Here is a 57,671-nt window from a genome sequence, read left to right on the forward strand (position 1 = left end):
AACTCCATTTATTATCACTACCAGCATCTCATCAACTTGCGTAGGGGTGGGGAGTATAGCGATACCTTGGTTTACGGTAAGCACTGTTTACTACAAGCCGACGACCCGCAAGTTTATGCATATACCCGCAGCTATAAGGGACAAACCTTGTTAATTGTGGCCAATTTTACCGACCAACAATTAAGCAGAGACTTTGGCTTGGAGTTTAAGCAAAACATTAGTAATAACTATGCCGACTACCAGTGCAAGGCTAGTTCTATAGAGCTCAAAGCTTATCAAGCCTGTATTTTTGTAGTTTAAGCTAAAATCGCCGAATTCGTAGTTAAATGCTGCGAAATTGGCGATTAATGTCGACTTCTATTGTTCGGTTTGTCCGAATAGGTATACCCAGCAATTTTCTATTTTGGCTAGAACACACGGAGTTATTCGTAAATGGATGCAGTCACAATTTTGGGCTTAATCGCGGCGTGCTTAACCACTATCTCTTTTGTTCCTCAGGCGTTGATGACTATCAGAACCAAAGACACCAAAAGCATCTCGCTAAGCATGTATTTGTTGTTTGTACTTGGGGTAGCACTCTGGCTTGTATATGGCGTCTATAAAGCCGATACCGCTATTATTTTCGCTAATGCGCTTACCTTGCTGTTTTCTGGATTTGTATTGTTTATCAAAATTAAGAATGATGTAATCAATTAGAGTGAAATCAAATACAAACAGTGAAATGGGGTATGTTTTTCAATGGTGGTCGTCGCTTTTTTTGATCCTCGGCATTTTCGTTTGCTTTAAGCTCGATACACTAGTGATAAACAACTGGCGTTAGCTAAGGATTTAATATGTTCTCTATCGCAGAATTCACAAGCTTTTTAGGCTGGTGTGTAGTGATAAACGCAGCTGTGTTGCTGTTTTCAACCCTAGGGCTCTACTTGGGTAAAAATGTGATTGTGCGAATACACAGCCGCGCATTTGACCTCGATGCACAACAGTTACGCCAACTGTATATGCAGTATATTGCCTACTTTAAGCTCCTAACATTACTGTTTTTCTTCGCGCCTTATGTGGCACTCAAAATCATGGGCTATTAGCGCCGTAAGCATTAGCGCTACTATACAGCGCCCGTGTTTATGGGGCGCTTAACATTGATTTTAATTGCTCTACAGCATTTGCTGGACCCATCGTTGCAAATTGTTCAACGCAAGTTGTGGCATTTGGCATACGATCTTGAATCATCGCTTCACAAAGTGCATATAGGTATTGCGGTTGTTGACTGGTTTGATAAGCCTGTTTCAAAGCATTAATACCGCTAGCATCACCGAGCTGACGCGACAAAAGCCCCAAGGTGTACCAATACTGCGGGTTTTGAGGGTCGCGTTCGGTGGCATTTTTTAATTGTTGCAGGGCATTGGGGTAGTCTTTAACGCGAACCAAGCTCATCGCATAAGCAAAATCCAAATCGGCATCTTCGATGGTTAAGTCAATGGCTGTTTTTAGTTGGCTCAGCGAGCGTTGATTGTCGCCCATTGCTCGGTATAGATCCGCAAGATTAATGTAGGGAAGGGCTGCATAAGGCTCGACCATAATCGCGCCTTTGTAAGCTTGTTCTGCTGCGCTTAATTCAGATTTGTACAAGTGAACATTGGCTGTATTCACGCGGCCAAAAGCGCGGTCTGAATTAAACCGAGCAATGGCTAGATACTCATCTAGCGCCGGGCTGAGTAAATCACGTTGTTCGTTCGTTAAGTCACGCCAATCTTGCGCCAATACACTTGCGGTTTCCGAGCGCACCACAAGTACTGGATCATTGAGTAAAGGTGAGAGTAAACGCCAGCGATCAGCGGGTTGATAATTGGCAGAACCAGCAACACTGGCCAAGCGCATAAGTTCATCATCACCACGAATAGCGCGGCTTAAAGCAACCAAAGCGTTGCGGCTTGGATAATTTGCGATTCGCTCTAAGGCCGAGGCGCGAATGATCCCAGCGTTATTTATGTCTTGAGCCTGGTAACTAAGAGCTGAGGCCGCATTAGGATCGCCAATGGCAGCTTGGGCAAAGGCTTGTGCAAAATGGTCCTGACCTTGGTACGGAGAATTTGGGAACCACTGTTTTAAGGTGTCAATGGCCCACTGATTTCCCTCTTCTGGAGTATTGTGACAATCCACGCAGACATTTGGCGTTCCAATTTGTTGACTTAAATCTGGGCGTGGTATTTGCCAGCTGTGATCTCGGCGCGGGTCCACTTGCATGTATGTAGTTTCAGGCATATGGCAACTAGTACATTGCGCGCCTTCGGTGCCTGTTTGGTGTTTGCTGTGATTCTCATCACTATACCCATCGGGTAAGTGGCATTGATTACACAGCACTTGCTCCGGTAGTTTTAGCTCAGCGGTATGTGGATTATGGCAATCAGTACAGACCACGCCACTGCTAGCCATTTTGGATTGCAAGAATGAGCCGTAAACATAATCTTCATCATAAATTTGACCGTCTAAATGGTACAAATCATCGCTGACTAAGTTGAGTCGGTAACGATCCGAGTAGTTTCCCGTCTCTAGATGCGGATTTTCTTCAGTAAGTTGCAAGCGCCGGCTATGGCACTGCGCGCACATCGACGTTTGTTGACTAGCCGTTTGCGACTCCGGAACCAGGGTGCTACTACCTTCTTGATAGACCCAGTTTTGAACTTGGGGTGCAAGGTTTAATCGAAAGCCGGCATGGTCATCGCTAGAGCTTAGCTCATCATTGCTTTTTGACCATAGCATGTGGTCTTCAGCCGGTCCGTGGCAGGCTTCGCAAGCCACGTTAATCTCACTCCAGGTTGACGCATATGTGTTGTTTTCAAGATCGTAGTTTTTCTGAAGATTAGTAGAGTGACAATCGGCGCACATGAAATTCCAGTTTTGACCCGGATTGGTCCAAAAAAAGTCATCTTTTTTATCGGTAAATTGCGGGTAAAGGTGGAACCAAGTTTGTCCACCTTCAGCTGTTGTTCGCGAGTCCCAAGCAAAGGGAATGAGTTGCACTCGACCATCGGGAAATTCAACCATGTACTGCTGTAGGGGCTTCCAACCAAATGTATAGCTAATTTGATAGTCTGCAAACTCTCCATCGGGACCTTCTATATTTACCCAATATTGCTCGCCCTTGCGAAAAAAACGGTTGGTTTTGCCATAGAACTCAAAGCTAACATCGTCAAAGTCACCCAACACCGCATCATCATCCATATGCCGCATAGACATATCGTGGTGCGATCCCTGCCATTGCTCATACTCGGTAGCGTGGCATTCTATGCATTGCTCGCTGCCAACATAGGCATAGGTTGAAGTTGGGAATATAAATAAAAATAACGAGATTAGAATCAAAAAAACATGCATTTGATGTGCCTTCAGTAGCATCGAGTTAATCAAGATGATTATTGTCATCTATTTCCATTTGAGCTCGGTTTGCAGTTCCATCATTGCATGTTTGTTGTTAATTTTTAACTGATTTTTAGAAAGTTATTGATTATTGTAAGGGTTTAGAAGCCAGCCAAAGACACTGAAATTGTAGTTAATCGAAATAGGGCAATAGGACAATCATTTGAACCTTGAACTTCCACTAAATTCACAAGTACTGGACTTGCTAAGTCAGTTTGGTTACAGCAAATGGCGTAACTCAGATGGAGGTTATCTTTTTACTAACGCCAACAATGAAGCTATTTATTTCGATATCAGTCTTTTCGAACAAGATGTTCATCAGTTTCCCTATGTACGATATACAACAGAACAAAACTTATTGATGTACCGTTTCACAAAACTCCTGCGTTTTGATGCCCGAGATACTCAAATGTTACTTGAAGACATGCGTTGGTTTTTGAATAACGAAGTACATGATGAAGCTAGCGTTTACGGCTCATCTAGGGATGAGACGCATCAATCACCAACGCTACCAGAATATAATTTCATTGAGTTGTTTAGCGACGTCTTTGGAGCGAAAAATATTCATGCATTGGAAGCTGAATGCATTTTTATTGATAGGAAAGGTACAAGACGATATGTCGATTTTGTTCTTCATCGAAAACAAAGTCCAGTAGCTATTGAGCTAAATGGAGAGGTGTACCACCATCCTTTATTGACCATGTCTGAGCCCAAAAAGTATCGATCACAACTATTTAAGCAAAACTCATTAGTGATGGATGGTTATAAAGTTTACCGTTGGTCTAATCGTGGCATGGCCGATTCCAAGCGCTTCGCTGATCAGGTACGAGATTTTTTTGGCGAACATCGAGAGTTTCTATCAACTCCAATGCTTATAGCCCATCGGAATGTCGACTTTTCTCTTTACCAACATCAGCAGCAGGCATTACAAGGTATCCACAATAACAGGCTCGGAGGTAGTAAGGCTCAACTGGTAGTTTTACCCACAGGGACGGGCAAGACTGAAGTATTTATTGAGGATATAAGAGTTGGCTTTAATGAGCTTTGGATCAAACGAGCCTTAGTCATTGTTCCTAGCATTGCGCTAAGAGAACAAACGATAGCTCGCTTCGAGACCAGAATTAAAGGTGTTGTTGCTAGTTGCGAGCTTTCGGACGAAGTAACTATACTCGTTAAAACAAGTGCTTGGATGTTGCGTAATTACCATCAAATAGAAAGCCATTACTTTGACTATATCGTAGTTGACGAAGCACACCGAGCTGCTGCCCATGGGCTTAAAAAATCCCTTAGCCATTTTCAACCGAAATTTTTATTGGGTCTTACGGCCACTGATGAGCGCTATGACAAAAGAAAGCTCAGTGATATTTTTGGAAATTATGAAGTTGACTTAAGTCTTGAGCAAGCAATCGAGCAAGGCCTTGTCCCTTCGATTCGCGCGTTTAGGCTTCAGTCTTCCATCGATCTATCCAAAGTTAGGTTTAACGGAAAAGAATTTGTTAAATCTGATCTTAATAAGATGGTGATTGTTCCTTCTAGAGATCAATTGATCGTCGATGTCATACTTAAGTACTTTGTTAGTGATGAATCTTATGATCTGAAATTTAAACAGGGAGTCGTTTTTTGTGTTGATATCAAACACGCTCAGCGAATGTCTGTTCTAATGAATCAACATGGCATTGTGGCTAAAGCGGTTTGGGGGAAAGACCGAAGTGCGTTAGAGGATTATGATGCAGGTCGAATACAATTCTTATGTGCATGTGACTTACTTAATGAAGGGTGGGATGCTCCACAAACATCCTTGTTAATTATGGCTCGCCCGACGATGTCTAAAGTATTATATGCACAACAATTAGGACGCGGTACTCGCAAACACCCTGGGAAAGAAGCTTTATATGTGATTGATGTTGTGGACAATTATGGAGCAGAGCTACAACCTTGGTCTGTACACAACTTATTTGGGTTAAGTTCTTACCAAGCTTTCGCTGATGTTACGAAACCAACAGAGGGCCAAGCAACGCAAGAGCTAATTGTTTTGGATAGATTATGGGAGGGAGAGCGCAGAATAGAACCGATTAATATTTTTAACTTCGAAGATGAGATTGGTGAGCTCCTAAATGAAGAGCAATTAGCAAGAGAGCTATTCGTTTCAACCGCAACGATTAAAAGCTGGATAAAAAAGGGGGACGTTCAAGTTACGCGCAGTTTAGAATTTGGGCGTCGCAAATTATACTATTTTGACGAGAGCGTTGTGGAGAAACTTCGAAAAGAAAAAGGGCTAAAAATACGTAATGAACAAACACGATTGGACGACTTCAAAGAGTTTATTGAACTTCGAGACTATACGTTCTCATATAAATTGGCTTTCATACTGTCGTTTTTAACGCATATAGATTCTCAAGGAGATGCTGATCTGAGTTTGGTTACACAAAGCTACCAAGACTTTTATCAAAATTTACATCAGCAATATGGCTTGGCAGAAAAACCAAAAAATCCACTTAATTCCAATCAAAATTTGAGCGATCTAGCCTATCTCAGTAGAAGCTTACTAATGAATCCATTTGAGAAGTTTGAACGAAAGCGTTTTGTACATCACTGCCACGATCTAAATGTAATCGCATTTGACACTATCTTGTGGAGCCAGCTCGATTTGAAAGTTTTAGACCGAGTATTTGAACAAATGAAACAAGATGCGGTTGTTTATTATGGCAAGCTAGACATCGAATTGCATGAAGACGACTTTGCATGCTTCACAAGGACGTATCGAGATTTCAAAACTTAGGTTTTGACTAAGATAGCGTTTAGCCATTGTTCAGCATTTCGGCCCTCACGAAGGTCGCCTGTTATCCAATCCTGTTTTATCTGCAACTTTGTTGGTTCAATCACCTCTTTTAGTCGTTCATGGTTGAGATTCGTGAAACGCCGGCCGTTACGTTCGACAGTTAGTTCACCATGTTTGAACGAACAATAAAAAATCCCACCGCGTTTTAGAAATGATGATAAATGACTAAAGGTTCGACTTAATTCCGAATACTCAACATGCAGTAAAGAAGCACAAGCCCAGATGGCATCTACCTCAACGGCCGAATCAAAGTCGAGAAAGCTACAATGCTGAATTGTGTTTCCTACGTAGATTTCAGCTTGAGCAACAAGCGTAGGACTCGCATCAAAAGCAATACAACTAAAACCAGCTTCAGAAAAAGCTTTTGTATCTCGACCTGAACCGCACCCGGCGTCAACAATGGTCGCGCCACTTCTCAGCTCCGGAAGAAACTTGGAATAGAGGGAACGCATGTCTACATCAACAGTAGCATCGAAAAACTGATCGGCATTTTGTTCGTAATAGTTTTCAGACAAGCTCATTACCAAGATTAAAGTGGTTATAAAGGGGATATTATATCTCTCGTATGTGGCGAGTGAAGTAGCGATGGACTTTTCTTTTTATCCTCGGTGTAACAATCTCCAATAAATTGGGCTACCCTTAGCCGTATTATTTAAAACCTACCTTAAACATGGAGTTAAGAATGATCCAAACGATGAAATATGTCACCGCTTTATTTTGCCTAGTGTTTACCCTGTCAGCTAACGCTGCATTAGATGAAACCAAAGTTCAAGATTGGCTATCAGCGGTGGCTGCTTCACAGCAGTGGTCTGAGGCGAATGACGGCAGCTTGGAACTTATTGAAGACAAGGTTCAGGGTCTTAGTGAAGTTGAAGCGGAAGCTATACTTAAAAATGAACCGCTTTACAAAGAGTTTATGGGTATTGCGAGTCAATACGGCTTCGATAGTCTTCAATCATTAAAAGCGCGTACTTTTGAAATTTTTGCTGCGGTACTTGACCCTGAGATGCAAGCTCAAATGAAAGAGGGTTTGACGCAAGGTAGGGCTATGCTTGATAGCGGCATGTTGGACGATGGAATGAAAGCTAGCATGACAGAAGCGTTGTCGTCACTTGAGACGATGTTAGCTGTGTCTGAAAAAACCACCGACGCTGACAGACAAGCAGTTGCACCTTTCAAAGAGCAAATTATTGCGTTTATGGATCAAGAATAATGAATTGACCCGCGTTTGAAAACTCAAGCGCGGGCTAAACATCAACCGCTAGGTGGTGTGGACTGAAATCCCCGATAGACATTAAGGCTGGTTATTAAGGCAAATACGCCAATCAGGCAGCCTAACTCCCAAGCTTGATTAATCCCGATGTTCACTAAAAACATACTCACCAAGGCCGAGACTATCATCTGTCCACCGCCAGAGAGCGCTGCAGCAACCCCAGCTCTATTTTTAAACGGCAACATGACTTGTGCTTGCGCGCAAGGTAGTGCGATACCGTTCCCAAATACCAACAAGAATTGGCCAAGCATCATCGCCCATGGTTCTAAGGGGGCGATAATCAACCAAATTGCAGCCAAAACTTGCATGCAGGGTGCGGTATAAAGCATGGCTTTAAGGCCAAACTTGGGGCGCATTTTATTGCAGAAAAAAGTACCGCATAAGAAGCCTAACGCTGGGATTAAAGCCCACAAGGCGTAGCGATCTGATGACATGCCGATCTGCATTTGCATGATAAACGGCATCACTGAGGTTGTAGTGATTACCAAGCTGAAATTGAGCCAACCGATACTTGCAAAACTGATGAAGTAGCGCGACTTGAGTAAGGATACGTAGCTTGTTAGTACGGCGGGTATCGACGGAAGCACCGTTCTATTGCGCATGGTTTCTTCAAAGCGTACAAACAGTATTAACCACACTGTGACTAAGTAACTAAGCAGCAAAACAAATATGCTGATCCAACCAAAATGGTGGTTAATGAACCCACCGATCACGGGAGCGACAATGGGGGTAAACGAGGCGACCATTGCAATATATGCTAAGGCGGTCGGCAGTTGTTTACCGCTGTAAGAGTCTCGAATTAATGCGCGAGCTAAAACTGCGCAACAACCCGTACCAAGGCCTTGAATAAACCGGCCAAGCACTATCATAGGAAAACTGTTGCTGCCGATGACAACCACTGTCAATCCAACTAAGGCCAACACCAAGCCACTGAGTAAAACTTTACGCCGACCAAGCGCATCAGAAATGGGTCCATAGATGAACTGAGAGGGGCCAAAGCCGAGTAGGTAAACAGCAATAAGCAACTGAGCTTGGTCAAGATCTATACCAAAGTCTTGCGCAATCCATGGCAAGGCCGGGAACACTAAGCCCATGCTAAGCTGACCAATACTAATGGTTAGGCAGGCGAGTAGGATGGGTTTCCAATCAATAGAGTGGGGCATTTATTGCTTACCGCCCACAACATTTTTTAAATTTTAGCGAACTACCACAGGGGCATGGGTCATTACGACCGGGGCTAGCTTTCAAGGATTGCTGTTTTTGAGCGCGAATATGGTCCATGATTTGTGCTGCAGGTCGCTGCTGTTGTAGAAGCTGTCCCATTTGTTTCATGCGGACGCTGGTATGGGCAAAATAGTGTTTATAGCCTTCACAAAAGTAATTGTGATTGGGTTTGCCTGATTTTGAAACAGCAAAACGATGCTTTGGGCACCCGCCGTGACAAGCAAAGCGAAATTCACATTGCTTGCAATCTTCGGTGAGGCTGTCTTTTTTGTCGAGTCCAAATTGTACTGCTTTATCACCATTGTTCATTTCATAGATTGATACGTCGTGAATATTGCCAAGCTTGTGATCAGGGTAAACAAAGTGATCGCAGTTGTAGAGATCACCATTAGCTTCGAGCGCTAAAGCGTGGCCACAAGTTTCAGCAAAGATACAGATCCCTGCATTCTGACCCAGCCAACTAGCAAGCGTAGAATCGAAAGTTTGTACAAATATACGACCTACGTCGCGCTGTATCCAGATGTCGAACACTTGGTTTAAAAACTCGCCATATTGCCAGCTTGGTACCGACCATGGGGTTAAGCTTGCTAAACTATTACCCGGTTCGACTAAACGTAGTTCGTTTTCGTTGTTGGTTGCAATTTCGCGCTCAACTAGTGGGATAAATTGCAAATACCTAGAACCAATTTCAATAAGAAACTCATACACCTCTTTGGCGTGTTTTGCATTGTTATCGCTAATAACCGTAAGCGTATTAAACTCAACGTTATGCTTTTTTAGCAATGAAATGCCTTGCATGACCTTCGCATGCGTTGCTTTACCAGAGGAGGTTACGCGGTAATGGTCATGTAAATGTTCTGGTCCATCAATGGATACACCAACTAAGAAGTCGTTCTCTTTTAAAAACGTACACCATTCGTCATTAAGTAAAATAGCGTTAGTTTGAAAAGCGTGGCGAATATTTTTATGGCTGCCATAGCGTTTACAAAAACTAACTGCTTTTCGGTAAAAGTCGATACCAAGAAGCGTTGGCTCGCCACCTTGCCAAGCAAAATCTACTTCGTCTCCGGGCTGAGCTTCAATTTGTTGTTTGATGTAGAGCTCTAAAGTTTCATCGCTCATTTGCCAATTGCTGTTTCGTTCTGGATAGAGTTTTTCTTTTTCTAAATAGAAACAATAGTGGCAATCAATGTTACAAATTGATCCCGAAGGTTTAGCCATTACGTGGCAGCTATAGGGTTGGCTCATGTTAGGTCACTACAATAGGTGGTTGATTTGCCGACTTGAATTACCTGCGACATAACATTAATACATTTACGAACATCATTATATCGATAGGCAAAATAACGATGCTGTACTACATCAATACTTCAGTATAAAAGGAAATCAATAAGAAGGTTAAGTAAGTCATTGCTGCAATTCCAACAACGATGCTTAAACAACGTTTAAAGATAATGTCTTTAGGTTTGACCACGTCACTTAGGTCGAGTTTGTCACTGAAACGGTTTTGATAGTAATGAACCAGCAATGCACTTAATGCTAACAGGATAACGGACATACTGACCAGGAAATAGAAGCCATTACTTTGCCCAACTTTAAACATTAGTAATGAGATGGCGGCTAACAGTAAAATGGTACGAAACCAAGCCAAGGATGTGCGCTCAGGTTGTAGGCCTGGATCTTTATCACTCACAGTAAAATGACCAGCGCTGCGGCAAAGGCTAAAATTACCATCACAATACTGGTGATTTTTAGAAACCCAGTATACTGTATTTCTTGATTTAGACGCATCGCTTGTTCATTCGATGCCCAGCGTCGGTAGGCGTAAAAAGCTACTAAGCCCGCCCCAATACAAAGAAACAAGGAGAGCAAAATCCGAACTTCAGGTCTGGCTAAATTTGGAGCAAGCTGATCAATACCTATGGCACCGGCCAACAAGGCCAATGCCGTTCTTATCCACGCAAGATAGGTGCGCTCATTAGCCAACGAAAATCGGTAATCTGGGGCTTCACCTTTTTTTCTCCAGGTCATTTATGCTACCTCATACTTGGGGATAAATACGAAAATGCTACACTGCATTGGCGGTATTTGAATATCATATCCTTAGTTTGCCTAAATGAACTGCAAAATTTAACCCTTCAATCGAATTGTCCCATTTTATCGAGGTCTTATTCGATAGTGGCGAGAAAAGTCCTCATCTCTTGTTTAAGTTCTGCGGCTAACTCCTGTGGATCAAATCGTGTAAATAACCCCTTATCAATAACCGGAACCCCATTGATAAAGCTGTACTTCACTTGCGTCGGTTCGCCACATAAAATTGGGGCTAGTCGTTGGTCATGTACACTAGCAATGCGCAACTCTTCAATATCATAGATAACTAAGTCGGCAGCGTAGCCTAATTCTAGTCTGCCGGTTTTTAGTCCGAGGCTGTGGGCACCATTTCGAGTCCCCCAATGTACAACTTGTTCTAATGGCACATTCGCCGCTCCATGTTGGGCGCGTTGCAGTAACCATGCGAGATTAAGCTCTTGCAGCATAGAGCCTGACTCAGAAGAGGCACTGCCGTCCACGCCGATGGATACATTGATACCCGCTTTATCCATGGCATAGGCAGGAGCAATACCGCTACCGAGGCGACAATTAGATGTTGGGCAATGAGACATTCCGGTATTGGTTTGCGCGAGAAGCTCTATGGCTTGCCGATCGGCTTTTACCAAGTGGGCAAACCACACGTCTGCTCCTAACCAATCACAACTGTGTGCGTAATCAATAGCACTCATTTGGTGGTTTTTTAATGCTTGTTGCTGATCAAATTCAACTTCTAGTAAGTGAGAGTGCAATTTTAGCCCATTGCTTCGGGCAAACTGGGCAAGAGTGATGAGATCATGCTTACTGGCCGAGTGGATTAAGCTGGTGGGGGCAACGCAAAGTCGGCTCATGGAAAGCGGGCTTGGATCGTGGTGTTTCAGCGAGTCTTGCATGCGTTCTAAGCATTGCTCTATCGACTCCGGTTGCAGATTTAGCCTGCTCATTCCCTTGTGTTTACCAACCTGTGTTGCTCCGCCGCGACAAAGTGTGAATCGTATCCCCATATCGCTTGCTGCTTGCCACAACGCTGCTTCGACTTCAGCTGAACTGTTGGCATGGTATAAGTAATGGTGGTCGGCACAGCTCGTAGCCCCTGAGCGTATTAACTCATAGATACCTAGTTTGGCACTCAGATACATCAGGCGGGGTGGAATTTTGGGCCAAAAACGATAGGGTACAGCGGCCAACCATTGACCTAGATCTTGATTAAGTCCCTCTGGTACGCCTTTTAATACCGATTGAGCAAGATGATGATGGGTATTTACAAAGCCGGGATACACCACGCAGCCTTTGGCATTAATAAGGCGCTCGTTTTGACTGGTGTTGGGCAATAACTGAGTTCCAATCTCTGTAATGACACCCTGACTTATTCGAATGTCATTGGCATTAGTTGAGCTATTAAGCTTGGAATCTTGGAATATTGTTTGCGCATTTTTAATCAAATAGTTCACAGGGTTCTCCTTTTGAGCAATGTCCCGGGGGAACCCTGACCGCTTCTACTCGAGTTGATAAATCAAAAGCTTACTCTCTAGCTAGAGCAATTATTACGCCACAACTACCCTTTGTCGCAGACTTGTTGAGGTGCTTGTGTTTAGGACTTACCCGTTTTACCCAGCCCTTACTACGCCTACATTAATCCAACAAAAGCACAACAACTGTGCAGGCGCGTACCATTTTGTTTCATTTCGCTGATGAGTTCGCAACCTCAATGCAACCTTGAAATTCGTCGATCAGCAGCTGGCAAAGGGATCAAGAGCATTTACGCAAGGATGGCATAGCTATTGCTCCATTAGAGGTAGGCACTGTGCATAACAGTGCAGTTGTTAGAAATACATTTCAGAGTAGAAGCGTTTACCTTGGATCATAAGCCAAGCTAGAGACATTGCTCACATTAGCCGGAAAGACATCAACTTTTTTGCTTGGGTGGGCTTGTGTCGACCATGTCTTTCCGAAGCTTTAATAAACGTAAAGTGGAAGGAATCAATATTATGTTTAAGACCTTTAGCACCTCGCTACTATTTGCAAGCCTTAGTTTTTCTTCATTCGCAGCAGACAAGGTAAGCTTTCAACTTGATTGGCTTCCTGGCGGTGACAAAGCTCCCGTTTATGTCGGTATTGAGAAAGGCATTTTTGCCAAATTCGATTTGGACGTTTCGATTAATCAAGGACGAGGTTCTACCGAGGCGATCACCAAACTTGCAACCGGTGTTTCAGATGTGGGTATTGCTGATATTTCGGCACTCATGGTTGCCAAAGCGACTGACGATGTACCCGTGTCAGCGATTTACTCGATTTTTAGCCAAGCCCCGCATGCTTTTTTTGTTGTTGATGATGGTGAAATAAACTCCATCGCTGACATTAAAGGTAAGAAAGTAGCAACCTCACCCTTTACCTCTTCGAATCTATACCTTCCGCTAGTACTCGAGCAAAGTGGCTACACTGAGGACGATATTCAGTTAGTAAAAGCGGATCCTGGGGCATTAGGGCCTATGCTAGCTACGGGTAATACCGATGTGCTTATTTCTTGGTTAACAAGTAAAGAACGTCTTATTAGCCAAGCAAAACAAGCCGGTAAAACCTTAAAGGTAATGCCTTGGCATGAAGTCGGCCTAGAACAATATGCAACGTCTGTTATTGCTAGCGATCGCTTTTTGGCTGAGCGTCCCGATGTTGCGAAGCGTTTCGTAGAGGCTTATGCACAGGCTGTTGAGTACACCTGGGCTTATCCTTTAGAAAGTGCACAAGCAATCAATAAAATTGTTCCTGAGGTTGATGTTAAGGTGGCTCAGGATACGATTATTTCTATCCACGATTTGGTCTACAACTCAGTAAGTAAAGCCAGTGAAGTAGGCGCATTTGATGCCGAGCACTTAGCTTCAACTTGGAAATGGACCTCGGCCGCGCAAGGCATAGATGAAAACAGCTTTGATCCAGAAACCGCGCTTAATCGAGGCTTTTTTACGGGGCTTGAGTAATGGCGAAATTTGTTGAATTTAAGCAGGTTTCGCATACCTATATCACAGAGCAAGGGACGCCTGTCCCTGCTCTGAACGATGTAAACTTTAGCATCGACAAACATCAGTTTGTCGCTGTTGTGGGTCCCTCGGGATGCGGGAAGTCAACCTTGCTACGACTACTGTCAGGTCTTATTCCAGCCTCTGAGGGGCTGGTCAACGTTTATGGGCATGCTGTCACTGAACCCCGAGAAGATGTCGGTATTGTCTTTCAAAAACCAACGTTGCTACCGTGGTTAAGTATTTTAGATAACGTACTATTTCCGTTAAAGCACAAATACAACTTTGTTAGTGTGAAGGACAAAAAGCGCGCAATTGGCCTTATCGAAATGGTTGGACTTGGTGATTTTCTGGGCCAAAAACCTGAGGAACTCTCGGGTGGTATGCAACAACGCATTGGGATTGCGCGGGCTCTGTTACTCGACCCTGACATTTTGATTATGGACGAACCGTTTTCGGCACTTGATGCTTTAAGTCGAGAAGAAATGGGTTTTGAACTGCAACGCATTTGGCAAGAAAAGCCAAAGACCGTGTTGTTTATCACCCATTCAATTTCGGAAGCTGTGTTACTCGCCGATAAAGTGCTGATCATGAGTCATCGACCAGGAACGATAGCGCAAGAGCTTGATATAGATCTGGCAAGGCCACGCGATATTGACACCATTAACGATCCGCAGTTTGCCAAATATACCAACATCATTCGAAAACACATATATCAACCCAAGCAGGTTTCGCCTAACCCCCAAAGTGAAAATGACTCGCCGCTTAAAACCGTAGCTTAGGAGCTCGCATGTTAACGTTTATTCGGCGTCACTCACCGACGCTTAGTTTATTAATGATTTTGCCACTGTGGCAGTTAGTATGCGTGCTGGCTGATGTACCGTCGTATATTTTCCCATCCCCTAGCGCTATTTTTGAAGCCTTTTTTAATGTTGAATTAAGTCGCTGGTTTGGCCATTTATGGGCAACCCTATACATTGCTATTTTAGGATTTATTATCGCCATTGGGCTGAGTATTCCGATTGCAATTATCATGGTTCGTTCTGACTACTTAAATAGAACCCTTTATCCAATCTTGGTTGTGGTTCAATCGACACCTGTGGTTGCGATTGCTCCGTTGTTGATTGTAATTCTTGGTACCGGCGATGCACCTCGGTTAGCGATAACCTTTCTGATATCTTTCTTTCCGCTGGTTGTGGCAACTACCACCGGTTTGCAGGCAACGCCAAAGGAGTTAATAGAGCTTTCGAAATCCTTGCGCGCTAAACCTAGTCGTGAGATTTGGCAAATTCGTTTACCATTCGCTGTTCCTTATATATTTAGTGGACTAAAAGTAGCGATTACCCTAGCGATTATTGGAGCGGTTATTGCTGAGTTTGTAGCGGCTGAGAAGGGCCTTGGGTATTTTATTCAGTTTTCCACATCTTATTTTAAAATTCCGCAAGCCTTTGCCTCACTGATGTTGTTGTCGGTTATTAGCCTGTTACTGTTTAACAGTATCAAACTGATCCAGAAAACATTTTTTGCTTGGAGTATTGGAAAGTAATAAAGCTGTAAAAGGAGTAGAAGCGGCAGATCAAATTGATTGGCATTGCTCCATTTTGTTATCACATAAAAAATGGAGTCACTATGAACTATCAATTAGACGAGCTTAAGTTTGAAACTACAATAGGGGCGCAAGGCGGGCTGGATAATAGTCGCAAGATCCCTGTTATTGACGTGAGCGACTTTGAGCAGCGACGTCAGCAAATAAGTGACGAGCTATGGAAGGCGGCGACAGAAGTGGGTTTTTTCCAACTTAGTCACCATTCCATTCCCTTGGAGTTAGTAAAAAATGCTTTCGAGCAATCCCGAGCATTTTTTGGTCAAGATCCCTTAGCCAAACAAGCGCTGAGTTTGTTAGCGGGTGAAAATGCTGGCTGGGAATATAAAAAGCAGGTTCGTCCTTCTACAGGGAATGCAGATGAGAAAGAGTCTTATCAAATTACCCTTCCTAAAATGAATGCACTTTGGCCAGAGCAACAGCAACTACCTTATTTCAAATCTATTTTTATGGATTTTGAGTATCAAGCTTGGGCTTTGGGCATGGACATTCTTTCTTGTTTTGCTGAAAAATTGGGTATGGATCGTTACTTTTTTAGCCAAGCCCACGACCGTGCTTCCCAGCACTATCAATCCACGTTGCGCTTACTGCATTACTTGCCTTTACAAGGTGCTGCTAAGTCTGGCGTATGGAGAGCAGGTGCACATACGGATTTTGATTGCCTTACCATGGTTTTTCAACAAGATGGTGAAAGTGGCCTGCAAGCCTGTCCCGGCAAAGATGCACAAGGACAACAGCTTTGGACAGATGTTGAAGCTAGGTCAGATCTCATTACCTGCAATATTGGGGATATGCTCATGCGGTGGAGTGATGACCAACTTAAATCAACGCTACATCGAGTAAGAATGCCTAATCCGGATGAAGGCCAAAAGGCGCGCCATAGTATTGCTTTCTTTTGTCAGGCCAATAAAAACCAAATGATCCAAGGACCGAAAAAAAAATACCCAGCAATAAGCGCCCAAGACTACATAAAACAGCGCCTACAGGCTAATTTTTAAAGGGTATGGGCTTGCGCAAATAAGGAAACTGCCACAGCAGAAGTTGTTCGTGGCAGTTTCTTGCTGACCATTGCTATCGGTAGAGGTATTCCGGTAGCCACATCGTTAACTGTGGTACAAAAGTTAATACCAGCAATACGATAATCAAAGGGACTAAGAAGGGTAGGGTTGCCATCACGCATTTTTCAAAAGGTACATCGGCAACCTTAGACAATACGTAAAGAACCATTCCCACGGGTGGTGTTAATAGCCCCAGCATCAAATTTAATATCATAATGATACCAAAATGCACGGGATCAATCCCAATGTGTACCGCAACTGGAAGTAACACTGGAACCAATATGGTGATCGCAGCAAGGGTTTCCATAAAGCAACCAATGACGAGGATCATTAAGGTAATGATTAATAGTATTGCCGTTTTGTTATCGGTGAATGCAAGTAGATAATCTGCAAAATCTTGGGCCACTTGATTGGCCGTGAGTATCCAAGCAAAAATCGATGATGCAGCGATAATCATCATGATGGATGCTGTGGTTTCTAGGGTTTCCATGGATACCCGTAACAATGATTTAAATGTGATGGTTCGATAAACAAAAACACCTAAAATCAACGAGTAAGCGACGGCTGCAATGGCTGCTTCAGTAGGAGTGAAAACACCGGATAGAATACCTCCAACAATAATAACTGGTGTCATTAATGGCGCAAAGGCTTCGGCAAAAGCACTTGTCAGTCTGGCAAGTTGAAAACTGTCATCTTTAGGGTAATTGCGGCGACGCGATATCCACCAAACCATTACCATTAAGGAAAGGGCCATCATTAAGCCTGGGATAATGCCCGCAGCAAATAGTTGCCCAATAGACGCGTCTCCGGTTACACCGTATACAATTAACGGCAATGAAGGCGGAATAATTGGACCAATCGTCGACGAAGCTGCGGTAATTCCAACCGAGAAATCTTTATCATAGCCGGCGTCTTTCATGGCCTTAATTTCTATATTCCCTAGACCTCCTGCGTCAGCAACGGCTGCCCCAGACATCCCAGCAAAAATAACACTGGCGCCGACATTTACGTGTCCAAGACCGCCATGCATCCAACCCACGCCTGCGCGAGCAAATCCAAATATTTTGTCGGTAATTCCTGAACTGTTCATCAAATGACCAGCAAGAATAAAAAATGGGACTGCAATGAGCGGGAAGCTGTTGACCCCGTTAATCATATTATGCAGCACGACAAGATCTGGGATCCCTTGGGTCAAAATAAAGATTAAGGAAGAAAGGCCTAATGCAACGGCAACTGGAGAGCCGATGATCAAAAGAACGAATAGAATGATAAAAAGCAGTGCAATGGACATGGGGTGACCTACTCGTTAATGACTTGTTTTTCGATTTCAGCCAGTACTTCTTGGCCATCGGTTTTAAGCATATGAATTAACCAAAGCACGGAATAAAAGGCCATGATTGCGAAGCTTACTGTAACCGCCCAATAGATAAGGCTTTTGGGGATCGGTAAAGAAACCATGTTTTGATGGGTTTGTTGAGCAAGTTGTTGCCCTATATAGGCCATGTAGCTATAGAAGCCAATATTAATAAGCTCCACAAAAATCGTCAGGTATTTGCATAGTCGAACCGGAATATAGCGATAAAAAAACTCTAGAAAAATGTGCGTTCGTTTGCGAACGCCTGTGATCGCCCCGCAAAATGCGACCAAAATTAATAGAAAACGCGCTACTTCTTCGGTCCAACCTAATGAGTCATTGAGTACATACCGAGTAAAAAACTGTAAAAAGACTACCACCATCAAAATCCAAAAAAAGACCAAACCGGGGAAATCGATCCAAGCCAAGTCTAAGGTATCGTTCGAAGGTGGTATACGCTCAGCGTCTGAGAGCATTTCGCTCTCAGACGCTGCTGAACCCTTTGTTGAGTGCTTCATCTGCTTTGGGCCTATAGCGCTTTGAGTCGCTGCGTTTGTGCTTGCGTAAATGGCAAGTCATCGCCAGTCAGCATTGGCGCGACAGCATCTTGGAATGCTTGCTTATCAACTTCAAGAACGGTGAGTCCTTGCTCTTCAAACCAGCTTCCAAGTTGCTGTTCAGAAAGATTGATTTCTTCCGATGCTCTAAGTGACGCTTCGTCGGTAACAGCAGCTATAATTGCATAGTCTTCGTCTCCAACTTTGCCTTTGGTTATTGGAGATATGAGGGTTAGTGATGAAATCGTAATATGTCCGGTTAAACTGATGTGAGATTGGACTTCATAGAATTTCTTGAATTTAATTGTAGGTAGTGGATTTTCTTGAGCATCGACAACACCCTGCTGCAAAGCCAAATACACTTCAGAGAATGCAAGCGGTGTAGGGTTTGCACCTGTAGCTTTTGGAAATAACATGAATAGCGGTGCGTTAGGTACACGGATTTTCAAACCTTCCATGTCCTCAGGCTTGGTTATCGCCTTATTGGATGTTACGTGACGTTGACCATAATAGGTTAAAGCGGTGATCTCATTTCCAGTCGCTGTCTTATAGCCTTCTTTTATTTCACTAAACAAATCGCTATCGCGATACGATTTCCAATGATCGTAGTCACGAACCATAAACGGATAGTTTGAAATAGAGACGGGTCCATAGAATTGTTCCGAGAATGCCGCGCCGGAATAGATAATGTCCACCGCACCAAAGTTAAGGCCTTCGTTAATATCTATTTCTTTTCCAAGTGATGAGCTAGGGAATACATTAATTTCAACCCGACCGTTGGTTCTTGTTTTCACTTGTTCAGCAGCCCACAAGGCATTGGTGTGGTAGGGATGCTCTGGTTCGTATACGTGGGCCCATTTTAGTTCTGTGGCAGCTTGAACGCCGGCACTTAATCCTAGAGCCAAACTAAGGGCTGCGGCTGTTTTTGCGATTCGGTTGGTAGACATACTAAGTTCCATCTCTATCTTTTCCTTCTTTATTTGTTTTTATAATCGCGCTGAACCCAAGTAGTAACTGGAAATCAAACAGCGCCTAGATATCTAAAACAACGATGTCGAACACTAGCGATCGAAATTGGTTGTCCAATATCGAGCTTATGGTTGATCTGTTTGGTTAATTTAGCAACGGTTTAATCTTATTTTTGTGATAATGGTTAACCTATTTTGATTTTGGTTTACATTTTAAGATTGTAGTGGAGAGCGATTGAATGATAAGTCGGTAGATAGCTATTGAATCGAGGATAGATTTTGGTTTATAGGCAAATTAAATAAGCTAAATCAACGAAACTGAACAGGTTGGGGGTGAAAGTGGCGTCTAGCTTTGTTTTAGTAACCAATTTCAGGCGGGTTTAAGCTAACTTTGAAGTTTTAATCAGAGCTTCAATTTCTTTAAGGTGATCTTTTTGAGCAAGGTTAACACCAAGTTGACCCACTGAGATGGCCGATAAAGCAGTGGCGCTCCTAAGCGCATCAAGCATTGGCAAGTTATTGGCTAGAGCCCAACATAAGCCCGCGACTAACGTGTCCCCGGCCCCAACGGTGCTCACTACTTTCATTTTGGGAGGCTGGGCGTGAAACGCTTGTTGTTGGTTTACCCATATTAAGCCGTGCTCCCCCATAGACGCCACTACGTTACTTATACCTGAGCCGACAATTGTTTTTGCCGCGTGTAGGCATTGTTCAACGCTGTCCATATTCTTACCCATCAGCTGAGCTAACTCATGGTGGTTGGGTTTGATCAGCCACGGTTTGGCTTGTAAACCGATTTCAAGGGCTTTGCCACTGCTATCAAAGATAACTTGTTTACCTAAGTTGCCTAGCGCTTGTATCCACTCGCTTAGCTGTTGCGGGCTTAACCCTGGCGCGAGACTGCCAGCAATAACGAAGATGTCATGGGTCATCGCCAAACTAAGCAAATGTTGTCCGAGCTTTGCAACATCAGAACTGGAAACCTGCATCCCCGGAAAATTAATCTCACTGACGCGGCCATCAGATTCGAGTAGTTTTACATTGGTACGCGTTGGCCCATCAACCAGTACAAAGGAATTGTTGATGCAATGGCTTTCAAATAATTGGTCAAAAAGGTTGGTATTGTCTCGGCCCATAAAACCGGTAACCGACACTTTGGTTCCCAAGCCGCATAGCACTTTGGCTACGTTAATGCCTTTGCCAGCGGCACGTAAATCGGCATGTTCAACAAGATTAAGCTGTCCCAAATTAATCTGAGCTAGGCTAGCGCTTAGGTCTAAGGCCGGATTAAAAGTAACGCAGACTATTTTTTGCATTGATAGCCTCAGATGTCGAGTTAGGCGGTGGTAACTTGGTCTGATTGTCGCTCAACGATACTCGCTTTATACCAGTTTTGAACTTCAAACGCGGTGGATTCCAATTTGTTTAACATCAGCTTTGCCATTTCTTCGCCCACCTTCTCAGTATCATAGCGCATGCTGGTTATAGGGGGCTTACTGTAACGACCGACACTATAATCACCATAACCTGCAATGGCCAAGTCGCTGCCGGCGTTAAAGCCAAGTGCTTCGCTTGCTGCAATTGCACCCACTGCCATAATATCGTCCGCACAAAGTATCGCTGTCGGCCGTTTGGCGAGCGAGAGTACTTCTTTGGCCATATTGGCTGCATCTTCTTCACTAAGACGGCCATTTTGGATCCATTGCGGGTTAATGCTTAAGTTGTGTTCGTTCATTGCCCGTTTATAGCCTTCGAGACGGCTTTGGGATAAGGCTAGTTCGCTAGGACCGTCCAGAAAAGCTATCTGCTGATGTCCTGCGAGTATTTGTTTTATAGTCATCTCATAAAACGCTTGCTCGTTATCCACATCTACATACATCTCGCTGGTAAATCCAGGCAAGTAGCCGTGACATATATAAGGAAACTTTCGCTGATTAAGCATTTGAATGCGTTCATCATCTTTACGGGTACGAACTACAAAGAGGCCATCAACAAGGCCGCCATTCATAAAGTCTTGATAAACTTTTAGCTCGTTTTGGAAGGGCGCAATTGTCGTCACAATTAGTAAGTAGTCATGCTTGGCTAGTAAACTAGAAGCACTGGCCAAAACTTTAGAGAATGCCGGAGAAATAAACATGTCGTCATTGGACGGTAATATAATGCCAATGTGTCGAGACTTCCCGCTGGCTAAACGTTTTGCGGTAGCGTTGGCTCGATAGTTAATATCTTTAGCGCCTTGCATTACTTTTGCCCGAGTTTCTGCGCTTACATCGGTGTAGCCATTTAGCGCACGCGAAACGGTAGACTTAGACAAGTTGAGGTGCTCTGCGAGCTTCTTTATTGACATGTGCTCTCTAATTTTAGCTGACAGTTGTTGAGCACCTGGGTGACCAAAGGATCAAGTTTAATGATGGCTAAACTTGAATAGTACTCGTCCCAAGCCCGAGTGTTGGAATCGAGTTGCTGTTTTAGCGAATTGTGACAGAAATCAATGCATTTGAACAACCTCTCTGCACCCTGGTCCAGGTAATTTTGGTTTTTTTCTATGCCTTCTAATAAAAACCGCAGAATCGCGAGCGTAATCGGGCGTTCGGCAATAAATACCCCTGTAAATGGATAGAGCTTGTCTTTAAGTTCATCGATGCTCATTGGGTGATGCTTAGCGTAGCAACTAAATAGCAAGATGCGCTCTATATCGCCTAAAGCTTTTCCATCTTCGGCTACTTGCATGGCTCTGTCGGCAAACGCATCTTTGTCGTGACGCATTATTAGCCCAGGTTGATGTGCATAGACGAGATATTGGCCATTGTCGGGTTGTGCTAATGCGGATAGAAACAAAGCTTGATCTTCGGCCCGGTGGATAAAATCGGGGGTAAAGGGGCGAAATCGATAGAGTGCATCAATTAGAATACCGTTGGTGCCGCCGGTCACGTGAATACGTTGAATATCAGAGCATTGATTGACAACTTCAACTTCGGTTGAAAGTGCTTGTGACCAACGCGCACAAAACAGCTGCTCAAATGTGAGGTAATCTCTGCCATTGGGAGCTCTTACGTCGGGAGTAAATAAACCGTGTCGCACGTCTTTTTCGTTGACAAGTCCGCCAGCTATCATACCTAGAGATACGGATTGACCACTTGCATCGAGTGCATTGGCGCCCCAGTTAGAGCTCAACAGATGTTCGAAAGCGCTTTTGCCGCTATATTGTAGCAACAGTGGCTGGTCAAATACCTGATCAAGGTCGATTTTGAATGTGGCTCTCAGTTTGGGATGTAGATATTTTTGGCAAAGTGCAGCAATTGCCTTTAGAAAGCTATAGTGACGTCCATACGCGCCGTTGACCCCAAATACTTGCTTGAGGTCATGACTAGCGTTTGGAAATACAGCAGCTTTGATTGCTTCACATTCTTGTTCTGCAAATACATAGATTTGCAGGTTTTTTAGTTGCAGATGAGTACGGATTTCATATTCTACATATGCTTTAGCAATGGACGACAGTTTGCTGTGGGTTACCGAGCAGGACAAGGCCACGTTTAGTTTTTGTGCCGGGGCTAAATTACCACGGTGGCGCTCAATATCTAACGCAGCATCGAGGTGCTTGAGGCCATATAGGATCTCATTTTCTGCGGGCGAAATACCAATGGGAATTGGATGATCGTACCAATATTGCTGTGATTGATGTTGAGCTTCTTGCAATTGAGTATGAAAATCAACCCCCAAATCGATATGACTAACGTCGTCACCGTCAAGTGGTAAGCTCAGCAACACGTTACTTGTTAAAAGGACTTGCTGTGCGACATCGGTAATCGCCGCTCCATCTAGCGATATGTTCGTTAAACTACGTTGCTTACGGATTTTAGTTTTCGTCGCTGAGGCTTGTTGCTTACACTCCAAAGCTTCTGGACTAAACAGTGACCACAGAGGGTTTTCACTGCAGGGCAGCTCACTAAGGTTCGAACATTCGTCTGACATTAACGGCTCTGTGTGAATACATAAACGCAGTACGGGGTGTTCTTTATGAGCAACGAGTAGGGCAGCAGCTTGCTGTTCTTGAGGGTGTTTTTCGGTATTGGCGATAAGCCAAGCCATACATAGCTGCGATGATAAATCTTGAGTTTGGTTTAAATCAAACTGATTGCTTTGATGCAGGACTTGATAGATTTGAGAGAGCACTGACATAGTTGGTCCTTTAAACGTACCCCTTACGCTGACGTAGGAGGTACGACGACTATTTACAAACGCAATTCACTATTCGTGTCGAAAAGAAGTACCCGGGATAAATCAATCAACAAATCTAATTTTTCACCACGTTTAACATCTGAACGTAGATCTAAACGAGCTTTAATTGATGCGCCCGCAAGATTAAACAGAACTTCTTTATCAAATCCCATTGGTTCAACTAACTCGATGGTCATGGCTTCAAAAATGAAACTGCTGTCACTTTGCGTGAAATATTTTTTATCGTTAAAGAAATCGGGACGGATCCCTACTTTAACCGGCTGACCTTCACTTGGGATCTCGTCATCAAAGCTCACCGCACTAAGTTTGTTTCTCGGCAGTTTGTGTTCGCCCAACTGTAAATAGTCATTGTGCAATGTGGCGTCAACAATGTTCATCGATGGTGAACCGATAAACTGTGCTACGAATATGTTGACCGGATCCAAATAGATTTCCATTGGGGTTCCGGCTTGAGCAATATAGCCATCGTGCAATACCACCACTTTATCGGCTAGTGTCATAGCCTCAATCTGATCATGAGTGACATAAACACTGGTTCGTCCAAACTTGTTGTGTATTTTGCCAATTTCAGTGCGCATATGTCCGCGCAGTTTGGCATCTAAGTTGGATAAGGGCTCGTCAAACAAAAACACATCGGCATCGCGAATGATTGCCCGACCCATGGCCACACGCTGGCGTTGCCCGCCCGATAGATCCGCTGGCTTACGATCCAGTAGTTCTTCTAGTTGCAGCATTTCAGATATTTCAACTAGACGTCGTTGTAGTTCTTGTTCGTCGACTTTTAAACGGCGCAATGCAAACACAATGTTCTCGCGAACTGATTTATGTGGGTAAAGCGCGTAGTTTTGAAAGACCATGGCGATATTACGATGCTGAGGTTCAATGTCATTCATGACTTTGTCGCCAATCACAATGTCCCCAGAGCTGGCTTGTTCAAGCCCTGCAATCATGCGTAAGGTTGTTGATTTACCGCAGCCAGAAGGTCCAACAAGAACCACGAATTCACCATCTTCGATTTCTAGGTCAATATTCTTAACCACTGAGGTTTTTCCGTAGTTCTTAACTATATTTTTTAGAGAAATAGAAGCCATATTATTAACCCTTGACGCCGCCGTCAGTTTTCCCGCCTTTCATAAAGCGAGATGCAAAAAGGAAACAAACTACAATTGGTGCGAGGGTCAACATTGAAGCTGCCATGATGCGATCCCAAATTGCATTTTTAGAGACAAACAATTCTTGTAGTGCCAGTGGTAGGGTATGAAACTCCGGATATTGTTTAAGAAAAACCGAAGCGAATAAATACTCATTCCATCCGATAATGAAGCAATAGATAAATACCGTAGCCAGCATTGGCAGAGAAAGTGGAAGTACCACTTTGATGATGGCTTCGGTACGCGAGCATCCGTCCATCATTGCTGCTTCTTCTAGCGCAAATGGAATGCCTCTAAAGTAGTTGCCAAGCATGTACATGCCCACCGGTAGTGTTTGCACAATGTAAATCAGAAACAAACAAACTACGCTGCCCCACATGGTCGAAGCTAGGCCGATATTCATAGCCATTTGATACAAAGGAACCATTAACAATACGCCGCCAACCATATACACAAACAGCACAGAACGCTGAATCACTACTTGCCCTTTAAACCGCAGCCGACTTATCGCATAGGCGCCCATAACCGCAAAGATTAGAGAAATGAACGCAGCTCCTACCGAGAACATAATGCTATTAAGCATATATTTACCGAAGGGGAATAAATTATCATTGGCGACGTATTTGGCTGCAATTGCGTCTTTTTTATCTTGTGGCAATTTCGGGTTATCAAGAATTTTTTGAATTGCCACCGGGATCTCAACCTTTTTGACCTCGGTTAATCCAAGCAGCTCTTTATAAGCATTTAGATTTAGCGCTTGTGGGATTAGCGAAGGATTACCCCAATCAAATTGATGTTTGAGCGAGGTTGATAGTATTTGGGCAAAAGGTAATAAGCTGAAGCAAACCAGCATTACCACGGCAAAAGCAAAGCCGATGCGCCCTTTTATTGTGCGTTTACCGAGCATAAACAATCACCATTTCATTACTTTTTTAATGTAAAACCAAATAAAGACGCACAAAACACCCAGTTGTATCACTGAGGTTGCTGCAGCCAATCCTTGGTCAATAACACCGGTAAACGCCTGGTAATATGTAAATATTGGCAGGGTTTGCACGTTTGGAGCGAGTAGGTATACATCTTCAAAGCGATTAAGGTTCCAGATTAAGCGCAGTAAAATAACCGTAGCCAGTACAAAATGTAGTTCTGGTAAGGTGACATGGAAGAAGCGTCCAACGGGTCCGTAACCGTCGATAGAGGCTGCTTCGTATTGATCTCGGGGTATAGAAACCAGTTTGGAAAGAATTAACATATAAGCGATAGGTGCGTGTTTCCAGATATCGAATAAAATGACCACACCTAAAGCGCTATCTGGATCGCCTATCAAATTGACCCTTTCAGTCCAAATATGTAGTACATCCACCATCAGGTAATTAAACACCCCTGAGATGGGGTCAAATAGGAATTGCCAACCAAATACAACTGAAATTACCGGAGCCACATAGGGCAGCATAATAGCCGCGTTAACTAACCCACGTCCTGGAAATGGGTCTTTGAGCAGCAAGGCCATCGCCAATCCAAGTAAGGTGGTACCGACAACCGTTCCTAACAGATAAAGAGCTGTCGTGCCGATGGCTGAGTAGTAGTCTGGATTTGCGAGTAATTTAGTGTAATTACCAAGGCCAACAAACGCTTTATCACCGTTGAGCTGTACATCAAAAAAACTGAGATAGATGTTGTATAGCAATGGATAAAGAATGAGTAAGCTCAGTACTGCAATGGTTGGAAGAACCAACTTCCAAGCAAAATTAGCCTCGGCTCTTTCTAATGGGCTCATTTAAGTTCCTTGTGGGTAGGGGATATGGTGCTCCCCTACCTGGTGTTACAACAAAGCGATTACGTCACTATTGGTCAGTGATTTGCTTCATTTGCGTTTCAGCCCAATCTAAAGAAGCTTGTGTATCTTTGTCTTCAATTGTGGCGCTGTAAACCATGCGAGGAATGATTTGCTTCGCAAATATTTCGCCAGAATCTGGGAACGTTTTGCCATCAACAACGGAGAAGTTACGGATATTTTCAAATCCGGCAACCATTTCCTTAATTGACTCTTTACCATAGGCTGCAAAAATTCCTTTCGGGTCGTTTAAAAACTCGTCAGTTTCTGCAATGTCTTTAAGTACCGGTAAATGACCACCTACTGCCATGTGAGAATAGGCAACAACTTGATCCTTTTCGTTCATGTATTCGATAAAGGCCTGAGTTGCTGCGACTTCTTCTTTACTATCATTGGTCATGATAGAAAAGCCAACCAAAGTACCAAAGGTAGAAGGTGAGGTCTTGGTAATGGTGGTTGCTAAGCGAGTATTTTTAGCCAGATCAGGGTCAAAACTTGCGCCTTTAAGATCGCTGAAGTTCTCGCTACTTAAGGAGCTGGCTGCCGCCTCGGCTAAAGCAATATCATCGAGGATGTAAGACGAGTAGAAGAACATCGCAAGCTTGCCTTGTAAGTAGTAGTCGCGCGCGCGCCACGTTTGCGGGCCTGGAGGATTGTACTTGGCTAAAGTTTTATAGTAATCAAGTACTTCAGCTTGAGCTTCAGAGTTAAAGATCAGATTACCATCGCGGTCAAATTGTCCAGCATCGTTGCTCAGAGCAAACTGGGTATAGCATTGCTCCGCATAGCTGTCAGCCTTGGTGCCAACTAGAATGCCATACTGGTTGTCTTCAGGCTTATAGAAATATTCAGCCGCTTTTTCAATGCTTTCCCAGGAGGTTGGTGGCTCAAGGCCTGCTTCTTCAAACCAATCAGCACGATACCAAATCCCTTGTACCCAACCTCGGTAAGGTACGGCGACGTATTTTTGCGCTTGTGGGTTTTCGATTAGTTTTAGTGCGCCTTGATAAAAGCGATCAACACCGATCTTATCAACGACTTCTGAAGTGGCATCCATATCAACAATGCCTTCTTCGGCAAATGCTAAGGATAGGTTAGAGCCAACTTCTATCATATCGGGTAGGGTATTTGCGGCAGCCGCAGCAGCTATTTGTTTTGGCATATCGTTTTCATCAACAGCAATGATTTTTACGTCGATACCGGGGTTTAGCGCTTCAAATACTTCCGCCATGACTTCAATGGTTTGGATACGGTCTGATTGAGTCTGGGTAGTCCAGTATTCAACCGTTGTCGCGTAAGTCATATTGGACACTAGCATTCCGGCGCTGAGTAGTCCTAAGGTGAGTGTATTAAGTTTCATGTGTAAGGTCCTTTTAGGTATTTATTGTTATGCCGATAGCCACATCGCTTGATATGGAGCTAAAGTTGTTACGCTGGTTATTTTTTGCTGGCTAAGTAAATCCTGACTTAAGCCGGGTAGTAATAAGCGGGTGTCGAAATCAAGGCTTTGATTGCTGATATTCACCACAACAGCAACGCTTTCATCGCGTACCAGACTCACAACCCGCGAGTCTGTTTTGACAATGCGTTGTGATGCACTGGGCGCGAAAGCCGCGAGTGTCTTTCGTGTGCCCAATAGCTGCTTAAATCTAGCCAGTACTCGGCTGCGCTGAGAGTCAACATCCTTGAGTTCATCTTGTAATTGATCTACTGATAATTGGGCGCGGTTAATGGCTCGGTTGTAGCCGTGTCGCTCTAGGCCTTCAAGGTCGCTTTCAGAGCCCAATAAGCTATGAATATATATGCCAGGCACTCCGGCTAGAGAAACTAAAATGGTTTGAGCAGCCATAAAACGATCAATATTGGTCGACATAGAAGCTTGTTTATCAGCAACTGCATTGAAATAGTTAATATTGAGCTCGTAGGGGCTTTGAGTACCATCACCGTTGTCTTTGTATGAAACTCGTCCTTGATTAGCATCGACAACATCTAGTAAATGTTGAACTTCACTAGGGTTCAAAATACCTTCGACTGGTCGCACGCCGATGCCATCATGTGAAGAAAGGAAATTAAAGAAAGTCGTGGACGCGGAGCAAGCATCTAGGCTGCTCATCCAAGCGACTATTTTATCACTATTGCCAGTTTGCAAGGTATGCATGGTTAGTGGTGGTAGAGGAAATTGATAAACCATGTGCGCTTCGTTAAAACCATTGCCAAAGTAACTAATATTGTCTTGGTGAGGGACGTTGGTTTCGGTAATTAGTTTGACTTGCGGGGCAAGCGCGTCGAGCACTGCACGCATGGCTTGGACTAACGCATGAGTTTGTGGCAGGTGAATGCATGGGGTTGATAATTCTTTCCACATAAAACCAATCGCGTCTAGGCGAATGTAACGCGCACCTTGTTCAACATAATAAAGTAATAGTTCAACAACTTTGGCAAACAGGGCTGGAGAGCGATAATTAAGATCGATTTGATCGCTGCTAAACGTTGTCCAAACATGCTTAAGGCCGCGGCTTGTTTCAAAGGCACTTAAAAGTGGTAAGGCTCGTGGCCGGGTGACACTTCCATAATTGAGCTGAGGGTCTGCTTCTAAGAAAAAGTCCTGATATTCTTCTGAGCCCTCCAGATAACCTTGAAACCAATTACTGGATTGAGAGATATGATTAATCACGGCGTCTAACATTAAGTCATAATCAGCTGACAACGCTCTAACGTCCTCCCAGCCTCCAAGTTCTGAATTGATTTCCCAATAATCGATGACAGAGAATCCATCGTCGGAGGTGAAAGGGTAGCAAGGCAGAAGGTGTACAGCAGAGATTTCATGCTGGGTGTGCTGGTTTAAGAACATGCGCAAGGTATGCAACGGCGCCTCACCGTCTTTCTTGATAGAGTCCCCGTAACTTATCAGCATGATGTCGTTTTGGTCTAAAGAGAGCTTTTGAGGCTTGGTGATGCTAAAAGCATTGGCTTTGCTAATTAAGCTTGGGACTAAGCTTTTAAGCTGGGCGGGCGAATAAACGCCAGCCAGAATTTGCTGTAGGTCTTTGCTTAGTGTCGCCATTGACGTATCAATTGCTGGCATTGATGAATCCCTTATGTACAAAACCGGTTTTGGTGTTAACTCTAAAAAAACGGGAGCAATCCCCGTTCTTGAATAAAATTGATATATAAGATTAAAAAACAAACTAAGCATAGACCAGTGTCAGGGCAATTAAGCCGATCTGGATCACAAATACACAAAATCCAAACCGGTTTTGAAAAGAACGTGAGCCATCTCTTAAATCTACTAATGTTTATTATTCGAGGCGTTTCAAAGGCACTACTATCGCAAGCATCGAAATCATTTTAGGTCATTGAACCCTATGAACATATTACTCGCACATTTTCGTGTCGGCGAAACTGACGGCGTTTCACTCGAAATGGATAAGTGGAAATGGGCATTGCAGAAATTGGGCCACCAGGTGTTCTACTTAGCAGGAAGTGCCGGTAGTTGTGAGGCTGAAATGGTTCCGCAGTTGCACTATTTGGACCCATTTAACGACACGATTATTCACAATGCCTATGTAGAACGCTGTGACTTTAACAGTGACGATGATTTACTAATCGCAATCGAACAACAAGCCAAGCTAATTGCATCCGGCATAAGTGAGGTAATTACCCGGCTTAACATCGATATAGTTGTGCCCAATAATATGTGGTCCTTGGGCTATCACCTACCTGCTGCACTTGGATTATTGCAGGCGGTTGAGCAAACCCAAACTCGAGTTGTTTGCCACCATCATGACTTTCATTGGGAACGCGTGAAATATTCGCAACCGACAGGCCCTGGTGTTGCTAAACTTTTGGAAACTCATTTCCCTCCCAAAAATCCGCTGGTACAGCACTGTGTGATTAATCGTATTGCGCAACATGAGCTTATGCAGCGTCGTGGTATTGAGGCTACTGTCGTGCCTAACGTCTTTGATTTTGCCGGTAGTGATTGGCGTATTGATGATTACAACAGCGATCTAAGACAGCGCTTTGGAATTCGCCCTAACGATGTCATGTTTTTACAAGCCACCCGTGTCGTTGCTAGAAAAGGTATAGAGCTGGCGATCGATTTACTCGCTCAGCTTAACTCTCGGCGACAAGAATTTGTGGGTAAAACGCTTTATAACGCTCAGACGTTTGAGCAAGATAGCCGCTTTGTTTTATGCTTTGCAGGACTGTGCGAAGAACCTGCATATTTAACTAAATTGCTCAATAAAGCCCAAGTACTTGGCGTGGAGTTAGTGATTATGAGTGACGCTGTTGAGCACTCTCGTGATATACGTGATGGCCAAAACGTTTATTCATTGTGGGACGTGTATACGCAGGCCGATATGATTACGTACCCTAGTTTACTCGAAGGCTGGGGCAATCAGTTTCTTGAAGGTTTAGTAGCAAAACTCCCGATGGCTGTTTATCGCTATCCGGTATATGACTTAGACATAAACGACTACAAATTTAATATCATAGATCTCGGTAGGCAGCACCAAATTGATGAGCAAGGTTTGGCTTACATCGATCCACAGCAAACCGCAACTGCTGTTCATGAAACCATCAAGTACTTATTTGATGCACAATACCGTAAAGAAATGGTCAATCAGAACTACAATATTGGGGAAAAAGCCTTATCATATACGGCATTACGAACCTTATTAGCCAAGGTCTTTGCTAGATGAAAGAATTAAGTTGTTTTAAAGCCTACGATATACGCGGTAAGTTAGGCTCCGAGTTAGATGTAGAAGTTGCGTACCGTATTGGACGCGCCTTTGGACAATTGCTTAAACCCAAATCGGTTGTCTTGGGTGGCGATATTCGTCATTCCTCACTTGATTTAAAAGCAGCGGTTGGCGAAGGCTTGCAAGATGCTGGAGTCGATGTCATTGATTTGGGGATGACGGGCACTGAAGAAATCTATTTCGCTACTCAGGCACTAGGCCTAGATGGCGGTATAGAGATTACTGCCAGCCATAATCCAATTGACTATAATGGTATGAAGTTAGTCGGTAAAGATGCGCGTCCAATCAGTGGAGATAGTGGTTTATTCGATATCAAGACGCTCGCGCAAAGTGGCGAGTTTGAACAAGTTAACGTGCGGGGTAACTACGCCACTCAAGACAACCTTGCCCCTTATATCGAACATCTCCTTACATATATAGATGCCTCACAAATAACTCCGCTTAAATTGGTGGTTAACTCTGGTAATGGCGCTGCTGGCCATGTTGTTGACGCTTTAGAGGCGCAATTTATAGCCCGTGGTATTCCGATTGAATTTATTAAGCTGCACCACCAAGCCGATGGGGATTTTCCTAATGGTATTCCCAACCCATTGCTGGTTGAAAACCGTAGTTCAACTAGTGAAGCGGTATTAGCGCATAAAGCGGATATGGGGATAGCTTGGGATGGCGACTTTGACCGCTGTTTTTTGTTCGATGAACAAGGGCGATTCATTGAAGGCTACTACATTGTAGGTTTACTGGCTGAGGCTTTTTTGCAAAAAACACCGGGAGCAAAAATAATTCATGACCCTCGTTTAACTTGGAATAGCATTGATATTGTTGAACAAAATGGTGGCAAAGCTATTGTTTCGAAGACTGGGCACGCGTTTATCAAAGAGCGTATGCGTTCTGAAGATGCCGTATACGGCGGCGAAATGAGCGCTCATCACTATTTTCGTGATTTTGGGTATTGCGATAGCGGTATGATCCCATGGTTGTTGGTTGCTGAACTCTTGTGTCGCAAGCAATGTAATTTGTCGTCTTTGGTTGCCGATCGCATTGCTAAGTTCCCCTCGTCTGGGGAAATAAACCTGAAGCTTGATGAGCCTTCAGTATCAATAGAAAAAGTCTATCAGCGCTATAGTAAACTAAGTTTGAGTATGGATCGTATTGACGGCTTAAGTATGGAGTTTGAAGATTGGCGCTTTAACTTACGTAGCTCAAATACAGAGCCCGTGGTTCGTTTGAATGTTGAAAGCCGCGCCAATAACGCACTAATGTTGGCTAAAACTCAAGATATCCTTGAACTTCTAAAGTCTTAAATTCGTCGAAGGGCAAGTTATATTGTTTAGAAAAGTCCTAATTTTTGGCAACTCTGGCTCGGGTAAATCTACTCTAGCCAGAAGATTGAGTACTGAACAAAACTTGGTTCATTTGGACTTGGATACTTTGGCCTGGAAACAAGGTGAGGCGGTGATTCGAGCACCATTAGCTGAGTCAGAAAAGACCATTCATAATTTTATGAATGGTAACACCGCTTGGGTCATTGAAGGCTGCTATGCGGACTTACTCACTATCGCACTGCCGTTTGCAACGGATATCATTTATTTAAACTTACCCATACCGATATGCATAAAAAATGCAAAAATGCGGGAATGGGAACCGCACAAATACCAATCCAAAGCAGCTCAAGATCAAAACCTAAACATGCTTATTGAATGGATTTCTCAGTATGATGAACGCAGCGATACCTTTTCTAAAACGGCGCACCTGCAGTTATATAATTGTTTTGACGGGCCCAAACAAATGCTAACGCGAAATTTATGTAATCGTTAGTTTTCTGTCGTATTAAACGCAATACCCAACGTTGGAAGCCATCACCATTATTAGCATCCTTGCTTTATGCCTCGGAGTTGATTCGATAAATTGGTCATAAATAATAACCTTCCCTAATATCCAAATACTGCGCTAATCGGTCCTTGGTTTCTCCTTAGCTTCAGGCATGGTAAAGGTGAATCACAAAAGCCATAAAAAGAAGGACTAAAACCTTAAAGTACGACTAAAGACTGACGTATGCCATTTGAAAAATGTGGGTATTCATATACCTTTATCAGCAACTCCCTCTAGCCAGAAGAAATGCGAATGAATAGCTCACCAACCCCCCAATTTCGCCAAGAAGAAGATCTGCTTGGAAGTTTAGATATTCCTGTTGATGCTTACTACGGTGTACATACCCAGCGCGCGATCAACAACTTTGATATTAGTACTCAAACGATTAGTGATTTCCCCGAATTTATTTTGGGTATGGTGATAACCAAAAAAGCCGCAGCCTTGGCTAATGGAGAATTGGGCACGGTACCTGATGATGTAGCTAAGGCAATTGTTGCAGCGTGCGACTATATATTTGAAAACCGAAGCCATCTAGATCAATTCAAAATTGATGTTTTTCAAGGAGGGGCAGGTACCTCGGTGAATATGAATACCAATGAGGTGATTGCCAATGTCGCCTTAGAGCTAATGGGCGAGGCAAAAGGGAACTATGACATTATTAGCCCTAACGATCATGTTAACAAAAGCCAGTCGACCAATGATGCTTATCCAACTGGTTTTCGAGTTGCGAGTTTTTACTACATAAATCAGCTTTTGGAAGACGTAGAACTATTATCCGACGCATTTTTCAAGAAAAGTGATGCGTTTAAAGATGTGCTTAAAATGGGCCGTACCCAATTGCAAGATGCGGTTCCTATGACCTTAGGCCAAGAGTTTAGAGCCTTTGCTGTAACGATAAAAGAAGAGCTGAAAAGCATACGCATGGCACAAAGCTTATTATTAGAAGTAAACCTTGGTGCAACAGCCATTGGCACTGGTTTGAATACGCATCAAGGCTACTCAAACTTAGCGATTGGTAAACTAGCAGAGATTACCAAGTGGCCATTTGTTCCGGCTGAAGATTTGGTTGAAGCGACCTCAGATTGCGGGGCTTACGTGATGCTATCGGGTGCTTTAAAGCGCTGCGCGGTGAAGTTGTCAAAAGTGTGTAATGATTTGCGTTTGCTCAGTTCTGGACCGCGCGCGGGATTTAATGAAATCAATTTACCTGAGATGCAAGCCGGTAGCTCGATTATGCCAGCGAAGGTTAATCCCGTGATCCCTGAAGTGGTCAATCAAGTCTGCTTTAAAGTGTGTGGTAATGATTTAACCATCGCCATGGCAGCTGAAGCTGGTCAGTTACAGCTCAATGTGATGGAGCCTGTGATCGCCCAGTCATTGTTTGAGTCTATCCACCTGTTAGAAAAAGCCTGTGTTGCACTTAAAGAAAAGTGTGTCGACGGCATCACAGCCAATGCTGATGTATGCATGAGTTATGTTGAAAACTCAATCGGACTGGTTACCTTCCTTAACCCATTTATAGGCCACCACAATGGCGATAAAGTTGGGCGGATCTGTGCTCAAAGCGGTAAAACGGTGCGTGAAGTTGTATTAGAGCTACAACTGTTGAGTGAAGATGAAATCGATAAGATCCTTTCGGTCGAAAACCTTAAAAATCCTAAATATACGGCTAAGCTGTTTAAATAAACTGATAATTGGAGTCAAACGATGTTAATCATCGAGTTTGCTGTTGTACTTATGTCAATCTACCTGGGCGCTCGCCTTGGTGGGATTGGGATCGGATTTGCGGGTGGTATGGGTGTGCTCGCCTTAACCTTGGTGTTGGGCCTAGAACCGGGCACCGTTCCTGTCGATGTCATCCTGATTATTATGTCGGTCATTGCGGCTATTGCGTCTATGCAAGTGGCTGGTGGGCTGCATTATCTGGTCGAAATCGCGGAGCGAATTTTACGTCGAAACCCTAAACAAATTACCTTTTGGGCCCCTGTTGTCACTTATGTAATGACTTTACTTGCGGGAACCGGACATACGGCATTTTCAACCTTGCCAGTGATTGCCGAAGTATCCAAAGATGCTGGAGTTCGTCCCTCGCGCCCATTAAGTATTGCGGTCATTGCATCGCAAATTGCAATTACAGCGTCGCCTATCTCTGCTGCGGTAGTGCTGCTAAGTGGCATGCTTGAGACAAGTCATTCGGTGGACTACCTGCAATTGCTTGCTATTGCCATACCTTCAACCTTTCTAGCGTGTATGGTGGGAGCTTTTGTCGCGCAACGCCTTGGTTTAGAACTGGCGGACGATCCTATCTATCAGCAGCGACTTAAAGATGGTTTGGTGACGACCGACAGCGCCGATAAAAAAGAACTGCCGGTGCATGCCAAGCGTTCAGTTTGGATTTTTTTAGCCAGTATTGTTGCTGTAGTTGCCTATGCCACCGCAATTAGTCCCTTAGTGGGACTGATTGAAGACCCAAGTTTGCCGCGTAACGAAGCCATTATGGTGTTTATGCTCAGTGCCGCGACCTTGATTGTGATGAACTGTAAAATCAATACTGCTGAGATAGTCAATGCGGCGACTTTTAAGTCTGGTATGAGCGCCTGTGTTTGTGTTTTGGGTGTTGCTTGGCTGGGGGATACCTTTGTCTCCGCACACATTGACGAAATCAAAGAACTCGCAGGTACCATTTTGCAACAGTACTCGTGGATGCTGGCCATTATCCTGTTTTTTGCATCTATGCTTTTATATTCACAAGCAGCAACTACGGCGGCGTTAATGCCAACAGCAATTGCATTAGGTGTTAGTCCAGAAGCCGCTATCGCTTCCTTTGCCGCGGTGAGTGCTTTGTTTGTTCTACCTACTTATCCAACGCTCATTGCAGCGGTTGAAATGGATGACACGGGCTCCACGCGAATTGGACAGTACGTATTTAATCATCCGTTTATGATCCCTGGACTGGTCACCATCACTGCTAGTGTATGCCTTGGTTTCCTATTTGCGGGTGTCATTCTATAGCCTTGATTAATAGTGTTATTTGTCTTGGCTTCATGAGGGGCGTTAGCACTATTATGTAGTGAACCGACCGCACTATTGCTTTATATGCTATTGATCAATAGAACTCATATATTTAGCAGAAACTAGCCCTATATAGGTTCGAAAGCTGCGCAAATACAGCTTTCGAAATTGTAACTTTATACATTTAGATCGAGACACATGTCCGATCCGTGTCTTGAGAGAACCGTATGACTCATGAATTAGATACCCTCATCAATCGCTATGGCACTGACAGTTTGAAATGGGATTACATGGAAAAGTGGCTCGGCGTAGCGAAAGGAGATGCCTTACCTAGTTGGGTCTCGGATTGGGATTTCAAAGCACCATCATTTATAACCCAGCCGCTCAAAGAACGAATTGACCACGGGGTGTTTGGCTATTCAGAACGCAGTGATGAATATTTTAGTTCAGTTATCGACTGGTGGGCTACTCGACATCAAGTTGACTTAAGAAAAGAGTATTTCCACACTACGCCCGGAAGTATGCCTGCGATTGCAATGCTGATTGAAAGCTGGAGTAACGTTGGAGATCAGGTACTTGTTCTTAGTCCCGTGTATCACGCTTTTTATCGAACAATAGAACATACTAATCGTCAATTAGTTGTTTCCGCGCTCAATAATGAGGATGGATATTACACAATAGATTTTGAGCAACTAGAAACAAAACTTAAATCTGGGGTAAAGATTATGCTGTTTTGCAATCCTCATAATCCCGGAGGTCGAGTTTGGACTCAAACAGAGGTTTTACGGGTCTGTGAGCTTTGCCATCAATATTCGACCTATTTAATTGTTGATGAAATATGGGCTGACATCGTGTTCAGTGGGTATAAGTTCTATAGCTGCTTACGGGTGGCCCCGGTTCTTCAAAGCCAAATGGCGGTTTGTATTGCAGGTACCAAAACCTTTGGCTTACCTTCTTTGCGTCTTACCAATACTATGATACCTAATCAACAGGAGGCGAAAGCCTTAAAATCGAAACTACTTGCGTACGGAATAGATGTCTATAGCGCTTTAAGTTTGATCGCGAATCAGAGCGCTTACCGAAATGGCCATCTTTGGCTTGAAGACACATTGAAGTATTTGGAAAACAATAATCAACTTCTGTTCGATTTTGTAGAGACTAATTTGACACGCGTTAGCTACCGAAAACAGGAGTCGACGTATTTGGCCTGGCTTGATTGCAGATTGTTAGGTTTGAGTGATGATGAACTCGAGACACAAATTCATAAAGCAGGGGTTATCCCGACTATGGGTCATAGCTTTGGCGATCAAGGCCGTGGGTTTATCCGTTTAAATTTAGGCTGTCCGGCGTCAGTTTTGAATCAAAAACTATCTCGGCTTCATCGCGTTTTTATATAGCCAGTCCAAGGTGTTGTCATTTATTCAACTAAATATTGGCGATAAAGACTGGTGTAGGTGCACCAGTCTTTGAGTTGCGCTTAAGCTATGCCTACACCTTGCTAAGACCTTTTTTTCTGCGCTTAGCAACTAAAGTGAATTTGTAATCGGTTGATGTAAAGCAGTTACGGCTATATTCAAACACAGTGCCGTCGAGTAAGTAGCCGCGGGTGCGTTTTTCAATTATCGGCTGATTAGGGTCAATGTGCAGCAATGCGGCAACTTCTTTTGGAGGCAATATAGGGATTAGTTCTTGCTCACTGCGATCGATGACCATTCCTTTTTGTTGTTCTATATAGTCATATTTTGAGTGTTGCATTACTTGGTAACTTAAATCAGGAAAAAGGGCTAGCGGTAACCATGTTTCTTCAACCGTAATCGCGTGATCATCGATATAGCGAACGCGCTTCACATAAAAAACTTTCTCATGTTCTTCTACTTCAAGTTGGTCAGCAATCGTAAGCGTTGCGCTTTGAATTTCGAACGCGATGACATCACTATGAGTTACAACGTCGAGGTGTGCCCATTTCTCATTGAAGCTTGACTGCTGATCTATGTCGTAATTGACCTTGGCTTCTTTAACGTAAGTACCGCTTCCTTGTACGCTATTGAGTTCGTCGTTTTCAACTAATAGCTTTAAGGCTTGTCTAATGGTTACACGACTAACACTAAACACCTCTCGCAGTTGGGCTTCAGTTGGTAGTGCCTCACCAACTTTATAGTCGCCTATACTTATCTTTTCTCTGATATCGTCGGCAATTTTACGATAAAGGGGCAGCCTAGCCATACAATCTCGAACTTATAATGGAAATACTTAGTTTCAATAATACAAATAAAAATAGTTTTCGCAAGCTATTTGTATTACTTTTGGCATTAAAGAGGTAGAGTTTAATACAACTTAAATACAAGTGGTGTTTGTTTTGTGAATCGGATCACGGATCATTTGTATTGAAGTTGTATCATTGTTGCGTTGGTACATTAACGGCCAGCAAAATCGTGAATTGGGACATAGATATGAAACTTACGACTCTGACAAATAAGTCGCTTATTACATTGAAAACTAGTTTTTCATCAAAAGAAGAAGCGATTGAGAAGCTGGCCGAGCAACTAGAATTGCAAGGCAAGTTAAATGACAAACAACAATATCTAGATGCGGTATTTGCTCGAGAAGAGCAGGGGCCAACCGCATTAGGCGAAGGACTTGCAGTACCACATGGTAAAAGCGATGCTGTTAAAGAAGCAAGCTTTGCCATCGCTACTTTAAAACAAGATTTAAGTTGGAAGGGTATTGAAGATGACGAAAATGAAGATGTAAATCTGATATTTTTACTTGCCATTCCAAATGCTGAAGCGGGTTCAACTCATATGCAATTGTTGACTGAGCTGACTACCGCCTTAGTTGATGATGATGTACGAGAAGCTGTGCTCAATGCCGATACTGCAGAACAGGTTTTAGCATTATTGTCAGGTGAAGAGAAAGTCACTGCTAGAAAACAAGACAACATAGATACAAATTCTCCTACAATCGTTTGTGTAACGGCATGTCCTGCGGGCATCGCTCATACGTACATGGCTGCTGAATACCTCGAGAAAGCCGGTCGTAAACTTGGCTATCATGTTCACGTAGAAAAGCAGGGCGCGAATGGCATTGAAGACCGCTTAACTGCTGAGCAGTTAAACAACGCTGTTGCAGTTGTTTTTGCTGCTGAAGTTGCGGTTAAAGATCTTGAACGATTTAAAGGTATTCCTCGGATAGAGGTTCCTGTCGCCGAGCCCATTCGACATGGAGAGCGAGTTTTACAAGATGCCCTTGAATTGTCGAAAAATAGTAACGGTCAGGAGCGTGAGCTTGCTGTTGACGAGGCGCCTAAAAAATTGCCGCTAAAGACCGAACTTAAACAAGCTTTACTCAGTGGTATCTCGTATGCGGTTCCGTTGATTGTCGCTGGAGGTACAGTTCTCGCCGTTGCAGTTTTGCTAGCGCAAATATTCGACTTACAAGATCTATATGCTACCGAAGGCTCTTGGTTGTGGATGTACCGAAAACTTGGTGGCGGTCTATTGGGAACCTTAATGGTACCCGTACTTGCTGCTTACACCGCTTACTCATTGGCAGATAAACCAGCCTTAGGACCAGGTTTTGCTGCGGGGATAGCCGCAAACCTTATTGGTTCGGGTTTTCTCGGTGGCATTGTCGGCGGTTTAATTGCTGGTTATGTGATGCGATGGGTCAAGGAAAATATCCGCCTAAGTCCTTCATTCAATGGTTTCCTTACCTTTTATTTATACCCTGTCATAGGAACGTTGGTAGCCGGTAGCTTGATGTTGTTTGTTATTGGTAAGCCGGTTGCCATGCTAAATCAAGGTTTAACCGATTGGCTAAATGGTATGTCTGGCACCAACGCTATTCTACTAGGAGCAGTGATTGGTTGTTTTGTATCATTCGACTTAGGTGGCCCGGTTAACAAAGCAGCTTACGCCTTTTGCCTTGGGGCAATGGCAAATGGTGTCTATGGACCGTATGCCATCTTTGGAAGTGTAAAAATGGTGTCGGCTTTTACTGTGACAGCCTCGACAATGATAGCTCCGCGTTTGTTTAAAGATTTTGAAATTGAGACCGGTAAATCAACTTGGCTACTTGGGCTCGCAGGCATCACAGAGGGAGCAATCCCAATGGCTATTGAAGACCCGATTCGTGTTATTGGTTCTTTCCTTGCTGGGTCGATTGTGACAGGTGCCATCATTGGCGCAGCCGGCATTGGATTATCTACGCCAGGTGCAGGTATTTTCTCTATTTTCTTGTTGCATGACGCTGGTATGGGAGCATTTATGTCGGCTGCTATATGGTTTGGTGCTGCAATTATAGGCACTATCATTTCAACCATGATTCTTATTTCTTGGAGAGCACACGCGGCAAAACGTGGAAAATTTAACGCTGAAATTGCCCCTAACGTTTAGCTAAGTTCTACCCTAATGCTGGCATCGAAGTGTCAGCATTAGTGAATAGGTTTATATAATTTTTTCTTTCGCATCAGCGAATTCATTATCAGGTACTCACAATGACTACATCTCGCGTTCATATTACTCCGCACATGCACTGGGACCGTGAATGGTATTTCACCACCGAAGAATCTCGGATTTTATTGGTGAACAACATGGAAGAAATTATGCAACGTCTGGAAAACGATCCAGACTACAAATATTATGTATTAGACGGACAAACAGCTGTTCTTGAAGATTACTTTGCTATTAAACCAGAACATAAACAGAGAGTTAAGTCTTTGGTTGAAGCTGGCCGTCTCATTATTGGTCCCTGGTATTCTCAAACCGATACCATGCAAGTGTCTGGTGAATCGATTGTACGTAATATGATGTACGGCATTCGTGATTGTATGGAATTTGGTGATGCCATGAAAATTGGTTATTTACCGGACTCGTTTAGCATGAGTTCGCAATTGCCCATGATCTACAATGGTTTTGGCATCGATCGCGCCATGTTCTGGCGAGGTTGTTCTGAGCGTCACGGCACCAACAAAACTGAGTTTTTGTGGCAAAGTAATGACGGTAGTCAAGTGACCTCTCAGGTTTTACCTTTGGGGTACGCTATTGGTAAGTATCTGCCAGAAGATGAAGCCGGCTTGCGGGCACGTTTAGACAAATATCTTCCCGTTTTAGAAAAGGCAAGTGTGACCAAGGATATTTTGTTACCGAATGGTCACGACCAAATGCCAATTCAAGACAATATTTTTGAAGTGATGGAAAAACTACGCGAAGTTTACCCTGATCGTGAGTTTCATATGAGCCGCTTTGAAGATGTATTTGAAAAAATAGAGGCGATGAGCAGCGAGCTAGATACCATCAAAGGTGAATTCAACGATGGTAAATATATGCGCGTCCACCGCAGCATCAGTTCAACGCGTATGGATATCAAGCTGATCCACGCGGAAATAGAAAACAAAATCGTTAATATCTTAGAACCATTAGCATCGATAGCTTGGACCTTGGGATTCGAGTACCACCACGGTTTGATCGAGAAAATGTGGAAAGAAAGCATGAAAAACCATGCCCACGACAGCATCGGATGTTGTTGTAGCGATAAAGTACATGCTGAAATTCTAAACCGTTACGTTCTTGCTGATGATATGGCCACCAACCTCATTCATTTCTATAAAAGAAAAATTGTAGATCACATGCCAAATCGTGAGGGGTGTGACAAATTAGCGATGTTTAATTTATCGCCATATGAACGCACGGAAGTGATCAACACAACGATCACAATTCGGGCTCAAGAGTTCTCAATCGTTGATGAGAATGACCAAACGGTTGACTATTTTATTAGCGACAAGCGTGAAATTGACCCTGGTAAAGTAGATCGTCAAATTGTGCACTACGGAAACTATGACCCCTTCATGGAATTTGATATTCAGATCAAACAAAGTGTTCCTGCAATGGGTTTCAAAACGCTGCACATTCAAGCACAGGCTCAAGGTAACTTACTGACAGTTGAAACCAAAGATGACGTTCTCGAGAATTGTTTTTACCGTATTGATATCAATGCCAACGGTACACTAAATATCCATGACAAAGAATCCGGCCATAGTTACGAACAAGTGCTCAAACTAGAGGAAGGTTCGGATGATGGCGATGAGTACGATTATTCACCGTCTCGACATGAGTGGTTGCTGTATTCAAGTGACAATACTGTTGAAACACGTGTAGAGCATCAAGCCTTACAAAGTATTGCACACATACAAACTCGTATGCCGGTGCCGCTAAACTTGCAAGAGCGCCAAGATAAAGTTCGTAGTGCTTATGTAGATGTGCAAGCGCAAGTTGTTTTGAAAACCGATTCTAGACGTATTGAAGTGCGCATTGAGCTTGATAATCAAGCCGACGATCATCGAGTTCGAGTGCTAATACCGACACCTTTTATAAGTAAAACCGTTGTTGCTGATAACCAATTTGGCTGTATCACTCGTCCCGTTGATGATGCAGAAATGCAAAATTGGGAGCGTGATGGCTGGAAAGAAGCACCGGTACCAATTTACCAGCTTATGAATTTTGCAGCGCTTGAAAACGACATTGGAGGTATGGCTGTATTCACCAATGGACTCAGAGAGTTTGAAGTAATTTCAAGTCAGAAAAACCAAGACAAAGACACCTTGGCATTAACCTTATTCCGCTCGATTGGAGTTCTAGGCAAGGAAGAGCTATTGACTCGTCCAGGTCGCCCTTCAGGGATAAAAATTCCTACGCCTGATTCACAAATGCGCGGAAAACTAGTTTGTGAGTTTAGTTTAAATGGATTCAATGGCAATCATATTGAAGCTAAGGTTATGGCCGCGGCACGAGACTATGTCACGCCTATCCATTGCTATAACAAAATTCCTTATAATGCGATGAAACTGAATGTTGGAAAACGCAGCGTTCCTATGAGCTTTAGTTTGCTTAATAAAGATGCGCCGGGTGCAGTCCTGAGTGTGCTCAAAAAAGCGGAAGATGAGGATGCGCTAATCATTCGGGTATATAACCCTAGTGAAACTCACGCATTGCACGATGATATTCGTTTTAGTCATTCACTAAGTGATTGGACAGCAACAGGTTTAGATGAAAAACCACTTGAACAAGAGAAGCAACAAGCGGGTAGTTTTGGTACGATAGCACCTTGCCAAGCAAAAACGTTTAAAGCGCAATTTTAAACTCTTGAATCAACGCGCCTCAAGTGCTTGGGGCGCAAAGGTCTAATATGAAAATAGTGATTGCTCCCGACTCTTTTAAAGAGTCTCTCAGCGCAGCCGCCGTGGCTAGCGCTATCGAGTCTGGATTTCGTCAGATTTTCCCCAATGCTAGTTATTATCTATTACCACTTGCTGATGGGGGCGAAGGTACGGTTGAGGTCTTACTAGAAGGCCTGCAAGGCCAAGCGATGTATAATTGGGTTCAAGGCCCGCAAGGCAAACCAGTGCACGCTATGTGGGCGCTACTCGATGATGGCCAAACGGCTTTAATTGAGATTGCGGCGGCTTCGGGTCTCGATTTAATCCCGAAGCAAGAACGGATGGCGACGACAGCTTCAAGTTTTGGCACCGGTGAACTTATTCAATCGGCCTTGGATCATGGTGTAAAGCGAATACTTTTGGGTTTAGGTGGAAGCGCAACAACTGATGGTGGCGCTGGCATTTTACAAGCCTTAGGCGCAAGTCTAAAAGACGCTCAGGGACAGGAAATTGAACCTGGTGGCTTAGCGTTGAACCAATTGGCATCAATAGATGTGAGTAATTTGAATCAGCGCTGCAAAGATGTTGAGTTTATTATTGCTTGTGATGTCGCAAATCCTTTGTGTGGTGAAGAGGGGGCCGCGTTTGTCTTTGGACCTCAAAAAGGTGCCACTCCAGAGCAAGTCTCGGCACTTGATATGGGTCTCGAAAACTTCGCTAACCTTGCGCATCAAGTGTTGGGTTGCCACCATGGTTCAACTAAAGGCTTTGGTGCTGCAGGGGGGGCAGCTCTTGGATTAGCTTTAGCATTTACAGTCGAACTGAAGTCCGGGATTGATATGGTGCTTGATAGTTTGGATGCTGATGCTCTTTTACAAGATGCAGATTTAGTCATTACTGGCGAAGGCCAAATGGATAATCAGACGCTGCAAGGGAAAACACCCTATGGGATCGCAAAACGTGCCCAAAACCTAGGTATCCCTGTGATTGGGATTGCAGGCTCTTTGGGGACTGAGGTTGATGATTTGTACAGCAAAATTGATTGCGTGTTTGGTACTGTGCGCAGCCCTCAGCAGCTAGATCAAGTCTTAAGTGAAGCGCATTCAAACTTGCAACGCACGGCTAGGAATGTTGCGGCGACACTTCTAATGGGTAGTACACTAAACTTGCAGTAGTTAGACAAAAGCATGGCCAATAACTCAAGGTGTTCATGGATTGAACGCGTTTTTTTATTTGCATCTATTGCTGGTTACAGAATCAAAGGAGTGATTTGATGTTTTGTTTGCAAGTTGATGAGCAATTAAAATTGGCATTGGTACAATCTAGCTTTGCTGAGATTTACCTGCAATTAGTGAGCGAGGACCTCGATTACTTAAAGCAATGGCTAGCTTGGCCAAGTCTGACGCTCAACCAAGCATTCTTTGAACGCTTTGTTCAAAACTCTCTGCGTGATTACGCCGATGGAAAATCGCTAACATGCGCCATGATCTATCAAAACGAATTGGTCGGAAATATCAGTTTTAATGAAATAGATCAAGCGCTTAAGTCGGCGCAAATTGGCTATTGGCTGTGCTCTAAATTCCAAGGTAAAGGGATAGTTACCAGCGCGGCAAAGCGCTTAATTCAATATGGATTTGAAGAATTAAACTTGGATTGGATTCAGATCAATGCAGCGGAACACAATATCCCTAGTCGGGCGGTGGCGCAGCGCTTAGGCTTTGATTTTAAAACCATAGCGTTGAAGGCTGAACTCATCAACGGTGATTTACTCAACCATGCAATTTATATGCTTGAAAAAGGAGATTATCAAACGTCCTAAGATGCATGATTGTTAGATTGTTTTATCTTTAAGGAAATACGAAACAATAGGCATAAAGGCCATTAGTTTACTGGTCTGGCCTTAGTTGTGTTAGCTTAAAACTAAAATTAGTGAGAAGAAAGATCAAACAGGCTTGTATCGCTATTCTTCAATTAGCGAAAAATTACTTTACGCTGATTTTAGGGATGAGAGTGTATGGAAAAAGTTTTGATAACTGGGGGAAATGGCACCATAGCCCCTTATTTAACCAAGGTATTACAGGGACTCGGTTACGCGCCTGTTTACCTAGACCGCAATCAAATTGATGTCGATAAGACAGAGCAAATTCGAGATTTGCTGCAATCCCGTAACATAAGCACAATTTATCACTTGGCTACCGGTCCGGTGCAATGGCAGTTGGATTTAGCGCAGCTTGCATTTGAATGCAATTGTAGTTTTATATTTACCAGTACTGAGTCAGTGTTTAGCGATCATAGCAATGGACCCTATACACTAGAGCATGAAGCGAACGCCTATAGTGAATACGGCCGCTACAAAATTGAGTTAGAGCAAGGCATTAGTGCTCGTCACCCGAAAGCTTATATTTTACGTTTAGGCTGGCAGTTAGGGGAGAACTTTGATGGGAACAATATTCTAAGTTTTCTTGAGAGGACCCAGCTCGAACAAGGAAAAATAGAAGCCAGTTCGCAATGGATTTTGGCGACTTCTTTTATTGGCGATACCGCCCAATACATCTATCAGATCCCGCAACAACATGAACCAGGAATTTATCATCTCAATGGGAATCCAGGTATCTCATTTTATGAGTTAGTCTGTTTGATTCGTGATAAGTATCAGAAGAATTGGCAAGTTATAGAAACGGATTCTCCAATTCGAGATGGACGGATCTTGGACTCTCGCGTTAGTATGCCTTCAATAATCGCACAGTTTGAATCAAGGGAATAATGTGGCAGGACTACAAAGAGAGTTAACTTTACGGTTTTTAGCTGAACCAGCCGATGTGAATTTTGGTGGAAAAGTTCATGGCGGCGCGGTAATGAAGTGGATTGATTTAGCTGGTTATGCTTGCGCGGCAGCATGGAGCGGAAAGTACTGCATTACAGCTTATGCTGGTGGTATTCGTTTTGTTCAGCCTATTCATGTCGGGAATATCGTTGAAGTATCAGCTAAAGTTATTTATACCGGCCGCAGCTCTATGCACCTTGGTGTTGATGTGAAAGCAGGCGATCCAAAAGAGTCTACACGTAGTTTAACCACTCACTGTGTGCTTGTTATGGTGGCGGTAGACAGTAATGGCAAGCCGACTGAAATTCCAGAGTGGGTACCGACGTCGGAAATTGATATAGAAATGCGCGACAGCGCTATTAGATTGATGGATATGCGGAAAAAAATTGGGGCAGAAATGGAAGCTCATATTCATCCATAACATGAGCTTCATTTAGGGCTTGGCTCACCAAGCCCTCTTTCAATTAGGCTTACTCGTAAACACTATCCCAATCACCATAGTTGGCATCGCCAGCGAGTAGACTCACTTCAATATCACCAAGCTTATTGGTAACAACGGCCATTAGCGGTTCTAAAATACTATCTAACGTTGCTTGTTCAGTATAAAAATAAACAGCAGCATGGAATTGATTGTTGAAGTAGGCAACGAATAGGTCCCAACCTTGGCTTTCTTGAAGTTGACCAAGTGCATCGTCAAGGCTATCAAATTGTTCAATATCTGCTTCAAAGCGAACTTCTATGCATGTTTGAGCAAAAGGGCCTATCGCCATTTTTTTTAGGTGGCGTGCTTTGTGATGGCTTTTTGCTTCGGGTTGATTCAATACTGGAACTTGGATGACATTCATTTATATTTCTCGCATGCTTAAGCTCAATTTGAGCTTTGAATTTTGCGCAACGGTAGAGAAATTAAGCAAAGATTGCAAGCTTTGTCCGGTACGCTTCGATAATTTGGGTTAGAACCCACTTTAATTTTATCAACCTCAGGGGCTAGTCATCACTCAAAGTGTTTATTTGAATGGCGTACGGCATTGTTAATTTGCTTCATCTCTGCCGTCGTTAGATCTCGCCATTGCCCTGACCTAAGATTACCGAGTTCAACATTCATAATCCGGGTACGCTTAAGCTTTTGTACTTCGTAACCTAAATGCTCGCACATACGTCTGATTTGACGATTTAGCCCTTGAGTCAAAATAATCTTAAACACGAAGCGACTTTGAACGGTAACTTTACACGGTTTAGTAATGGTATCTAAAATTGGCACCCCGCGACCCATACGCTGGATAAAACGCTCACTAATCGGTTTGTCGACAGTAACAAGGTATTCCTTCTCGTGGTCGTTTCCCGCGCGAAGTATTTTGTTGACGATATCTCCGTCGCTGGTCAAAAAAATCAAGCCCTCAGATGGTTTATCTAAGCGACCGATGGGGAAGATGCGCTGCTTGTGCTTTATGGCGTCAATGATATTGCCCCGTACATCACGTTCTGTTGTACAAGTTATCCCAACGGGCTTGTTGTAGGCAATGTATACCCGGTCAGATTTATTGCTGGCGCTCGATCCTATCCGTTTACCGCGAACTTTAACTTCATCACCGGGCTGAACTTTGGTGCCTAATTCTGGAATCTTACCATTGATTGTAACCAGTTGGTTCTCTATAAGCTTGTCGGCTTCGCGACGCGAGCTATAACCAGAGTCACTGATAAATTTGTTAAGGCGGATCCCAGGTTTTGAAGTCACGAGCTACTCCTAGTGTTTTGCAGTCGATAAATAGGCGTGCGCAGTATACTGAGTTTAATATCGCTATGCATAATTATTTGGATTGAATGAACTTTATTCAGCATAGAATAATTGCAGATGCTCTGTCGTTAGTGGGTTAAACAAAGATAGGGTTCACCACAATCGTTATTGGATGCTAGAATGCTAATATAGGAAAGGGTAATGCACAAAGAAGATCTACTACTTTAATATCAGTAAGATAGGGAACCGTTTTGTCTATATTGAAAGGGATTTTGTTTAGAAATATTTTTGTTTTGTTTATGACTTGGATGTTATTTACAAGTTTAACTAGCCATGCGTATGCCGAAAATAAGAATGTACTCGTGATACATAGCTATCACCAAGAGCACTTTTGGACAGGCAATCTGAAACGGGGATTGGATGATTCGTTTTCGGACAATCCCCAAGTACGGCTATTTCATGAATATATGGATGCAAAAAGATATCCAAACGGCGAATACTCCGAAAGCTTTTTGTCTTATTTGTTACATAAGTATTCCGCAACTAATTTAGATGGCATTGTTATTTCGGATGATCCTGCTTTTAACTTGATTCGTGAAAATCGTAAGGTGTTTTTTGAGTCGGTACCTATCATCTATTTAGGCATAAACCGAGTCACCGATGAGGTTCTTAATAGCCCTAATATGACAGGGATCTTTGAGAACCGTAATATCGCAGGCACTATCACCGATATTAAACAGCATACTGGCAATGACAATCTAATCTTAGTCGTAGATAAAACCGCTACCGGCCAAGCCAACCTTGCTAAAGCCGAAGCCGTTTTTGACAGTCCTGATGCGCCTAGCAATGTATTTATATTTGATGAACTAATTGACCAAGATATCGTCAAAGAATTTAGCGAATTTGATCGCGACATTCCAATATTACTCATAGGGCAAATGACCAGTCCGGCGCGCAACAATGCACTTTTAAGTTGGGATCAAGGCACAGATCAGCTAGTGAAGTGGACCAAAAACCCTATATATACAATTGCAATCTCTACGCTCCCTCATGGGGCTTTAGGCGCTGATGAGCTAGATGCTCATCAACATGCTCAGCAAGCAGCAGAGCTATTAAAACGTTTGTTATCTGGAGTTCCGGTTGAGGATATTGAGCCCATAACTATTGCTCAAAGCCAATGGGTGTTTAACTGGGAAAAACTACAGCAATACCAACTTTTAGAGCAAGGTTTACCGGATGGTAGCCGTATAATAAATCGAGAAGAAAGCTTCTATCAAAAATACAAATTAATGGTTCGATTGGTTACCGCTGCCTTTGTAATTTCTCTGTTGATTATCGTCTTGTTGATTGAAGTTATTCGTCGCGGCAATAAAAATCGCACTATTCTGGAAGAAAATGAGGCCCGATATCGCGATTTGGCGCATGCTGGTGCAAACATCTTTTGGGAAATGGACCCAAATAATCGTTTTAGTTATATGTCAGGAGATTCCTCTTTATTTTATGGTACTGAAATTTCCAACATACTGGGGAAAACATTAGATCAGCTTTGTAAGCGAAACCCAAGGATTGATTTTGAGTGGGGCAAGTATGAGTCAGCCTTAGCGGCACAAAAACCACTAAATAACTTTATTCTTAAAGTAAGACTGCCAACTAAAGACATCAATATTTTCGTGATTAATGGTAAAGCCATCTTTGACAAGCTAGGCGCGTTTCAAGGTTACCGAGGCATTAGCAAAAATATTACCCATGAGCATTTGTTGTCCCAAAAACTGGCCTACCAAGCTAATTATGATGAACTGACAGGCTTAATTAATCGCTACAGTTTTAATAGTCGTTTAAAAGCCCATGTTGAGCAGGACTCTCGAAGTGGATCTTGTTATATCTGCTTTCTGGATTTGGACCGCTTTAAACTGGTAAATGATACCGCTGGACACCTAGTTGGAGACGCTATGCTGGCTGAAATAGCCCAGCTCATTGAAAAAACTATTGGCGAGCACGGCGTTCTGGGGCGACTAGGCGGGGACGAGTTTGGTCTGATCATCCTTGATCAAAGTCAGGCTCAAGCACAAAGCCTTTGCGAAGAGATAATTGAAGAAATTAATGCATACCGTTTTCACTGGAACCAGCGTTTGTTCAACGTGGGAATTAGCATTGGCATGGTACCCGTTACCGGAGAACTCAGCGTTACGGAGCTGCTTAGTAAAGCTGACTTGTGTTGTTATAGGGCGAAGGATCTTGGCAGAGGCCGAGTTTATATTGCGAATTTGGATAGTGACGATTTGTATGATGAACAATTGCAAATGGGCTATATTGCCAACGTAGCCCAAGCAATTGAACAAAATCAATTTTACTTAGTGAAGCAGCTAATTAAATCCAGCGATTCTATGCACAAGAATCAAAGCCATTACGAAATGCTCATTCGTTATCGCGACGAACAAGGAAAAATCATCGCACCTGGTTTATTTATTCCGGCGGCAGAGAAACATAGTGTTATCACACTGATTGACCAATGGGTCTTAAGCACGGTGTTAAACCGCTATGATGATTTCTTCCCTCAGGGAAATACTCAGGTTTCTATTAATCTTTCGGGTATGAGTCTTAGTAACGAGAATTTTGTATCAGAGGTCAAGCGGTTACTGACTCAATCAACGGTAAGCCCCGAATTAATATGCTTTGAGATCACCGAGACGGCGGCAATTTCGCAGCTTGGTAAAGCGCAAGAGTTTATATCTGAGATGAAATCCCTAGGTATAAAATTTGCTATTGATGATTTTGGCAGTGGGGCATCATCTTTTGGGTATTTAAAAAACTTGCCTGTCGACTACTTGAAAATTGATGGTAGTTTGATCCGCAATATAGTTAGCGACTCAAGTGATAGGGCTATAGTTGAAGCGATTCATTCGATTGCCAAGATGATGAGCATGAAAACTGTAGCCGAATTTGTTGAGAATGATGACATTATTAAAGTGCTACAAGAAATCGGTGTAGATTATTTACAAGGCTACGGCATAGAAAAACCTCAAGCTTGTGAATAAGCTCCAAGCGGGCTGGAGTTCAAACCACGCCTATAAACAGCAGTTTAAAGCGAAAGCTAAGCCGACGATTTAGGCTTAGCTAACCCAGTCTTCGAAACGCTCTCGCCAAATCGCAAACTGCTCTTTTAAATGCTGGCGCTGTTCAGGTTTAGCTGCTTGGATAACCGCAGTAATACTTTGCTGCCATTGCGTTCGGTTAAAAGCCAGATCGGCTTGTAATTGCGGGCTAAGCTTGGACTCATCATATATCATCAGTTGAATGAACTGTTGCTGGTTCTCACTTGAATATGCTTGTTGCAGTAGTTTTTCTAGAGCTTGTGTGCGCTGTTTTCGAAAAGTCATCCAGGCGTGCTGGGTTGGTCGCAACTGACTTTGTAATCGCTCTATTTCTTCTAGTTGTTGGGAATTTAGTTCACCCATCCACTTTTGAGCCTGTTCGACAATTTTGTCGTAGTTTTCTTCCTGACGTTGCTGCTGAGTTTGTTCTAGATATTCGGCTTCACGTTCTTGGTATTTAGCATTAATGTTTGCGAATAATTCGGCGTGTTGTTGCGGGCTTAAGCTAAGTCCTAATGCATATAATTTGGGTGCAATTCGTTCAACAAAACGGTGCCAATGCTGATTGAAGCGTTGCCCATGCTGGATTACATCGCTGCTTTGTATTCCTTGCTGTGACCACGTTTCAAGTTCGCTTAGGTGGTCAATGTATAAAGGAAGTTCTTGGTTTTGATGCCATAGTTGTAGTGCATTGAGTTGCTCATTCAACATCTGTTGCTGTTGCTTATTAAGGTCTACATAGTCATCGATATACCAAGCAACGACAAAGCGAGGGTTTTTGTATAGCCAGCCTTCAGCGCAGCCGCTAAGCAGCGTCAGTAGTATTAAACTTCCTAATAGCGTTTTTAGTTTTATCATGACACACCCACTTGTTAACAAGATGTAACTCGCAATCTACTCTTTAATGGTTGCAAGTTCAAATTAGCTTACGTCCGATAGTTTCGATTAGACCAACTATTTGTGACAAAGCTTAGAGAAGCTATCAACGAGCAAGGTTTTTTCTTTAGCGATACTAAATAGTTGCGTATGGTTTGGACTAGTATTAAAAGGAGTACAAATGAAGACTGAATTTGAACGTATGATTGATGGTTATCCTTTTAATGTTTGGGATGATGATTTAAAGGCTAGGCGCCTACGTACCCGTCAATTGACTTATCGCTTCAATCAACTCCCCCCAGAACAAGAGGATCAACGCGTTGCGATAGCTCTCCAATTGTTTGAAAGGGTGGGCAGAAATGTCGAAATCTCGCCGCCACTGACTGTCGATTATGGCGATACAGTATTTATTGGCGACGATGTGTTCATTAATAGTAATTTCACCTTGGTTAACTCGGCAAAAGTTACCATCGGTGACCGAGTGATGATAGCGCCCAACGTCAGCCTATTTTCTATTAATCACGCTTTAAGCCCTGAATTACGCTTTACCCATCAAGACGAGCGGGGTAAGGACGTACGTATTGATTATCCTGCACCGATTAGTATTGGTAATGATGTTTGGATAGGAGGCCACGCAGTGGTATTAGCTGGGGTAAGTATTGGTGATGGTGCCGTGATAGCTGCGGGCTCTATCGTGACCAAAGATGTACCTGCTGGAGTGTTAGTTGCTGGAAACCCGGCCAAAATATTGCGCGAGATTAAACCCGGTGAAACTGTTGGGCGAGTAAAAACAGAATAGTGCCGAAGGAAAATTGTAAACGAAAACGATAACGATGCGTAAGACAAGCCTACGCATCATGTTAACCGCTTTGGGAATTATTCAGGACCAATGGCTTGGGTATAAAACTCGCCGAGATACCGGCCACCTTTTATCGTGGCAATAATGCGTAATTTATAGCTATCACCTGGGTTTGGGGCTAGAGCACGCAGTTCAGTAGGACTTTGCCAATAGTATGGGCTTTGCTGCATACCCAATGGATACGGAGTGGCCTTGTCAGTACTATCAACCAAAAATAGGGTTGCCGTATCAAGAGGGAAGGTTGAATTAATTTCAGTAACCCCGTCTTTGTCACTTACATTAATTTGAAACTCACCGGATTCAAGCACACATTTCTGATTGATTACGTCACAATGACCAAGTGGCTTCATTACATATATACGTTCTTGCTTAGCTTGATAATCGAGATAGAACTCAGCGGCAATGTAACCACCAAGTATTAAAAAGGGGGCAACCATTAAGGCTACTTTTGTATGGCGATTCATGAGCTTAACGTTTCCTACATCTTTTATGGATGAATGTTAATAGTATACTAATTCATTACTCAGTTTCGTGCTTCAAGCTTACTTTATTTATCTGCTAGGGTCATTTACTCAGACTAAAATTAAATGGCTATGGTGTTAATAATCTGCAATTGACTTGATTGAGATTGTTGCGCAGTGCTCTTAAGGTAAAAAGGCTCCGGATTAGGGAGCCTTTATCGTTTTAGTTAATTGTTTCGCTTAGTGACTGTGAGCTTCACTAGTTGAACCAATTGGGCTGCGCATGTTATCAACAAGGTCTTGAATTTCAGCAGGAGCTGGGCCAGTAGCTTTGAGTACGAGGAACGCTACACCAAAGTTAACTAGAGCACCAACAACACCAAATGCGTTAGGTGAAATACCTAAGAACCAATTTGGTTCCATGCCACCTAGGAATGACGTTCCAGGAATAAACATGATGCCTTTGTGTTGGAATACATACAACATCGTTACACCAATACCTGAACACATACCCGCGATAGCAGCTGGACCACTCATTGTTCTTGAGAATATACCCATCATAAGTGCTGGGAATATTGATGAGGCTGCCAAACCAAAGGCTAGCGCCACCGTACCAGCGGCAAATCCAGGCGGATTCAAACCAAGGTAACCGGATACCATAATGGCAATTGTCATTACAATCCGACCGGCAAGTAACTCGTTCTTATCGGACAAGTCAGGGGTGAGTACACCTTTCATCAAATCATGTGATATCGATGAGGATATCGCGAGCAGCAAACCTGCGGCTGTTGATAGGGCCGCGGCTAAACCACCGGCAGCAACCAAGGCAATAACCCAGTTAGGTAAGTTAGCAATCGCAGGGTTAGCAAGTACCATAATGTCACGGTCAACTTTAACCATTTCATTGGTTGCTGCATCAGCTACGTATTGAACTTTGCCATCACCGTTTTTGTCTTCAAACTTAAGTAGACCTGTTTTTTCCCAATCTTTGAACCATTGTGGACGCTCAGCATAAACTAGGTTTTCACCTGGTGCTGGCTCAATAGTGTTCATTAGATTGAAACGTGCCATTGCACCTACCGCTGGAGCAACTGTGTACAAAATTGCAATGAACACTAGCGCGTAACCGGCTGATGAACGTGCAGCTTGTACGGTTGGTACAGTGAAGAAGCGCATAATAACGTGAGGTAAACCTGCGGTACCAATCATCAGAGACATGGTATAAGCAAACATGTTAAGTGTGCCGCCCAAGTTATCTGTGGTGTACTCTTTAAAGCCTAGGTCAGTAACAACCATATCAAGCTTATCAAGTAGGTAAACGCCACTACCATCAGCTAAAGTACTACCCAAACCAATTTGTGGGATAGGGTTGCCCGTCAGTTGAAGCGAGATAAAGACAGCTGGGATTGTATAAGCAAAAATTAGTACACAATATTGAGCAATCTGCGTGTAAGTAATACCCTTCATACCACCAAGTACAGCGTAAACCCAAACCACACCCATACCGATGTATAAGCCTAGGTCATAGTCAACTTCAAGGAAGCGTGAGAAAGCAACACCAACACCTTTCATCTGACCAATAATGTAGGTCAATGAAGCGATGATTAAACAAACAACAGCCACAATACGTGCTGTTTTGGAGTAGTAGCGATCAGAGATAAACTCGGGCACTGTGAACTTACCGTGCTTACGCATATATGGCGCAAGTAGCATAGCTAGTAACACATAACCGCCGGTCCAGCCCATTAAGAAGACTGAGCCACCATAGCCTAAAAATGCAATCAAGCCTGCCATCGAAATAAACGACGCAGCACTCATCCAGTCGGCACCAATTGCCATACCGTTTTGCAACGGTGTTACACCACCACCGGCTACATAGAAATCGCTAGTTGAGGACGCTCTAGCCCACCAAGCAATCGCGAAGTATACGCCAAACGAGCCAAATACCGCGATATAGGTATAGAGTTTTAGCTGGTCCATTCCTTACTCCTTGTCTTCATATTTTTTGTCAAGCTTGTTCATTTTGGCGGTATACCAAAATATTAGCGCGACAAAGGTATAAATCGATCCCTGCTGTGCGAACCAAAATCCCAATTTATACCCGCCGATGCGAATTGCATTCAGTGGTTCTACAAGTAGTAGACCAAAGCCGAATGAAACTACGAACCATATTACGAGGCAGGTAAATATTAAGCGCAGATTTTCTTGCCAATATGTTTGCTTCTCTTCCATGATTGTCTCCACGCAATACCGAGTATTGCAATACATGTAGTATGTAAAAAAAATGTTAAAACCAGATGAGCATTGGGTATATCGTTTGTTCATGTTCAAACTGATACAACAACATGACCAATTGAGCTCTAGCTACTCAACGTTAACAAAGCCATAACAGTCCGAGTATTAATCTTTAGTCTAATCGCTTGTTTATAGGTTGGATTATGTGCGCTGGGTCATGAATTACTTGGTTTGATTGTGGCTTGAGCTCGCGAGCCTACATGGGTGAGCATCAATTGGGGCGTTTAGTTCGAGTTTTTACTTGGTGTAAGTTAATTTTATGTTAAACACAAGCTGCTTACGCCGACAGAATTGAACCGTCGGCGGATTTTTAGCTAGACCTGCTGAGCTTGGAACGTAGCTTTTGCACTTAGAATTCGAGTGACAGTGGTAATCACACAAAGTGCACCAAATCCAAGCGCAATGGGTGCGAAGTAATTGGGTAATAGGCAAAAAATCACAAACACAGCGATAGTTTCACTGCCTTCCGTGAGACCACCTAAATAATACAAGGATTTATGCGGGTAAATCGGGTTCTCGATATTACGCTTAGCGGCCATTACTGCATAAGCTAAAAAGCTTGAGCCGGTGCCCATGAAGCAAAAGATGAGTGTTGCTGACGCCAAGGAATTGGCTTGTGGATCTGCAAGCGCAAACCCCAGTACTACTGCTGAATAGAAAATAAAATCGCAAACAATATCGAGATAGCCGCCAAAGTCACTAGGCCCTTGGATCCTAGCCAATGCTCCGTCTAGGCCGTCCATTATCCGATTGAGCAAAATAATGATTAAAGCCAATCCGTAGTGCTCAAACGCAAGCGCTGGTAAGACTGATAACCCTAATGCAAAACCGGCGAGGGTGACTTGATTTGGACGTATTGAAAACTTGTTTAGTACTTTGGCACTGTGGTGTAGCGGCGCTCGAATCACTTCGATTGCATAACGGTCTAACATGCATGCGGTCCTTGTTAGCGAAAATCTCGAGAAGGTAAATTTAGCTTTTCGAGTAAATTGGAGTTGTCGATGAGTTTTCCAGCGATAATATGAATCACTTTGGCTTCACGCTCTAAAACGCCGTGCACCATCATTAGTTTTGCATTAATTAAGGTACTGCGTTGAGCCTTAGCTGTTGCGCTCCAGACTACCACATTGATATTCCCGGTTTCATCTTCTAGGGTAACGAATGTGACGTCAGCTGAAGATCCCGGTCGCTGTCGGCCAACGACCAAACCAGCAACCTTAACCAATTGACCGTGCTTACCCTGAAATAATTGCTGACTATTACGATAATTTTTTAGTTTTGGATGCGCTCGCAATATAGCCATGGGGTGGCGACGTAGGCTAAGACCCGTAGTTCGATAATCTTGTAGCACTGATTCTACTTCCTTGGGCGCGCTTAACTCAACGGCTTGCTCAATGATGTCTGCGCCTATCACTAAAGGGGGCTCATAACCTGCCATTTGCCATCGGGCTTGATGACGGTTCCCGGCTAACGAGAGTAAGGCATCGGCGGATGCTAGAGACTCAAGACTGGTGGCATCCAAATGTCTTTTTAGTAATTCCAAGTCAACAAAGCCACGTTCGGGTCGTTGTTCTAGAAGGGCTATAAACTTTTCTCGATGTAAGCCTTTCACCAAACGAATTCCTAAGCGAATAGCGCTACTTGCTTGTTGTGCACCTCTGGGTTGACGATGTACGAGGCTACTGTCCCAGTGACTGTAATTAATATCGACCGGTAGGATCTCCACGCCGTGGCGCTTAGCATCTTGCAATAACTGGCTTGGTGAATAGAAACCCATGGGTTGACTATTGAGTAGGGCGCAACAAAATGCAGCCGGTTCATGGCATTTGAGCCACGAAGAAATGTAGACCAGTAAAGCAAAGCTTGCAGCATGTGATTCAGGAAATCCGTATTCGCCGAAGCCTTGGATTTGTGAAAATAACCGCTCGGCAAATTCTAGTTCATAGCCATTATTAAGCATACCGTCTAACAATTTGTGCTTAAAATAATCAAGCTTGCCATTGCGTTTCCAACTTGCCATCGCACGTCGAAGTTCATCGGCTTCTCCACCACTAAAGTTGGCTGCAACCATGGCTATTTTTATGACTTGCTCTTGGAAAATAGGCACGCCGAGGGT

50 protein-coding genes (2 of these 50 cut by a window edge) are annotated in these 57,671 nt (G+C 43.4%); 23 read left to right on the forward strand and 27 right to left on the reverse strand.

The window, feature by feature from the left end; translation table 11 throughout:
- From DBZ36_RS18280 to DBZ36_RS18290, 3 genes are all read left to right on the forward strand, one after another.
- Positions 1-300: the 3' end of a glycoside hydrolase family 13 protein gene (locus DBZ36_RS18280; protein ID WP_120356429.1), read on the forward strand. 1,383 nt of this gene lie to the left of the window's left edge; the window shows 300 of its 1,683 coding nt (coding positions 1,384-1,683); the start codon falls outside the window, past its left edge; the stop codon is at positions 298-300.
- A 132-nt stretch (positions 301-432) separates the two neighbouring features.
- Positions 433-696, forward strand: coding sequence for a SemiSWEET transporter (locus DBZ36_RS18285; RefSeq protein ID WP_120356430.1), 264 nt, complete (start codon positions 433-435; stop codon positions 694-696).
- A 137-nt stretch (positions 697-833) separates the two neighbouring features.
- Positions 834-1,082, forward strand: coding sequence for a DUF6868 family protein (locus tag DBZ36_RS18290; protein ID WP_120356431.1), 249 nt, complete (start codon positions 834-836; stop codon positions 1,080-1,082).
- A gap of 37 nt (positions 1,083-1,119) precedes the next feature.
- Here the strand turns inward: DBZ36_RS18290 and DBZ36_RS18295 are convergent, their stop codons facing one another.
- A complete protein-coding gene (locus DBZ36_RS18295; RefSeq protein WP_120356432.1) occupies positions 1,120-3,417 on the reverse strand; it encodes a multiheme c-type cytochrome in 2,298 nt (765 codons plus the stop codon).
- A gap of 157 nt (positions 3,418-3,574) precedes the next feature.
- On the opposite strand from DBZ36_RS18295, the gene DBZ36_RS18300 reads away from it, so the two are divergent.
- Positions 3,575-6,190 (forward strand): DEAD/DEAH box helicase, encoded by a 2,616-nt coding sequence (locus DBZ36_RS18300; protein ID WP_120356433.1) that lies wholly within the window; start codon positions 3,575-3,577, stop codon positions 6,188-6,190.
- Here the strand turns inward: DBZ36_RS18300 and DBZ36_RS18305 are convergent.
- Positions 6,187-6,771: a class I SAM-dependent methyltransferase gene (locus tag DBZ36_RS18305; RefSeq protein WP_120356434.1), complete on the reverse strand. Its 585-nt coding sequence runs from the start codon at positions 6,769-6,771 to the stop codon at positions 6,187-6,189. The two genes, DBZ36_RS18300 and DBZ36_RS18305, sit on opposite strands and share 4 nt — an antisense overlap.
- A gap of 161 nt (positions 6,772-6,932) precedes the next feature.
- On the opposite strand from DBZ36_RS18305, the gene DBZ36_RS18310 reads away from it, so the two are divergent.
- Positions 6,933-7,463, forward strand: a complete 531-nt coding sequence (locus DBZ36_RS18310; RefSeq protein WP_120356435.1) for a hypothetical protein — start codon at positions 6,933-6,935, stop codon at positions 7,461-7,463.
- Between the two features lie 41 nt (positions 7,464-7,504).
- Here DBZ36_RS18310 and DBZ36_RS18315 read toward each other — a convergent pair whose 3' ends face one another.
- The 5 genes from DBZ36_RS18315 to DBZ36_RS18335 form a co-directional block, all read right to left on the reverse strand.
- Positions 7,505-8,686 carry a multidrug effflux MFS transporter gene (locus tag DBZ36_RS18315; RefSeq protein WP_120356436.1) on the reverse strand — a complete coding sequence of 394 codons (1,182 nt, stop codon included), beginning with the start codon at positions 8,684-8,686 and terminating at the stop codon, positions 7,505-7,507.
- A 7-nt stretch (positions 8,687-8,693) separates the two neighbouring features.
- Positions 8,694-9,995, reverse strand: a complete 1,302-nt coding sequence (locus DBZ36_RS18320; RefSeq protein WP_120356437.1) for an anaerobic sulfatase maturase — start codon at positions 9,993-9,995, stop codon at positions 8,694-8,696.
- A gap of 109 nt (positions 9,996-10,104) precedes the next feature.
- Entirely contained in the window at positions 10,105-10,440 is a 336-nt protein-coding gene (locus DBZ36_RS18325) for a DUF202 domain-containing protein (protein WP_120356438.1), read from the reverse strand.
- Entirely contained in the window at positions 10,437-10,778 is a 342-nt protein-coding gene (locus DBZ36_RS18330; protein WP_120356439.1) for a YidH family protein, read from the reverse strand. Before DBZ36_RS18330 ends, DBZ36_RS18325 begins: the two co-directional genes overlap by 4 nt.
- Positions 10,779-10,915: 137 nt before the next feature.
- Positions 10,916-12,286: an amidohydrolase family protein gene (locus DBZ36_RS18335; protein ID WP_120356440.1), complete on the reverse strand. Its 1,371-nt coding sequence runs from the start codon at positions 12,284-12,286 to the stop codon at positions 10,916-10,918.
- 537 nt (positions 12,287-12,823) lie between these two features.
- Here DBZ36_RS18335 and DBZ36_RS18340 point away from each other — a divergent pair.
- The 4 genes from DBZ36_RS18340 (at position 12,824) to DBZ36_RS18355 (ending at position 16,450) form a co-directional block, all read left to right on the forward strand.
- Positions 12,824-13,810: an ABC transporter substrate-binding protein gene (locus DBZ36_RS18340; RefSeq protein WP_120356441.1), complete on the forward strand. Its 987-nt coding sequence runs from the start codon at positions 12,824-12,826 to the stop codon at positions 13,808-13,810.
- Entirely contained in the window at positions 13,810-14,631 is an 822-nt protein-coding gene (locus tag DBZ36_RS18345) for an ABC transporter ATP-binding protein (RefSeq protein ID WP_120356442.1), read from the forward strand. The genes DBZ36_RS18340 and DBZ36_RS18345 overlap by 1 nt, the downstream gene beginning before the upstream one ends.
- 8 nt (positions 14,632-14,639) lie before the next feature.
- Complete coding sequence (locus DBZ36_RS18350) at positions 14,640-15,395, forward strand: ABC transporter permease (RefSeq protein ID WP_120356443.1); 756 nt, start codon at positions 14,640-14,642, stop codon at positions 15,393-15,395.
- An 83-nt stretch (positions 15,396-15,478) separates the two neighbouring features.
- Positions 15,479-16,450 carry an isopenicillin N synthase family dioxygenase gene (locus DBZ36_RS18355; protein ID WP_120356444.1) on the forward strand — a complete coding sequence of 324 codons (972 nt, stop codon included), beginning with the start codon at positions 15,479-15,481 and terminating at the stop codon, positions 16,448-16,450.
- 73 nt (positions 16,451-16,523) lie between these two features.
- On the opposite strand, the gene DBZ36_RS18360 is transcribed toward DBZ36_RS18355, so the two are convergent.
- The 11 genes from DBZ36_RS18360 to DBZ36_RS18410 all read right to left on the reverse strand — a co-directional run bounded on the left by DBZ36_RS18360 (position 16,524) and on the right by DBZ36_RS18410 (position 29,698).
- Entirely contained in the window at positions 16,524-17,801 is a 1,278-nt protein-coding gene (locus DBZ36_RS18360) for a TRAP transporter large permease (RefSeq protein WP_120356445.1), read from the reverse strand.
- An 8-nt stretch (positions 17,802-17,809) separates the two neighbouring features.
- A complete protein-coding gene (locus DBZ36_RS18365; protein ID WP_120356446.1) occupies positions 17,810-18,382 on the reverse strand; it encodes a TRAP transporter small permease in 573 nt (190 codons plus the stop codon).
- Between the two features lie 11 nt (positions 18,383-18,393).
- Positions 18,394-19,368: a sialic acid TRAP transporter substrate-binding protein SiaP gene (locus tag DBZ36_RS18370; protein WP_199711925.1), complete on the reverse strand. Its 975-nt coding sequence runs from the start codon at positions 19,366-19,368 to the stop codon at positions 18,394-18,396.
- A gap of 401 nt (positions 19,369-19,769) precedes the next feature.
- On the reverse strand, positions 19,770-20,705 hold the full coding sequence (gene pfkB / locus DBZ36_RS18375; protein WP_120356448.1) for a 1-phosphofructokinase: 936 nt from the start codon (positions 20,703-20,705) through the stop codon (positions 19,770-19,772).
- A gap of 20 nt (positions 20,706-20,725) precedes the next feature.
- The gene (locus DBZ36_RS18380; RefSeq protein ID WP_120356449.1) at positions 20,726-21,736 is read right to left on the reverse strand and encodes a LacI family DNA-binding transcriptional regulator; all 1,011 of its coding nucleotides are present in this window, start codon (positions 21,734-21,736) and stop codon (positions 20,726-20,728) included.
- A complete protein-coding gene (locus tag DBZ36_RS18385) occupies positions 21,727-23,568 on the reverse strand; it encodes a hypothetical protein (RefSeq protein ID WP_120356450.1) in 1,842 nt (613 codons plus the stop codon). Before DBZ36_RS18385 ends, DBZ36_RS18380 begins: the two co-directional genes overlap by 10 nt.
- Before the next feature lie 53 nt (positions 23,569-23,621).
- Positions 23,622-24,719 (reverse strand): ABC transporter ATP-binding protein, encoded by a 1,098-nt coding sequence (locus DBZ36_RS18390; RefSeq protein ID WP_120356451.1) that lies wholly within the window; start codon positions 24,717-24,719, stop codon positions 23,622-23,624.
- 4 nt (positions 24,720-24,723) lie between these two features.
- Positions 24,724-25,686 carry a carbohydrate ABC transporter permease gene (locus DBZ36_RS18395; protein ID WP_120356452.1) on the reverse strand — a complete coding sequence of 321 codons (963 nt, stop codon included), beginning with the start codon at positions 25,684-25,686 and terminating at the stop codon, positions 24,724-24,726.
- 6 nt (positions 25,687-25,692) lie between these two features.
- Positions 25,693-26,556: a carbohydrate ABC transporter permease gene (locus DBZ36_RS18400; RefSeq protein WP_120356453.1), complete on the reverse strand. Its 864-nt coding sequence runs from the start codon at positions 26,554-26,556 to the stop codon at positions 25,693-25,695.
- A 67-nt stretch (positions 26,557-26,623) separates the two neighbouring features.
- Positions 26,624-27,973 (reverse strand): ABC transporter substrate-binding protein, encoded by a 1,350-nt coding sequence (locus DBZ36_RS18405; protein WP_120356454.1) that lies wholly within the window; start codon positions 27,971-27,973, stop codon positions 26,624-26,626.
- A 27-nt stretch (positions 27,974-28,000) separates the two neighbouring features.
- Complete coding sequence (locus DBZ36_RS18410; protein WP_120356455.1) at positions 28,001-29,698, reverse strand: sugar phosphorylase; 1,698 nt, start codon at positions 29,696-29,698, stop codon at positions 28,001-28,003.
- A gap of 280 nt (positions 29,699-29,978) precedes the next feature.
- On the opposite strand from DBZ36_RS18410, the gene DBZ36_RS18415 reads away from it, so the two are divergent.
- From DBZ36_RS18415 to DBZ36_RS18440, 6 genes are all read left to right on the forward strand, one after another.
- Entirely contained in the window at positions 29,979-31,319 is a 1,341-nt protein-coding gene (locus tag DBZ36_RS18415; protein WP_120356456.1) for a glycosyltransferase family 4 protein, read from the forward strand.
- Complete coding sequence (locus DBZ36_RS18420; protein WP_120356457.1) at positions 31,316-32,680, forward strand: phosphohexomutase domain-containing protein; 1,365 nt, start codon at positions 31,316-31,318, stop codon at positions 32,678-32,680. The genes DBZ36_RS18415 and DBZ36_RS18420 overlap by 4 nt, the downstream gene beginning before the upstream one ends.
- 22 nt (positions 32,681-32,702) lie before the next feature.
- Positions 32,703-33,194, forward strand: a complete 492-nt coding sequence (locus DBZ36_RS18425; RefSeq protein WP_120356458.1) for an AAA family ATPase — start codon at positions 32,703-32,705, stop codon at positions 33,192-33,194.
- A 306-nt stretch (positions 33,195-33,500) separates the two neighbouring features.
- Entirely contained in the window at positions 33,501-34,934 is a 1,434-nt protein-coding gene (gene aspA, locus DBZ36_RS18430) for an aspartate ammonia-lyase (protein ID WP_407641493.1), read from the forward strand.
- Between the two features lie 21 nt (positions 34,935-34,955).
- Positions 34,956-36,260 (forward strand): anaerobic C4-dicarboxylate transporter, encoded by a 1,305-nt coding sequence (locus DBZ36_RS18435; protein ID WP_120356460.1) that lies wholly within the window; start codon positions 34,956-34,958, stop codon positions 36,258-36,260.
- Between the two features lie 227 nt (positions 36,261-36,487).
- A complete protein-coding gene (locus tag DBZ36_RS18440; RefSeq protein ID WP_120356461.1) occupies positions 36,488-37,657 on the forward strand; it encodes a MalY/PatB family protein in 1,170 nt (389 codons plus the stop codon).
- A 91-nt stretch (positions 37,658-37,748) separates the two neighbouring features.
- On the opposite strand, the gene DBZ36_RS18445 is transcribed toward DBZ36_RS18440, so the two are convergent.
- A complete protein-coding gene (locus tag DBZ36_RS18445) occupies positions 37,749-38,483 on the reverse strand; it encodes a GntR family transcriptional regulator (protein WP_120356462.1) in 735 nt (244 codons plus the stop codon).
- A gap of 227 nt (positions 38,484-38,710) precedes the next feature.
- On the opposite strand from DBZ36_RS18445, the gene mngA reads away from it, so the two are divergent.
- The 6 genes from mngA (at position 38,711) to DBZ36_RS18475 (ending at position 46,658) form a co-directional block, all read left to right on the forward strand.
- Positions 38,711-40,654 carry a PTS 2-O-a-mannosyl-D-glycerate transporter subunit IIABC gene (mngA, locus tag DBZ36_RS18450; protein ID WP_120356463.1) on the forward strand — a complete coding sequence of 648 codons (1,944 nt, stop codon included), beginning with the start codon at positions 38,711-38,713 and terminating at the stop codon, positions 40,652-40,654.
- A 101-nt stretch (positions 40,655-40,755) separates the two neighbouring features.
- Positions 40,756-43,395, forward strand: a complete 2,640-nt coding sequence (gene mngB / locus DBZ36_RS18455; RefSeq protein ID WP_120356464.1) for a mannosylglycerate hydrolase — start codon at positions 40,756-40,758, stop codon at positions 43,393-43,395.
- 47 nt (positions 43,396-43,442) lie between these two features.
- Entirely contained in the window at positions 43,443-44,588 is a 1,146-nt protein-coding gene (locus DBZ36_RS18460) for a glycerate kinase (RefSeq protein ID WP_120356465.1), read from the forward strand.
- A 98-nt stretch (positions 44,589-44,686) separates the two neighbouring features.
- Positions 44,687-45,232: a GNAT family N-acetyltransferase gene (locus DBZ36_RS18465; protein WP_120356466.1), complete on the forward strand. Its 546-nt coding sequence runs from the start codon at positions 44,687-44,689 to the stop codon at positions 45,230-45,232.
- Between the two features lie 195 nt (positions 45,233-45,427).
- Positions 45,428-46,177 carry a sugar nucleotide-binding protein gene (locus DBZ36_RS18470; RefSeq protein WP_120356467.1) on the forward strand — a complete coding sequence of 250 codons (750 nt, stop codon included), beginning with the start codon at positions 45,428-45,430 and terminating at the stop codon, positions 46,175-46,177.
- A gap of 1 nt (position 46,178) precedes the next feature.
- Positions 46,179-46,658 (forward strand): acyl-CoA thioesterase, encoded by a 480-nt coding sequence (locus DBZ36_RS18475; RefSeq protein ID WP_120356468.1) that lies wholly within the window; start codon positions 46,179-46,181, stop codon positions 46,656-46,658.
- A gap of 49 nt (positions 46,659-46,707) precedes the next feature.
- On the opposite strand, the gene DBZ36_RS18480 is transcribed toward DBZ36_RS18475, so the two are convergent.
- Positions 46,708-47,082, reverse strand: a complete 375-nt coding sequence (locus DBZ36_RS18480; protein ID WP_120356469.1) for a hypothetical protein — start codon at positions 47,080-47,082, stop codon at positions 46,708-46,710.
- A 149-nt stretch (positions 47,083-47,231) separates the two neighbouring features.
- Positions 47,232-47,972 carry a 23S rRNA pseudouridine(2604) synthase RluF gene (rluF, locus tag DBZ36_RS18485; RefSeq protein WP_120356470.1) on the reverse strand — a complete coding sequence of 247 codons (741 nt, stop codon included), beginning with the start codon at positions 47,970-47,972 and terminating at the stop codon, positions 47,232-47,234.
- Between the two features lie 251 nt (positions 47,973-48,223).
- Here rluF and DBZ36_RS20635 point away from each other — a divergent pair, with 251 nt between their 5' ends.
- Entirely contained in the window at positions 48,224-51,007 is a 2,784-nt protein-coding gene (locus DBZ36_RS20635) for an EAL domain-containing protein (RefSeq protein WP_199711926.1), read from the forward strand.
- A gap of 75 nt (positions 51,008-51,082) precedes the next feature.
- Here the strand turns inward: DBZ36_RS20635 and DBZ36_RS18495 are convergent, their stop codons facing one another.
- Positions 51,083-51,922 carry a DUF6279 family lipoprotein gene (locus tag DBZ36_RS18495; RefSeq protein ID WP_120356471.1) on the reverse strand — a complete coding sequence of 280 codons (840 nt, stop codon included), beginning with the start codon at positions 51,920-51,922 and terminating at the stop codon, positions 51,083-51,085.
- A gap of 199 nt (positions 51,923-52,121) precedes the next feature.
- Between DBZ36_RS18495 and DBZ36_RS20780 the strand changes: the two genes are divergently transcribed.
- Positions 52,122-52,739: a sugar O-acetyltransferase gene (locus DBZ36_RS20780; RefSeq protein WP_325049135.1), complete on the forward strand. Its 618-nt coding sequence runs from the start codon at positions 52,122-52,124 to the stop codon at positions 52,737-52,739.
- 77 nt (positions 52,740-52,816) lie between these two features.
- Here DBZ36_RS20780 and DBZ36_RS18505 read toward each other — a convergent pair whose 3' ends face one another.
- The 5 genes from DBZ36_RS18505 to DBZ36_RS18525 all read right to left on the reverse strand — a co-directional run.
- Positions 52,817-53,263 carry a hypothetical protein gene (locus DBZ36_RS18505; RefSeq protein WP_120356472.1) on the reverse strand — a complete coding sequence of 149 codons (447 nt, stop codon included), beginning with the start codon at positions 53,261-53,263 and terminating at the stop codon, positions 52,817-52,819.
- A gap of 237 nt (positions 53,264-53,500) precedes the next feature.
- Complete coding sequence (locus DBZ36_RS18510) at positions 53,501-55,240, reverse strand: sodium:solute symporter family protein (RefSeq protein WP_120356473.1); 1,740 nt, start codon at positions 55,238-55,240, stop codon at positions 53,501-53,503.
- A 3-nt stretch (positions 55,241-55,243) separates the two neighbouring features.
- Positions 55,244-55,492, reverse strand: a complete 249-nt coding sequence (locus DBZ36_RS18515; protein ID WP_120356474.1) for a DUF4212 domain-containing protein — start codon at positions 55,490-55,492, stop codon at positions 55,244-55,246.
- A gap of 377 nt (positions 55,493-55,869) precedes the next feature.
- Positions 55,870-56,487, reverse strand: a complete 618-nt coding sequence (locus DBZ36_RS18520; RefSeq protein WP_120356475.1) for a CDP-alcohol phosphatidyltransferase family protein — start codon at positions 56,485-56,487, stop codon at positions 55,870-55,872.
- A gap of 14 nt (positions 56,488-56,501) precedes the next feature.
- On the reverse strand, positions 56,502-57,671 hold the 3' end of the coding sequence (locus tag DBZ36_RS18525) for an error-prone DNA polymerase (RefSeq protein ID WP_120356476.1). It continues 1,887 nt past the right edge of the window; only the last 1,170 of its 3,057 coding nucleotides appear in the window; the start codon falls outside the window, past its right edge; its stop codon occupies positions 56,502-56,504.

It is taken from the genome of Alginatibacterium sediminis (assembly GCF_003610775.1).
In the GTDB taxonomy this organism is placed as follows: domain Bacteria; phylum Pseudomonadota; class Gammaproteobacteria; order Enterobacterales; family Celerinatantimonadaceae; genus Alginatibacterium; species Alginatibacterium sediminis.

Coding starts and splice junctions, on each gene's coding strand:
- DBZ36_RS18285 (WP_120356430.1), top strand. CDS start 433: ATGGATGCAGTCACAATTTTGGGCTTAATCGCGGCGTGCTTAACCACT.
- DBZ36_RS18290 (WP_120356431.1), top strand. CDS start 834: ATGTTCTCTATCGCAGAATTCACAAGCTTTTTAGGCTGGTGTGTAGTG.
- DBZ36_RS18295 (WP_120356432.1), bottom strand. CDS start 3,417: ATGACAATAATCATCTTGATTAACTCGATGCTACTGAAGGCACATCAA.
- DBZ36_RS18305 (WP_120356434.1), bottom strand. CDS start 6,771: ATGAGCTTGTCTGAAAACTATTACGAACAAAATGCCGATCAGTTTTTC.
- DBZ36_RS18310 (WP_120356435.1), top strand. CDS start 6,933: ATGATCCAAACGATGAAATATGTCACCGCTTTATTTTGCCTAGTGTTT.
- DBZ36_RS18315 (WP_120356436.1), bottom strand. CDS start 8,686: ATGCCCCACTCTATTGATTGGAAACCCATCCTACTCGCCTGCCTAACC.
- DBZ36_RS18320 (WP_120356437.1), bottom strand. CDS start 9,995: ATGAGCCAACCCTATAGCTGCCACGTAATGGCTAAACCTTCGGGATCA.
- DBZ36_RS18330 (WP_120356439.1), bottom strand. CDS start 10,778: ATGACCTGGAGAAAAAAAGGTGAAGCCCCAGATTACCGATTTTCGTTG.
- DBZ36_RS18340 (WP_120356441.1), top strand. CDS start 12,824: ATGTTTAAGACCTTTAGCACCTCGCTACTATTTGCAAGCCTTAGTTTT.
- DBZ36_RS18345 (WP_120356442.1), top strand. CDS start 13,810: ATGGCGAAATTTGTTGAATTTAAGCAGGTTTCGCATACCTATATCACA.
- DBZ36_RS18350 (WP_120356443.1), top strand. CDS start 14,640: ATGTTAACGTTTATTCGGCGTCACTCACCGACGCTTAGTTTATTAATG.
- DBZ36_RS18355 (WP_120356444.1), top strand. CDS start 15,479: ATGAACTATCAATTAGACGAGCTTAAGTTTGAAACTACAATAGGGGCG.
- DBZ36_RS18360 (WP_120356445.1), bottom strand. CDS start 17,801: ATGTCCATTGCACTGCTTTTTATCATTCTATTCGTTCTTTTGATCATC.
- DBZ36_RS18365 (WP_120356446.1), bottom strand. CDS start 18,382: ATGAAGCACTCAACAAAGGGTTCAGCAGCGTCTGAGAGCGAAATGCTC.
- DBZ36_RS18370 (WP_199711925.1), bottom strand. CDS start 19,368: ATGTCTACCAACCGAATCGCAAAAACAGCCGCAGCCCTTAGTTTGGCT.
- pfkB (WP_120356448.1), bottom strand. CDS start 20,705: ATGCAAAAAATAGTCTGCGTTACTTTTAATCCGGCCTTAGACCTAAGC.
- DBZ36_RS18380 (WP_120356449.1), bottom strand. CDS start 21,736: ATGTCAATAAAGAAGCTCGCAGAGCACCTCAACTTGTCTAAGTCTACC.
- DBZ36_RS18385 (WP_120356450.1), bottom strand. CDS start 23,568: ATGTCAGTGCTCTCTCAAATCTATCAAGTCCTGCATCAAAGCAATCAG.
- DBZ36_RS18390 (WP_120356451.1), bottom strand. CDS start 24,719: ATGGCTTCTATTTCTCTAAAAAATATAGTTAAGAACTACGGAAAAACC.
- DBZ36_RS18395 (WP_120356452.1), bottom strand. CDS start 25,686: ATGCTCGGTAAACGCACAATAAAAGGGCGCATCGGCTTTGCTTTTGCC.
- DBZ36_RS18400 (WP_120356453.1), bottom strand. CDS start 26,556: ATGAGCCCATTAGAAAGAGCCGAGGCTAATTTTGCTTGGAAGTTGGTT.
- DBZ36_RS18405 (WP_120356454.1), bottom strand. CDS start 27,973: ATGAAACTTAATACACTCACCTTAGGACTACTCAGCGCCGGAATGCTA.
- DBZ36_RS18410 (WP_120356455.1), bottom strand. CDS start 29,698: ATGCCAGCAATTGATACGTCAATGGCGACACTAAGCAAAGACCTACAG.
- DBZ36_RS18415 (WP_120356456.1), top strand. CDS start 29,979: ATGAACATATTACTCGCACATTTTCGTGTCGGCGAAACTGACGGCGTT.
- DBZ36_RS18420 (WP_120356457.1), top strand. CDS start 31,316: ATGAAAGAATTAAGTTGTTTTAAAGCCTACGATATACGCGGTAAGTTA.
- aspA (WP_407641493.1), top strand. CDS start 33,501: ATGAATAGCTCACCAACCCCCCAATTTCGCCAAGAAGAAGATCTGCTT.
- DBZ36_RS18435 (WP_120356460.1), top strand. CDS start 34,956: ATGTTAATCATCGAGTTTGCTGTTGTACTTATGTCAATCTACCTGGGC.
- DBZ36_RS18440 (WP_120356461.1), top strand. CDS start 36,488: ATGACTCATGAATTAGATACCCTCATCAATCGCTATGGCACTGACAGT.
- DBZ36_RS18445 (WP_120356462.1), bottom strand. CDS start 38,483: ATGGCTAGGCTGCCCCTTTATCGTAAAATTGCCGACGATATCAGAGAA.
- mngA (WP_120356463.1), top strand. CDS start 38,711: ATGAAACTTACGACTCTGACAAATAAGTCGCTTATTACATTGAAAACT.
- mngB (WP_120356464.1), top strand. CDS start 40,756: ATGACTACATCTCGCGTTCATATTACTCCGCACATGCACTGGGACCGT.
- DBZ36_RS18460 (WP_120356465.1), top strand. CDS start 43,443: ATGAAAATAGTGATTGCTCCCGACTCTTTTAAAGAGTCTCTCAGCGCA.
- DBZ36_RS18465 (WP_120356466.1), top strand. CDS start 44,687: ATGTTTTGTTTGCAAGTTGATGAGCAATTAAAATTGGCATTGGTACAA.
- DBZ36_RS18470 (WP_120356467.1), top strand. CDS start 45,428: ATGGAAAAAGTTTTGATAACTGGGGGAAATGGCACCATAGCCCCTTAT.
- DBZ36_RS18480 (WP_120356469.1), bottom strand. CDS start 47,082: ATGAATGTCATCCAAGTTCCAGTATTGAATCAACCCGAAGCAAAAAGC.
- DBZ36_RS18495 (WP_120356471.1), bottom strand. CDS start 51,922: ATGATAAAACTAAAAACGCTATTAGGAAGTTTAATACTACTGACGCTG.
- DBZ36_RS20780 (WP_325049135.1), top strand. CDS start 52,122: ATGAAGACTGAATTTGAACGTATGATTGATGGTTATCCTTTTAATGTT.
- DBZ36_RS18505 (WP_120356472.1), bottom strand. CDS start 53,263: ATGAATCGCCATACAAAAGTAGCCTTAATGGTTGCCCCCTTTTTAATA.
- DBZ36_RS18510 (WP_120356473.1), bottom strand. CDS start 55,240: ATGGACCAGCTAAAACTCTATACCTATATCGCGGTATTTGGCTCGTTT.
- DBZ36_RS18515 (WP_120356474.1), bottom strand. CDS start 55,492: ATGGAAGAGAAGCAAACATATTGGCAAGAAAATCTGCGCTTAATATTT.
- DBZ36_RS18520 (WP_120356475.1), bottom strand. CDS start 56,487: ATGTTAGACCGTTATGCAATCGAAGTGATTCGAGCGCCGCTACACCAC.